Source organism: Paraburkholderia sp. RAU2J, from assembly GCF_003634845.1.
In the GTDB taxonomy this organism is placed as follows: domain Bacteria; phylum Pseudomonadota; class Gammaproteobacteria; order Burkholderiales; family Burkholderiaceae; genus Paraburkholderia; species Paraburkholderia fynbosensis.
In genome coordinates this window covers 2,870,404-2,927,924 of the sequence record NZ_RBXG01000001.1, presented here as the reverse complement: position 1 = coordinate 2,927,924, position 57,521 = coordinate 2,870,404, and the positions used below count along the sequence as shown (strand labels likewise).

General features: G+C 63.4%; 49 protein-coding genes and 4 pseudogenes (2 of these 53 only partly in view). 19 read left to right on the top strand and 34 right to left on the bottom strand.

All coding sequences use genetic code 11. The annotated features are described in order from the left end of the window. On the bottom strand, window positions 1-114 hold the 5' portion of the coding sequence (locus B0G69_RS42950) for a PepSY domain-containing protein (RefSeq protein WP_121317620.1). The gene continues 1,947 nt to the left of window position 1, outside the view; the window shows 114 of its 2,061 coding nt (coding positions 1-114); the start codon lies at window positions 112-114; the stop codon falls past the left edge of the window. Between the two features lie 273 nt (window positions 115-387). On the opposite strand from B0G69_RS42950, the gene B0G69_RS13360 reads away from it, so the two are divergent. Further along, window positions 388-1,053, top strand: a complete 666-nt coding sequence (locus B0G69_RS13360; RefSeq protein ID WP_116120106.1) for a response regulator transcription factor — start codon at window positions 388-390, stop codon at window positions 1,051-1,053. After that, complete coding sequence (locus B0G69_RS13355; RefSeq protein ID WP_121317618.1) at window positions 1,050-2,468, top strand: ATP-binding protein; 1,419 nt, start codon at window positions 1,050-1,052, stop codon at window positions 2,466-2,468. The genes B0G69_RS13360 and B0G69_RS13355 overlap by 4 nt, the downstream gene beginning before the upstream one ends. Before the next feature lie 18 nt (window positions 2,469-2,486). Here the strand turns inward: B0G69_RS13355 and B0G69_RS13350 are convergent, their stop codons facing one another. The 5 genes from B0G69_RS13350 to B0G69_RS13330 all read right to left on the bottom strand — a co-directional run bounded on the left by B0G69_RS13350 (window position 2,487) and on the right by B0G69_RS13330 (window position 7,904). Next, window positions 2,487-3,287 carry a hypothetical protein gene (locus tag B0G69_RS13350; RefSeq protein WP_121317616.1) on the bottom strand — a complete coding sequence of 267 codons (801 nt, stop codon included), beginning with the start codon at window positions 3,285-3,287 and terminating at the stop codon, window positions 2,487-2,489. Between the two features lie 181 nt (window positions 3,288-3,468). Further along, entirely contained in the window at window positions 3,469-4,338 is an 870-nt protein-coding gene (locus tag B0G69_RS13345; protein ID WP_121317614.1) for an ABC transporter permease, read from the bottom strand. Between the two features lie 27 nt (window positions 4,339-4,365). Continuing rightward, the gene (locus B0G69_RS13340; protein WP_121317612.1) at window positions 4,366-5,187 is read right to left on the bottom strand and encodes an ABC transporter ATP-binding protein; all 822 of its coding nucleotides are present in this window, start codon (window positions 5,185-5,187) and stop codon (window positions 4,366-4,368) included. Between the two features lie 77 nt (window positions 5,188-5,264). Beyond that, window positions 5,265-6,272, bottom strand: coding sequence for an ABC transporter substrate-binding protein (locus B0G69_RS13335; protein ID WP_121317610.1), 1,008 nt, complete (start codon window positions 6,270-6,272; stop codon window positions 5,265-5,267). A gap of 204 nt (window positions 6,273-6,476) precedes the next feature. Continuing rightward, on the bottom strand, window positions 6,477-7,904 hold the full coding sequence (locus tag B0G69_RS13330; RefSeq protein WP_121317608.1) for a substrate-binding domain-containing protein: 1,428 nt from the start codon (window positions 7,902-7,904) through the stop codon (window positions 6,477-6,479). 518 nt (window positions 7,905-8,422) lie between these two features. Between B0G69_RS13330 and B0G69_RS13325 the strand changes: the two genes are divergently transcribed. From B0G69_RS13325 to B0G69_RS13290, 8 genes and pseudogenes are all read left to right on the top strand, one after another. Then, window positions 8,423-9,619: a substrate-binding domain-containing protein gene (locus B0G69_RS13325; protein WP_241991314.1), complete on the top strand. Its 1,197-nt coding sequence runs from the start codon at window positions 8,423-8,425 to the stop codon at window positions 9,617-9,619. Between the two features lie 92 nt (window positions 9,620-9,711). Further along, window positions 9,712-10,176, top strand: coding sequence for a hypothetical protein (locus tag B0G69_RS13320; RefSeq protein WP_121317604.1), 465 nt, complete (start codon window positions 9,712-9,714; stop codon window positions 10,174-10,176). Window positions 10,177-10,373: 197 nt separating this feature from the next. Then, window positions 10,374-11,474 carry a substrate-binding domain-containing protein gene (locus tag B0G69_RS13315; protein ID WP_121317602.1) on the top strand — a complete coding sequence of 367 codons (1,101 nt, stop codon included), beginning with the start codon at window positions 10,374-10,376 and terminating at the stop codon, window positions 11,472-11,474. 181 nt (window positions 11,475-11,655) lie between these two features. Then, a complete protein-coding gene (locus B0G69_RS13310; protein WP_121317600.1) occupies window positions 11,656-12,201 on the top strand; it encodes a hypothetical protein in 546 nt (181 codons plus the stop codon). A gap of 99 nt (window positions 12,202-12,300) precedes the next feature. Next, window positions 12,301-13,398 carry a hypothetical protein gene (locus B0G69_RS13305; protein ID WP_121317598.1) on the top strand — a complete coding sequence of 366 codons (1,098 nt, stop codon included), beginning with the start codon at window positions 12,301-12,303 and terminating at the stop codon, window positions 13,396-13,398. A 117-nt stretch (window positions 13,399-13,515) separates the two neighbouring features. Next, window positions 13,516-13,821, top strand: a pseudogene (locus B0G69_RS13300) (citrate-proton symporter); the annotation flags it as partial. A gap of 222 nt (window positions 13,822-14,043) precedes the next feature. Next, window positions 14,044-15,342: an ATP-grasp domain-containing protein gene (locus B0G69_RS13295; protein WP_121317594.1), complete on the top strand. Its 1,299-nt coding sequence runs from the start codon at window positions 14,044-14,046 to the stop codon at window positions 15,340-15,342. Between the two features lie 10 nt (window positions 15,343-15,352). Then, complete coding sequence (locus B0G69_RS13290) at window positions 15,353-18,052, top strand: CoA-binding protein (RefSeq protein WP_121317592.1); 2,700 nt, start codon at window positions 15,353-15,355, stop codon at window positions 18,050-18,052. 108 nt (window positions 18,053-18,160) lie between these two features. On the opposite strand, the pseudogene B0G69_RS41800 reads toward B0G69_RS13290, so the two are convergent. Next, window positions 18,161-18,333 (bottom strand): annotated as a pseudogene (locus B0G69_RS41800) (LysR family transcriptional regulator); the annotation flags it as partial. A gap of 253 nt (window positions 18,334-18,586) precedes the next feature. Between B0G69_RS41800 and B0G69_RS40660 the strand changes: the two are divergent. Both B0G69_RS40660 and B0G69_RS13280 read left to right on the top strand, forming a co-directional pair. Then, window positions 18,587-19,018, top strand: a complete 432-nt coding sequence (locus B0G69_RS40660) for a site-specific integrase (protein WP_147440727.1) — start codon at window positions 18,587-18,589, stop codon at window positions 19,016-19,018. Between the two features lie 58 nt (window positions 19,019-19,076). Then, window positions 19,077-19,680: pseudogene (locus B0G69_RS13280) on the top strand (tyrosine-type recombinase/integrase); the annotation flags it as partial. A 430-nt stretch (window positions 19,681-20,110) separates the two neighbouring features. Here B0G69_RS13280 and B0G69_RS13275 read toward each other — a convergent pair. Both B0G69_RS13275 and B0G69_RS13270 read right to left on the bottom strand, forming a co-directional pair. Beyond that, a complete protein-coding gene (locus B0G69_RS13275) occupies window positions 20,111-21,496 on the bottom strand; it encodes an ATP-binding protein (RefSeq protein ID WP_121317591.1) in 1,386 nt (461 codons plus the stop codon). Next, window positions 21,483-22,166 carry a response regulator transcription factor gene (locus tag B0G69_RS13270; RefSeq protein ID WP_121317589.1) on the bottom strand — a complete coding sequence of 228 codons (684 nt, stop codon included), beginning with the start codon at window positions 22,164-22,166 and terminating at the stop codon, window positions 21,483-21,485. The genes B0G69_RS13275 and B0G69_RS13270 overlap by 14 nt, the downstream gene beginning before the upstream one ends. Window positions 22,167-22,314: 148 nt before the next feature. Between B0G69_RS13270 and B0G69_RS13265 the strand changes: the two genes are divergently transcribed. Then, window positions 22,315-22,992, top strand: a complete 678-nt coding sequence (locus B0G69_RS13265; protein WP_121317587.1) for a response regulator transcription factor — start codon at window positions 22,315-22,317, stop codon at window positions 22,990-22,992. Between the two features lie 222 nt (window positions 22,993-23,214). Continuing rightward, window positions 23,215-24,441, top strand: a complete 1,227-nt coding sequence (locus B0G69_RS13260) for an ISL3 family transposase (protein WP_121319374.1) — start codon at window positions 23,215-23,217, stop codon at window positions 24,439-24,441. A 230-nt stretch (window positions 24,442-24,671) separates the two neighbouring features. On the opposite strand, the pseudogene B0G69_RS13255 reads toward B0G69_RS13260, so the two are convergent. The 4 genes and pseudogenes from B0G69_RS13255 to guaB form a co-directional block, all read right to left on the bottom strand. Next, window positions 24,672-25,969 (bottom strand): annotated as a pseudogene (locus B0G69_RS13255) (tyrosine-type recombinase/integrase). 221 nt (window positions 25,970-26,190) lie between these two features. Next, window positions 26,191-27,774: a glutamine-hydrolyzing GMP synthase gene (guaA, locus tag B0G69_RS13250; RefSeq protein ID WP_121317585.1), complete on the bottom strand. Its 1,584-nt coding sequence runs from the start codon at window positions 27,772-27,774 to the stop codon at window positions 26,191-26,193. Window positions 27,775-27,989: 215 nt separating this feature from the next. Next, a complete protein-coding gene (locus B0G69_RS13240; protein ID WP_121317581.1) occupies window positions 27,990-28,751 on the bottom strand; it encodes a hypothetical protein in 762 nt (253 codons plus the stop codon). A gap of 6 nt (window positions 28,752-28,757) precedes the next feature. Continuing rightward, the gene (guaB, locus tag B0G69_RS13235; RefSeq protein WP_121317579.1) at window positions 28,758-30,218 is read right to left on the bottom strand and encodes an IMP dehydrogenase; all 1,461 of its coding nucleotides are present in this window, start codon (window positions 30,216-30,218) and stop codon (window positions 28,758-28,760) included. A gap of 392 nt (window positions 30,219-30,610) precedes the next feature. Here guaB and B0G69_RS13230 point away from each other — a divergent pair, with 392 nt between their 5' ends. Next, complete coding sequence (locus B0G69_RS13230) at window positions 30,611-31,588, top strand: DMT family transporter (protein WP_121317577.1); 978 nt, start codon at window positions 30,611-30,613, stop codon at window positions 31,586-31,588. Window positions 31,589-31,659: 71 nt separating this feature from the next. Here B0G69_RS13230 and B0G69_RS13225 read toward each other — a convergent pair whose 3' ends face one another. Further along, on the bottom strand, window positions 31,660-31,992 hold the full coding sequence (locus B0G69_RS13225; RefSeq protein WP_121317575.1) for an RnfH family protein: 333 nt from the start codon (window positions 31,990-31,992) through the stop codon (window positions 31,660-31,662). After that, window positions 31,989-32,426 carry a type II toxin-antitoxin system RatA family toxin gene (locus tag B0G69_RS13220; protein WP_121317573.1) on the bottom strand — a complete coding sequence of 146 codons (438 nt, stop codon included), beginning with the start codon at window positions 32,424-32,426 and terminating at the stop codon, window positions 31,989-31,991. The genes B0G69_RS13225 and B0G69_RS13220 overlap by 4 nt, the downstream gene beginning before the upstream one ends. A gap of 112 nt (window positions 32,427-32,538) precedes the next feature. On the opposite strand from B0G69_RS13220, the gene smpB reads away from it, so the two are divergent. Continuing rightward, entirely contained in the window at window positions 32,539-32,985 is a 447-nt protein-coding gene (smpB, locus tag B0G69_RS13215; protein ID WP_042323149.1) for an SsrA-binding protein SmpB, read from the top strand. Between the two features lie 118 nt (window positions 32,986-33,103). On the opposite strand, the gene B0G69_RS13210 is transcribed toward smpB, so the two are convergent. The 3 genes from B0G69_RS13210 to ppsA all read right to left on the bottom strand — a co-directional run bounded on the left by B0G69_RS13210 (window position 33,104) and on the right by ppsA (window position 37,160). Then, window positions 33,104-34,042, bottom strand: a complete 939-nt coding sequence (locus B0G69_RS13210) for an SPFH domain-containing protein (protein WP_121317571.1) — start codon at window positions 34,040-34,042, stop codon at window positions 33,104-33,106. An 88-nt stretch (window positions 34,043-34,130) separates the two neighbouring features. Further along, window positions 34,131-34,586, bottom strand: coding sequence for an NfeD family protein (locus B0G69_RS13205; protein ID WP_121319372.1), 456 nt, complete (start codon window positions 34,584-34,586; stop codon window positions 34,131-34,133). 168 nt (window positions 34,587-34,754) lie between these two features. Continuing rightward, complete coding sequence (gene ppsA / locus B0G69_RS13200; RefSeq protein WP_121317569.1) at window positions 34,755-37,160, bottom strand: phosphoenolpyruvate synthase; 2,406 nt, start codon at window positions 37,158-37,160, stop codon at window positions 34,755-34,757. Between the two features lie 527 nt (window positions 37,161-37,687). On the opposite strand from ppsA, the gene B0G69_RS13195 reads away from it, so the two are divergent. Then, entirely contained in the window at window positions 37,688-38,503 is an 816-nt protein-coding gene (locus B0G69_RS13195) for a pyruvate, water dikinase regulatory protein (protein ID WP_121317567.1), read from the top strand. Between the two features lie 147 nt (window positions 38,504-38,650). Here the strand turns inward: B0G69_RS13195 and B0G69_RS13190 are convergent, their stop codons facing one another. The 16 genes from B0G69_RS13190 to rpsB all read right to left on the bottom strand — a co-directional run bounded on the left by B0G69_RS13190 (window position 38,651) and on the right by rpsB (window position 54,931). Next, window positions 38,651-39,436: an RNA methyltransferase gene (locus B0G69_RS13190; protein ID WP_121317565.1), complete on the bottom strand. Its 786-nt coding sequence runs from the start codon at window positions 39,434-39,436 to the stop codon at window positions 38,651-38,653. A gap of 68 nt (window positions 39,437-39,504) precedes the next feature. After that, complete coding sequence (rnhB, locus tag B0G69_RS13185; RefSeq protein ID WP_121317563.1) at window positions 39,505-40,263, bottom strand: ribonuclease HII; 759 nt, start codon at window positions 40,261-40,263, stop codon at window positions 39,505-39,507. Further along, a complete protein-coding gene (gene lpxB, locus B0G69_RS13180; protein WP_121317561.1) occupies window positions 40,260-41,429 on the bottom strand; it encodes a lipid-A-disaccharide synthase in 1,170 nt (389 codons plus the stop codon). The genes rnhB and lpxB overlap by 4 nt, the downstream gene beginning before the upstream one ends. A gap of 3 nt (window positions 41,430-41,432) precedes the next feature. Further along, window positions 41,433-42,221: an acyl-ACP--UDP-N-acetylglucosamine O-acyltransferase gene (lpxA, locus tag B0G69_RS13175; protein ID WP_121317559.1), complete on the bottom strand. Its 789-nt coding sequence runs from the start codon at window positions 42,219-42,221 to the stop codon at window positions 41,433-41,435. A 109-nt stretch (window positions 42,222-42,330) separates the two neighbouring features. Further along, window positions 42,331-42,795, bottom strand: a complete 465-nt coding sequence (fabZ, locus tag B0G69_RS13170; protein WP_012433437.1) for a 3-hydroxyacyl-ACP dehydratase FabZ — start codon at window positions 42,793-42,795, stop codon at window positions 42,331-42,333. Between the two features lie 202 nt (window positions 42,796-42,997). Further along, window positions 42,998-44,122: a UDP-3-O-(3-hydroxymyristoyl)glucosamine N-acyltransferase gene (lpxD, locus tag B0G69_RS13165; protein WP_121317557.1), complete on the bottom strand. Its 1,125-nt coding sequence runs from the start codon at window positions 44,120-44,122 to the stop codon at window positions 42,998-43,000. Window positions 44,123-44,214: 92 nt separating this feature from the next. Next, the gene (locus B0G69_RS13160; RefSeq protein ID WP_174772087.1) at window positions 44,215-44,736 is read right to left on the bottom strand and encodes an OmpH family outer membrane protein; all 522 of its coding nucleotides are present in this window, start codon (window positions 44,734-44,736) and stop codon (window positions 44,215-44,217) included. Window positions 44,737-44,783: 47 nt separating this feature from the next. Continuing rightward, window positions 44,784-47,087, bottom strand: a complete 2,304-nt coding sequence (gene bamA, locus B0G69_RS13155) for an outer membrane protein assembly factor BamA (RefSeq protein ID WP_121317554.1) — start codon at window positions 47,085-47,087, stop codon at window positions 44,784-44,786. Window positions 47,088-47,154: 67 nt separating this feature from the next. Continuing rightward, window positions 47,155-48,549 carry an RIP metalloprotease RseP gene (rseP, locus tag B0G69_RS13150; protein WP_121317552.1) on the bottom strand — a complete coding sequence of 465 codons (1,395 nt, stop codon included), beginning with the start codon at window positions 48,547-48,549 and terminating at the stop codon, window positions 47,155-47,157. 7 nt (window positions 48,550-48,556) lie between these two features. Beyond that, window positions 48,557-49,762, bottom strand: coding sequence for a 1-deoxy-D-xylulose-5-phosphate reductoisomerase (locus B0G69_RS13145; RefSeq protein ID WP_121317550.1), 1,206 nt, complete (start codon window positions 49,760-49,762; stop codon window positions 48,557-48,559). Between the two features lie 10 nt (window positions 49,763-49,772). Then, complete coding sequence (locus B0G69_RS13140) at window positions 49,773-50,594, bottom strand: phosphatidate cytidylyltransferase (protein ID WP_121317548.1); 822 nt, start codon at window positions 50,592-50,594, stop codon at window positions 49,773-49,775. After that, window positions 50,588-51,370, bottom strand: a complete 783-nt coding sequence (gene uppS / locus B0G69_RS13135) for a polyprenyl diphosphate synthase (RefSeq protein WP_121317546.1) — start codon at window positions 51,368-51,370, stop codon at window positions 50,588-50,590. The genes B0G69_RS13140 and uppS overlap by 7 nt, the downstream gene beginning before the upstream one ends. Before the next feature lie 139 nt (window positions 51,371-51,509). Further along, window positions 51,510-52,070 (bottom strand): ribosome recycling factor, encoded by a 561-nt coding sequence (gene frr / locus B0G69_RS13130; RefSeq protein WP_012433445.1) that lies wholly within the window; start codon window positions 52,068-52,070, stop codon window positions 51,510-51,512. Between the two features lie 100 nt (window positions 52,071-52,170). Next, complete coding sequence (gene pyrH, locus B0G69_RS13125; RefSeq protein WP_121317544.1) at window positions 52,171-52,884, bottom strand: UMP kinase; 714 nt, start codon at window positions 52,882-52,884, stop codon at window positions 52,171-52,173. A gap of 218 nt (window positions 52,885-53,102) precedes the next feature. Beyond that, window positions 53,103-53,984 (bottom strand): translation elongation factor Ts, encoded by an 882-nt coding sequence (gene tsf, locus B0G69_RS13120; RefSeq protein WP_121317542.1) that lies wholly within the window; start codon window positions 53,982-53,984, stop codon window positions 53,103-53,105. 194 nt (window positions 53,985-54,178) lie between these two features. Then, window positions 54,179-54,931, bottom strand: coding sequence for a 30S ribosomal protein S2 (gene rpsB, locus B0G69_RS13115; protein WP_042323115.1), 753 nt, complete (start codon window positions 54,929-54,931; stop codon window positions 54,179-54,181). Window positions 54,932-55,480: 549 nt separating this feature from the next. On the opposite strand from rpsB, the gene map reads away from it, so the two are divergent. Both map and B0G69_RS13105 read left to right on the top strand, forming a co-directional pair. Beyond that, on the top strand, window positions 55,481-56,290 hold the full coding sequence (gene map / locus B0G69_RS13110; protein WP_121317540.1) for a type I methionyl aminopeptidase: 810 nt from the start codon (window positions 55,481-55,483) through the stop codon (window positions 56,288-56,290). A 30-nt stretch (window positions 56,291-56,320) separates the two neighbouring features. After that, a protein-coding gene (locus tag B0G69_RS13105) for a [protein-PII] uridylyltransferase (protein WP_121317538.1) crosses the window boundary here: on the top strand, window positions 56,321-57,521 show its start. 1,379 nt of this gene lie beyond the right edge of the window; 1,201 of the gene's 2,580 nt are visible here — the first part of the coding sequence; its start codon is at window positions 56,321-56,323; its stop codon lies off the right edge, out of view.

The window sequence follows — 57,521 nt, the reverse complement described above, 5'->3', positions numbered from 1 at the left end:
GGGCCGGAATGCGATGGATGCACCCGTGATGGCCATCAGGAGAATCACGACCCCGACGGTCAGGCCGCACCAGCGATGGATCTGCAAGACGAGCGGACGGAATGCGGGTTTCATGGGTTGCCTAGACGACGACTGTTGATGTCCATCATCTTTGTTGGCGAACCTGAATGAAGTCTGAATTTAGCGCAACGTCGGGGTAAGTCCCAACTCATTGCGCGTGACTTACCGCCCCACGACCCACATGCGCGCTTCCAACCTGAAACAGACGCGAACGCTTCCTGAATTTGCGTTCAGAAAAATCGGGAAAACCCCCGCAGGGCCATGCTTCGCTTGTCACGGACATCCGCTTGCGCTAGCCTGAAATTCCCTCGCGTTCGCGCTTTTATCATGAAGATCCTTATCCTCGAAGACCAGCGCAAGCTCGGCCTGTACCTCAAGCAGGCGCTAAGCGAACGCGCGTATACGGTGACGTGGGTTGAAAGTTGCGCCGAGGCGCGCGAAGCGCTATGCGAGTCGAGCTATGACGTCATCGTGCTCGATCTCGGCTTGCCCGACGGTGATGGCCTGGAGCTGCTTCGCGAATGGCGCGCGGCCGGATTCAATGAGCCGGTGTTGATCCTCAGCGCGCGCGACGCCGTCGAGGATCGCGTCAAGGGCCTCGATGTCGGCGCCGATGACTACCTGCCCAAGCCGTTCAGCCTGGAAGAACTGCTCGCGCGCATGCGCTCGCTGCTTCGCCGCCAATCGTCCGTCAAGGAAACCGTGCTTCAGCATGAGGGCATCAAGCTTGACCTGCTGAGCCATACCGTCCATCTGAACGGCAAGCCGATCGATCTCACCAGCCGCGAGTTCGCGTTACTGGAAGTCTTCCTGCAGAATCCCGGCCGCATCCTGACCCGGACGCTGATAGCGGAGAAGATCTGGGAATCCCATTACGACGTCGACACCAACCTGCTCGACGTTTACATGAGCCGGCTGCGCGGCAAGTTCGAGGCGCCGCTCGGCAAGCCGCTGTTCAAGACGGTGCGCGGCGTCGGTTACCAGCTGCTATGAAATCCATCGGCGCGCGGCTCGCCATCTGCTACGTACTCGCTTCGACTGTCACGTTCGCGTCGCTGTTCCTTGCCGGAAGGTATTTCATCGAACATCACGCCATCCACGCGCTGGATCTGCTCAACCAATCGGAGTTCGAACAGATTCGCGCCGGCCAGACCGCGCTCGGCGCGAAGCCGACGGAGGCGGATCTGCGCCAGCGTGTGCAGGCGATGATGTCCGGCAACCTGGAACTGTTCTTTACGGAGATCTACGGGCCCGGTGGTACGGTGGTGTTTCGCTCACCGGAGCTTAACGGTCGCGATATTGCCCCGTCGCCTCGCCACCAGGCGTTCAATGCGAATATCGATGGGCTGGGTGAACTGCGCGCGGGCGAGTTCGCGCTCGGACCGTACACGGTCGTGTTGGCAACGACGAAGGAGCACGTGCGCGTGGTGATGAGCGCGTACGAGCATACCTTTTACGGGTTGCTGATCGTCATGATCGCGGTCAGCAGCGTGATCGGCTACGGCTTCAGCCGAATGGCGCTACGGCCGCTGCGGCTGATCCAGGACACCGCCGACCGCATCCGCTCGGACAACCTGAGCGAGCGGATCCCGGTGTCCGGCGCGCGCGACGAGATTTCGGACTTGGGGCGCCTGCTCAACCAGATGTTCGACCGCCTCGAAGCATCGTTCGACCAGATCCGGCGGTTTACCGCGGAGGCCTCCCACGAACTCAAGACCCCGCTGACGCTGGTGCGCCTGCAGGCCGAGAAGTTGGTCGTCGACGATCAGTTGACGCCGGCGCAGGAACACGCGGTGCAGATCCAGATCAAGGAACTGGCCCACCTCCAGCGCATCATCGAGGACCTGCTGTTCCTGTCGCGTGCCGACGCACACGCGATTTCGCTCGATCTGAGGCCGCAGGACCCGGAACTGTTCCTGCAGAACTTCGCGCAGGACGCCCACGTACTGGCCGAACATCGCGAGCAGCGCTTCTTCCTGACCCATCACGGCAGCGGACAGGCCGCCATCGAGTCGAAATGGATCCGCCAGGTGCTCCTGAACCTGCTCAGCAACGCACTGGCGGCCTCGCCTCCGGGAAGCCGCGTCACCTTGCGTTCCACGCTGGTGAACCAATGCTGGCAGGTCCGCGTGGAGGACGAGGGTCCCGGCGTAGCCGCCGAACAGCGCGAGCGCATCTTCGAACGCTTCGTGCGCATCCGTCGTCCGGGCGACGAAGACAAGGGCAGCGGCCTGGGCCTCGCCATCTGCCGCAGTATCGTCGAGCTGCACGGCGGCCACATCTTCGCGGAGGCTGGGCCGGACGGCCGCGGGTTGTCGATGGTCTTCGAGATTCCCGCCGTCACGCCGTCCGACACCGCCGACACTACCCACTTCAAAGCGCCGCTCCAATCCACCGACGCCGCCTGAGCATACAGCGGGCGCGCGTCACAGGTCGAGCTGATAACCGACGTAATAGGAGAAGCGATTAGTGTCGCTCACGTGAGTGAGGCCGCGCCCGGCGGAGAACAGGATGCGGTCGTGCTCCGTCAGCCCGTAGGTGCCGCCGAGGTTGAAGCCAATTGCGGACGGATCGTCCTTGGTCGCCGCCCCGGTGTAGAAGACCTCGCCGCCAAGCTGAAGTCGTTCGCCGAACTTGCGCAGGACGGCCCAACCGCCGGTCCAGTAACCCTTCCGTCCCGCATGGCGGTTGACGACGTATCCACCACCGCCGAACGTCGTCCAGTTACCGATCGTCTTCTGCGTCCACAACGGTAGCAGCACGTGCGCGTGGCCGTCACCGAGGCCCAGGTGTTCGTTGCCGGACGCCAGTGTGACGCTGGGCGCGAACGCGACCTGCGGACGCCAGCCCGCCTCGTCCTCGGTGATGAAGCGGTACTTCGCGCCCAGTTCGGTATCACCGAATCCGTAATGCGTGTGATCTCCGGTTTCGTGCATGAACGCCATGCCGACCGTCGCGTTGATCTGCAGGTTCTCCACCAATCCGTAGTTGATCTCTAGGCCCGGCAGCGTGCCGCTGTGACTGCCGGCGCGCACGGTGCCCGACGCGGCGGCATCGATTTCGAAATGCCCCCGTTCGACGGGTTCCGGATCGTCGGTTACGAACGGCGGGCCGGCATGCGCGCCATGGCAAACCAGGCATGCGCCGAAGGCGAGCGCCGCCTTGACGAATCGCGCATGATGCGGGGCGCGGTACGCGGCCGACTCCGGATGACGGGTGGACGACATGAGGCCGATTCTCCTGATCGAAGGGTGGCCGGCGCTGCGTGTGAGCGCCCGGCATGAGGCACGAGCGGGATGGGTCAGGACGGTTGGGCGGGCAGATGCGCGGCGACGCGTGGCCGGCCGGCGCGAACTGCGGATGCCGCGCCGGTCCGTCAGACACGCGGACCGGCGCGGCGCGCGGGGATCAGTGGCCCGCGTCGGAGAACTGCGGCGGGCGCCATTTCAGGAGCTTGTTCTCGAGCTGCGTGAGCACGAACTCCGCACCCAGCGCGACGACGGCGAGCACGATCATCGCGGCGAACACGCCGGCCGCGTTGAACGCGCCCTGCGCGGTCGAGATCAGCAGCCCGATCCCTTGCTTCGAGCCGAGAAATTCACCGACCACGGCACCCACCAGCGCGAACCCGAAGCTCACGTGTAGGCTCGCCAGGATCCAGCTCATCGCGGCCGGCAGCACGACCGTCAGCGTCACGGCGTGCTTCGAGGCGCCCAGGATGTGCGCGTTCGCGATCAGGTTGCGGTCCGCCTCGCGCACGCCCTGGAACGCGTTCGAGAACACCACGAAGAACACCATGACGAAGGCCAGCGCGACCTTGGACGCCATGCCGAGCCCCAGCGCGATGATGAACACCGAGCCGAGCACCACGCGCGGGATCGAGTTCGCGATCTTGATGTAGAGACTGAAAACGTCGGCGAGCAGCTTGTTGCGGCCCAGTACGATCCCGGCGAACACGCCTGCCACGCTGCCGATCAGGAAGCCGAGCCCGGTTTCCTCCAGCGTCACCAGCACTTGCACCCAGAGCGGGCCTTGCGAGGTTCCCTCGGTGAGCCACTGCCAGATCTGCACGGCGATCAGCCAAGGCGTCGAGAAGAAGAAAGGATCGATCCAGCCCACGCGCCCGGCGAGTTCCCATCCGCCCAGCGTGACGACCAGCACCGCGAGCCGCAGCACATACACCAGCGTCTGGCGCCGACGTATGCTTGCCTGGGCGCGGACTTCCACCTTCCGCAACTCGATCTCGTTCGATACGGCTCCTGCCATCGGGGTATTCATGTTTTTCCTTAGCGCGCCGCCAGGCGCTCAGATGTGGACTTCGTCGCGAAGATCGTTCCAGATCTGCCGCGACAGTTCGATAAAGCGGGGGGAATAGCGCGCTTGCGCGACATCACGCGGGCGCGGCAGGTCGATTTCGTACGACGTCTTGACGGTCGCCGGTCCGGACGTCAGCACGAATACCTTGTCCGCGAGCGCGATGGCCTCCTCGATGTCGTGCGTGACGAACACCACCGATGCGCCATTCACGCTCCACAGATGCAGCAACTCGTCCTGCATCAGCATGCGTGTCTGGACGTCGAGCGCCGAGAACGGCTCGTCCATCAGCAGAATCTCAGGTTCGTTGATGAAGGTCTGAGCTAGCGCCACGCGCTTGCGCATACCGCCGGAGAGCTGGTGCGGATAGTGGCGTTCGAAACGAACCAGACCGACGCGGCGAATCCATTCCATCGCGCGCTCGTAGGCCTGCCCCTTGTTCTCGCCGCGGTACAGCGGACCGGCCGCGATGTTATCGAGCACGCTCTTCCATGGGAACACCGCGTCGGACTGGAACACGAAGCCGATGCGAGGATCGATCCCGATGATCGGCTTGCCCCAGATCCTGACCGCGCCGGCGCTCGGCGCGGCAAGGCCAGTGATCAGACTGAGCGTAGTGGACTTGCCGCAGCCGGTCGGGCCGACGACGGCGCAGAACTCGCCCTTCGCAACGCACATGCTGAAGTTCTGCAGCGCCATAATCGCTTTACCCTCCGGGCTGACGAAGCGGCGGCTGACACGATCGAGTTCAATCGCAGGAACGTCGTTCGACGCAGCGGCGGGATACGGTATGGTTGCCTGGGAGGCTGTCATTGGATTGCCACCTTTAGGAGATTGGATTCGACGAAACGCCCGCGACGGCTCGCTGCCGGGCCGTCACGCAGGCGCGGCTACTTGACCTGCGCGGCGTTGACGAACTCGGTGGTGAAGGTCTTCGACAGGTCGATCTTGTGCCCCATCACAGCTCTATCAAACGACCCGAGCACCTTGAGCACGGTGGGCGGCCCCGATTCCGGCATGCGGCCGTCGGCGATGAACGACACCTTGCCGTTGGCCAGCGCCTTCATGTATGACGCGCGGTCCCCAGCGTAGTAGTCGGCGGGCATCTGGGCGGTAATCTCCTCCGCGCTGTGCGTATTGATGTAGCGCAGTGTCTTGACGAACGCGTTCGCGAGTTTCTGCACCGTCGCCTTATGCGCCTGCACCCAGTCGTTCTGCATGTACAGGCTGGCCGCCGGGTACAGGCCGCCGAGCCACTTCTGCGTGCTCTCAGGCGAGCGCAGGTCGACCAGCACCTTCGCGTCGCCGGTGTTGATGAGGCGCGAGACCGTCGGTTCGGTCGTCATGCCGCCGTCGATCTTGCCCTGCTTGATCGCCGCGATGAACGTGTTGCCCGCGCCGACCGGGAGCGACGTCATCTCCGACGTCTTCACGCCGTGCGATACGCCGAGGTATTGCGTGAGGAAGTTGGTCGACGAGCCGAGCCCGGTCACGCCGAGCGTCAAGCCGCGGAAGTCGGCGGGCGACTTGACCTTGTCGGCGAGCTTCGACGAGATCAATTCGACTTCGCCAGGCGTGTGGCTGAACTGCACGACGGACTCGATGTACTTGCCTTTGGACTGCAGGTCGATCGTGTGGTCGTAGAAGCCGACGACGCCCTGCACGGTGCCGGCAACTAGCTCGTTCTCGGCATCGACGCCCGCTGCCTCGTTGATGAGTTCGACGTCGAGATCCTGCTCCTTGAAATAGCCGAGCCGCTCGGCGAGCTTGGCCGGCAGATAGATCTGCTTTTCCATGCCGCCGACCATCAGGGTGAGTTTCTCGGCGGCATGCGCGGCCGGAACCAGGGTGCCGAGCACCAGCGCGCCAGCGGCGATGCGCAGGACAGTGTGTTTCATGGGATGTCTCCTCCGGTTTCGATAGGTATGGGTGCCGTTTTCAACGTGGCTTTCGCGCGGTGTCCCGGATCGGGACGGGTGGGCTCATGGAACGGTTTCAGTTATACGGAGCAACCTTAAAGTCAGGCTGAACGGAAGATAAATCTCTATTCAGGGACCACCGGCGCCGCCCGCGGCGCGCGCGGGGGCGGATTCGCGCAACGCCTACCTGAGCTTCGCCAACTCTTCGCGCACCTCTGCCGCGCTCAGCGGGAAGTACGCCGAATAGCGCACCGGTTCCTGGCCGTCGCGGCTCAGGATGTAGCGCAGGAACGCTTTCACCGGCGGCGTCAGCGGACGGTTCAGGCGGATGTACATGTAGCGTGTGAGTGGATACTTGCCGCTCGCCGCATTCTCGGCATCGAGCGCATAGAACGGCTCGCCGTCCCGGCGCGCCACCGCCAGCGTCTTGAGTCCGGGGCCGCCTTCCTCGAGTCCGCCGAAGCCGAGCGCGCGCGGATCCGCAGCGATCGCGCGCGCAGTGTCGTCGATCGATCCCTCGTGGACAGCGCTGTTCCACGCTCCGCCTGCCAGCACCATGACCTGCATCGACATCGCGTTCGGCGCGACGTGCGGCGGGATGTAGATCGTGATCGGACGGTCGGCCCACTCGCCGGTCAGGCCAAGCTGGCCCCACCGCGTGATACCCGGGTTCTGCCGCAGGATCGACGCCAGTTGCGCCAGCGTGACGCCGTTGAGCGGATTGTCCGGATGCACGAAGATCGCCTGGGCCGTGGTCCGTTGCGGCGTGTTGAAACCGCCGCGCGCGACGCGGATTTCGAGCGGCGCCGCGTGACGGATCTGCGTATAGGCAGCCCGTTCGTCCGGCCAGAGTTCGCGGCCCATCGACGCCATCGCGGTGTCGCCCGCGAGCAGCGCGTGAAACCCGTTCAACGTGCCGAGGTGTTCCCATCGATCGCCCTTGCGCACGGCGGGCTGTACGTGCGTGAAGCCGTCGATCCACGTGTCCATCAGCGACTTCATCCCGTCGCTGCCGACGCTGTCGATCTCGCCGTGCAGGCCGGCCACGGGACGATAGACGGCCAGTTGCGCGTCAAGCGGCGGCAGGAAGCCGTCGAGCTTCGCGCGTTCACGCGCGGCCTGCGCGGCGGTGAGCGGCGCAAAGCGTTTCTGCGCGGCGACGATCGCCTGACCCTCCTCGCTCAGTGCAAACGCCACGAACGCCTTGACCTTGGGCGGCAGCGGCGCGCCGGGACGCCGGTTCACGGCGAGATAGGCCGCCTGCCCGTCGAGGCTCGCGACGCGAACGAACAGCGGCGACTTCATCATGTCGCCTGCGAACTGGTGCGCGTACGGCTGCAGTTCCGTCTGTAACGGCTCACGCGCGAGCGGTGCGATATCGGCGTCGCCGAACATAAGCGCGCCGAATGCGGTCGCACTGCCGGCGTGCCGCCAATGCGGCCCGCGATGGATCCCCGGCTGGCGTCGCTCGAAGGCGGCCAGCCACGCGTCGAGCAGCGGCCCCATCGCGTCGTCCCCGACGCTGCTGAGCGTTCCGCTCAGGTTCGGGAGCGATCGATAGGCCGGCAAGCCTGCAACGGTATCGGCCGCCTGCGCAATGCACGGCGGCATGAGTGCCAGACAGGCCGCAAGCAGGAGGCCGGCTCCGGTACGACGAGGGCGCGCCGCGGGCGTGCATGCATCCTGCGCGCGCAATGGCCGGGACGAGCATGACAGGGGCGGCATCGATGACGATGCGCGCCGCAATGGAGAATCGAAAACAGGCACGGGGGTCTCCTGCCGGATGTGGAGAATGGCGCGCAGCGGCCCGGCTTCAGGTCAGGAACGCCGGCCCGCCATCGCGCCCGGAGAAGCTGCCCCGACGGTACGGCGGCACGCTGAAGCCAACCTGAATCGATGCTGAAAATTCGTTCATGCTCGGCAAGGCGTTCCATGAACGGAATTTCAGAATGTCTTCAGATTGCGTTCATCCGGCGACACTATCGTTGGACGCATGGCATGGGCGCTGCACCGTTCGCCGCATCTCGCGCAGGCCGGCGCGATCACCGCGTTTCAACTTTCGCGCCGCCTGCCTCAAAATGGAGCGGCAGTGGAATCACGCACGCTTTGAACAAAGGAGGAGACATCTCGTGAATCGAAACCAACGCCGTTGCGGGACGAACCGGCGCATGCCGCGCCGCCGTTCGGCTCGCCTGATCATTGCCACTGCCGCGGCGTCGGTCTGGGCGGTGGGCGCCGCGGGCGCCGACACCCCATCCACGCCGATGGTCGAGTGGGTTGTGCCCGCGCTCAAGACGGTGGCACCGCAAACCAAGGAACAAGCCGATGAGGGGATGAAGGTCGGACGCGCGCTGGCCGAACCGGAAGTCCTGCAGCCGCGCCTCGACTCGGCCCTGCCCGACTACCAGCCCCGCACCGACCTCAAGCTCGCCGGCACGTTCAGGGGCGCGGCTTCCGACGTGCTGCCGTCGCTCGTCAACCGCTGGATCGAAGGCTTCAAGCAGTATTACCCGAACGTCGACATCCGCATTTCCCCACCGTACGCGGGCAGCCTCGGCGCGAAGGAGCTGGTCAAGGAGAAGCTCGACTTCGTGTTCGTCTCGCGCGAGCTCAAGCCGGACGACGTCACCGACTTCAAGGCGAAGTTCGGCTACGGCCCGCTCAGCGTGCCGATTTCCGGGGGCTCGTACCGGCATTTCGGCTTCCTGGACACGATCGGCTTCTTCGTCAACAAGGACAACCCGCTGGAAAAGCTCAGCTACGACCAGATCGACGCGCTCTACTCGCGCACGCACCTGCGCGGCGGCAAGCCGATCAAGACTTGGGGCGACCTCGGTCTCACCGGGGAATGGGCGGACAAGCCGGTGCACGTCTACGCGATCAAGCCGTGGAACGGGTTCGAGGAGTTCATCCGGCAACGCGTGCTGAGCGCCAACGGTCAACGCGGCGAGTGGCGCGACGACATCCATTACGACAAGCTCGTGTTCCCGCTCGCGAAAGACGTGGCCGACGATCGCTACGGCATCGGATTCTCGGGCATCGCCTATATCGACGCGCCCGTGAAAATGCTGCCGCTTGCCGCATCGGACAACGGTCCGTACGTCGCGCCGACGTACGAGAACGTCGCGCTGGCGACCTATCCGCTGAGCCGGCTGATCTATTTCAACACCAACAAGGCGCCCGGCAAGCCGCTCGATCCGGCCATCGCCGAGTTCCTCCGCTACGTGCTGAGCAAGCAGGGCCAGCAAGCCGTGATCGATCACGCGATGTACGTGCCGCTGCGCGCGCAGCAAGCGGATAGCTCGCGCGCGATGCTCGCCAACTGACCGCGCGCCGCTCGTCTCCCCCTCGCCAACCCGGCGCCGCGTGCCGGTCCCGCGCATTCCCGCCGGGCGGCGCCGATTCCAGGAGTGTCCACATGCACCGACCCATCCGCGCCGCCACGGCGGCGCTTTTGCTCGCCTCGGCCGTGTCTGCATACGCCGCCACGACCGCCGCGCCCTACGCGCAGCAACTCGTCGATACCACGCTGGCCGCGCATCCCGAGCTGACGATCCTCGCGCTGCACGTCACCCCACCGACGGGAAGCGACAACGTCATCATCGCGTCGAACATCGGCCGTATCGGCAAGTCCGCCGATGCCGACGACCTGGCCGTGCTCGACAGCGGCCAGCCCCGCGTCGAGGTGACGAAAACCGGCGATCTGTCGGTCGAGCTGCCGATGCGCGACGCCAACGGCAAGACGATCGGCGTTATCGGCTCGACATTCCGCTACGCGCCGGGCGTCGATCGCAACATGATCGTGCGCCGGGCCGAGCAGGTGCGCGACGAGCTGGCCGGAAGCACGCCATCGCTCGCGGCGTTGTTTCAACCCAGGCACTGACTGGCGTCGTCTGTCTGAAAATCTATTAAGGATACCTTCAGGTCGGATTCAGCTTCATGGCCCACCATCGTGGCAAGGCGAAAGCATCGCCGATGCACGACGCGCGTCGACCGGGCCCCCCCCCCCGATACGCAGCACGCAACGAATCGTCCCGCCGAGGGCGAACTCACGAGTACATCTTCAATCAGGAGACGCACATGAAACAGACGCAGAGGGTTGGCGGGTTGCGCAGGTCTGCGGCGGCATCGGCCGCGGCAGTGATCGGCATCGCGGCGCTGGGCGCGCTGACGTCGCCGCCGGCATTCGCCCTGAAGTACGCGGCCGTGGAGCATCACCTCAAGGTCGACCCGTCGATACCGATCTGGCATCCGGGCGAAGTGCAGTCCGTGCCGGAGGAAGACCTGCGTCTCGTCGGCGCTGACGTAATGGATGAAATCACGCTGGGGTGGATCAAGATGTATCGCAAGGCCTATCCGCGCCTGAGCGTCACCATGGAAGCCAAGGCGTCCGGTGCCGGCGGCCCGGCGCTGACCAACGGCGCGGCGGACCTGGCGCCAGTCGGGCGCGAATTGCTGCCGGCCGAGGAGCAAGCCTTCGTCGACAAGTTCGGCTACAAGCCGCTCGCCATTCGCGTCGCGACAGGCAGTGTCGGGTCGCTCGGCAAGACGGCGACGTCGGTCGTGCTGGTCGACAAGGACAATCCGATCAAGGGATTGACGCTGGCCCAGCTCGACGCGATCTATTCGAAGACGCGCAATCGCGGCCACGCCGAGATCACCACGTGGGGCGACGTGGGGCTCGGCGGCGAATGGGCCGACCGGCCGATTCACCTCTACGGCCTGAAGCCAGTCAACGGCATCGAGTACTTCCTGAAGCTGAACCTGCTGGAAGGCGGCGAATACAAGGACAACATCCAGTTCGTCAAGGGCAAGGGCTTCACGCATGCGTTCACGGTGGCCGCCGAGGACATGGCGACGCACCCGGGCGGACTCACGTACGCATTGCTGGCCAACGTCACGCCGAACGTGAAGGTCGTGCCGCTGGCAGCCAGCGAAGGCGGACCGTTCCTCGCGCCGACACTGCAGAACGTGTACACGCACAAGTATCCGCTCTCGCGCTATGTGTACATCTTCGTCAACAAGAAGCCCGGCGAGCCGCTGCAGCCGAAGATCAGGGAATTCCTGAAACTGGTGTTGAGCCGCGAGGGACAGGACGTGGTCGCGAAAGAAGGCGTCTATATCCCGTTGACACCGGCCGTCGTCAAGGAAGAGCTGGTGAAGCTCGATCAGGCGGAGTGACCATGCGACGCGCGAACGCGCAACCGGCGCCAGTCGTCGTGACGGCAACGGTCGTTGCGACGGCCTCCCCATTTCAGGCTGAATTTGCGTTCAGATCGCGTTAACGCTCGTTCAAGGTGGCGAGCATACACTCGACTCGCACCTGTTTCCATGACGCCCATCGGGCAAAGAGAGGAGAGACATGAAGATCCTGACCAAGACCCTGCTCGCCGCGACGCTCGGCCTCCTGTCGGCTTCCGCGCTGTATGCGGTTGACACCGCCGTCGCCGCGCCCGAACCGCACGCCAGGAACTGGACGCCGCCGAGCGCGAAGATCTTTGCTCAGAAACTGTCCGAGCAAATCATGCAACAGCATCCCGAGTTACTCAGCGTGACTTTGCACGGCGTTCCTCCGGGTATGCAGGATGCCTACACGATGTTCGCCGGCTCCTACCTCGATCGCATCGGCAATGCCGACGATCCGGACGACATCGACATCTCGAAAAAAGGCATCACGATCGTCGACCCGCGCTGGCATCGTCCGAATGACACGGTCAAGAAGTTCGTGATGATGCTGCCGCTGCGCGACGCGAGCGGCCAGAACGTCGGCGAGATCGTGCTCGCGTACAAGAACGACGGCGCCAATGCAAAGGGCGAGACCGCCTTCTTCCTCGCATCGACGGGCCTGCGTGACGCGCTGCAGAAGCAGATCCCGAGCTACGCCGCGTTGTTCGAGCCCGCGAAGTAGCCGCGCACGGCCCGCCGTGCGCTTGCAATGCCTCCTCGTCCCCGGCGCGCCGGCGACGAGGCTGTATTCAACGAGCCATCCCCATTCAGGAGTCTGACCATGCGTTTGCGAATTTCCGCGATCGTATCTCTGACGACGCTCGCGGCCCTGTGCGCGACGCTGCCGCACACTGCCTGCGCGGCGGCGCCCTCGGTCGATGCGGCCAGTCCGGCGGGCGCGCCTCTGCGGCTGATCGGCAGCACGGCGCTGCCGGACTACAAAGGCGATTTCGACCACTTCGCCGCCGACGTTGACGGCGGGCGGCTGTTCCTCGCCGGCGAAGACGGCGCCACGCTCGAAGTATTCGATCTCGGCAGCGGCAAGCATCTGCGCACGGTGAAGGGTTTCGACCAGCCCCACGCCATCTTGTACCTGCCGGACCTGAACCGTCTGATCGTCACCGACAGCGGCGCCGGCATGACGCGCATCGTCGACGGAACGAGCTATCGCGTCATCGGTTCGATCCAGCTCACCGTCGGTGCAGACTCGATGCGCTACGACCCGTCGCGCCGTCACATGTACATTGTCACGGGCGGTAAAAACGCCGAGCCGAAGATGACGCAGACGATCGTCTCGGAGGTCGATCCGCGCACGGGCAGCCACGTCGGCGACGTGAATTTCGACACCGACTTTACCGAAGCGATGGCGGCCGAGCAGCGCGGCCACCATCTCTTCGTCAACGTGACGGGCAAGAGCACACTTGCCGTCGTCGACAAGGCGACGCGCCAGGTGATTGCGAACTGGTCTATCCATGGCGCGGAGTTGAATGCGCCGATGGCATTCGACGAGACGCATCGACGCCTGTTTGTCGGCACGCGCAAGCCGTTCAAGCTGCTTGTGCTCAATGCCGCGAACGGCAACACGATCGCGACGTTCGACGCGCCCCAGCGCACGAACGAAGTGATCTTCGACGAAGTCAACCAACGCATCTACATGGCCGGCGACGACTATCTTGGCGTGATCCAGCAGAAGGATCCCGGCCATTACGAGGAAATCGCACGCGTGCCGACGGCCAAGGGCGCCAAGACGGCGCTTCTGGTGCCTGCGCGCCACTGCCTGTATGTCGCGGTCTCGCCTGGCGAATCAGGCGCTGGCGGAAGGCTGCTGCGCTTCGATGTATTGCCGGGCCCTGGCGTGAAGACGCCTGGCGGAACGTAAGTGCTTGCCACAGCTCGTCTAAATGCCAGAGCTCCACATCCGCGGGTGAAACCACTATCGCGTAGCTGACTGTTTCTTGGCGCGGCAGGGACCTGAGAAACGCACTCGGTCACTGTGCGGATGCTCGCGGTGCTGCTGTGGTTGTCGTTCTTTTTCGGGATGTATAACGGCGCGATGGTTGCGGCTCTGACTGAAGTCATGCCGGTCAACGTGCGCGTCGCTGGTTTCTCGCTCGCTTTCAGCCTTGCAACCGCCGTCTTTGGTGGATTTACTCCCGCCGTGTCGACCTATCTCATTCAGGTGACCGGCGACAAGGCGGCGCCCGGTTATTGGTTGAGTTTCGCAGCCGTATGTGGCCTCGTCGCGACGCTTGTGCTTTATCGACGAGGCGGTGCAGCGGAGCGATCGGCGACCGTCGCCTGACGAGTCGCGCAAGGCACGCATCTCGTCGCCTGGCCCGCAGAGCGGCCGGATAAAAGTGCATATGCGCCCCGCTCCGAATGATTCGGTTCCAACAACCTTTGCTCGCAGATCGCCGCGTCCCGGCGAACCGGCATCTCGCGACTGAATTCACCGCTGTCCGCCCGCAACGTGCTGTTTTGTAAGCAGGCGAAGTGCATTGCTTAGACTTCAGGAGACATTTCCATGCAAATCACCGGTATGTTGCACGGCGCGCGCCTGCTGCAATTCGTCGGATTTCCGGCCAGCGAAATCCTCGGTCCGAGCGCTAGCGAAGAGGAAGTCAAGGCGCTGATCGACCGTCATCGCCAGATCTTCATCAAGCCCGTCTTCAAGGGCGGAGTCGGCAAGAAAGGCAAGGCAGGTTTGCTTGGCCGCGCGACCGACCTGAAGACCGCGCTCGCGGAAAAGGAGCGGCTCTACTTCGCCGAGCATACCGTCGGCCACATCAAGGCGAAGGCGAATGGCGTCACCTTCGAAGCCGGTGTGCCGGCCACGCACGAAGTCTACTTCTCGATCACGGATTCCACCCGCTTTCGTGCGCCGACCATGACGCTTTCGCACGTGGGCGGCATGGACATCGAGGAAGTCGACCCGAAGCAGGTGGCGATGGTGCCGTTCGATGCGCTGACCGGGCTGAAGGCGTTCGTCGTAGCGAATGCACTGAGCGAGATCGGCGCGCCGAAGGAGATCATTTCGCCGCTCGTGCAGCAGTTGCCGAAACTCTGGGAACTCTTTCACAACTTCGGCATGACGACGCTCGAGTTGAACCCGATCCGCATGCGCGAGGACAGGAGCGGTCGCCTTACGCCGGTTGCGTGCGACTTCAAGTGCGGCTTCGATCGCGACGATCCGCGCTGGGCGCGTCTTGGCCTGCCGCCTCATCTGTTTGCCGCCGATTATTCCGATTTCGAGCAGGAGATCAACCAGCTTCGCACCCATCAGGGCCAGAGCGACGTGTATGTCATCAACGAGAAGGGGACGATCCTCGCGCCGACCTTCGGCGGCGGCGCCAACTCGCTCGTCACCGAAATGCTGGGCGACGCCGCGATCATCTCGTCGGATTTCGGCGGCAATCCGCCTTACGCGAAGATGAAGGAAGTGGCGCGCATCTGTTTCAGGCACTGGCTCGAACAGGCGAACGTGCTCTTCATCATTGGCGGCAAGTCCAATAACACGGACATCTACGAGACGCTGCGCGCCATGGCCGACGCCCTACGCGAGCACTTCAGCGAGCACGGCCCGACGCCGCTCTATGTCGTGCTGGGCCGTGGAGGTCCGAACCTCGTGCGCGGCATGTCGGCGCTGAGGGACACATGCGACTCGCTGGGCCTGGCCTACCGGCTGTTCGGCTTCGACTCTGACATCAGCGAAGTGATCCAGTACGCACGTCAGGCGGACGCCTGGATGCGCGCCGGCGGCCGCACGGAGATCGCAGCAAGGATTGGCGCGTCACCGAGGCAAACCGAAACGGCTCGTGCCTGAGGAGATCGACATGTACAAGCAAGGCAGCAATACGTTCAAGTATTTCGTTGGCGTCAACTCACTCGCACAGATCGCCACGCGCGAGGATCGCGTGTGCGTGCTCAACATCCTGGGCGGTGAATCGTCGGACGTGACGCCCGTGAGTCACGCATTTTCGGGCGGTAACGTCGTATTCGGCACGGCGCCGGGCAAGGGCGGTCAAGTGCTCGCGACGCCGGCCGGCGACATCCGTGTGTACAACAACGTCCGCGAGGGGCTCGAAGCAGGACACCGGTTCAACTGCGGCGTCGTCTATCTGCCGCCGTCCGCGGCCCGCGACGGCGTGGCTGAACTGATTCGCGTGAATCCCGAGTTGCGGAAGATTTTCATTATCACCGAGAAGATCGCGGTCCACGACGCCCGCGAAATCCGCGCGATGGGCCAGCAGGCGGGCATCGACATCTTCGGCGCGAACGGCCTCGGCGTCGCCGATTCGTGGAATCGCGTGAGGATCGGCGGAGCGCTCGGCGGCGACAATCCTGACGATTCGTTGCGCAAGGGCTCGATCGCGATCTTCTCCAACTCCGGTGGCTTCAGCACGACGATTGCGCAATACCTGCGCATGGGTGGCTGGGGCACGTCGACGGTCATCTCGAGCGGCAAGGACGTCTACATCCACTATGCCGCGCCGGAATTCGCGTTCGCGCTCGCCAACGATGCGCGCAGCAAGGCTGCGGTGCTTTACTGCGAACCGGGTGGCTACTACGAGGCCGATGCGGTCTTCACGAAGCCAGTCGTCGCGTGCGTCGTGGGACGGTGGAAGAGCCGCCTCACGCGGGCAGTCGGCCACGCCGGCGCGATGGCCGGCGGCAACGACGATGCGCAAGCCAAGGAACGCTGGTTCATGCAGAAGTTCGGCGTCGAGCGCCTCTTCACGCCGGATGACCCATGCTGCTCGATGAAGGGTGCCGTGGTGACGAATATCGCGCACATCCCGGCCGCGCTGAGCGCCGTGATGCGTGCCAACGCGACGATGCCCGATTTCGAGTCGGAGGGCAGTCTCGCACTCAAGCCGTGGTTCGGCTCCGATCAGGGCATCGCGCTGCCGGACGGCCTCGCAATTCCGGTCGTGGAAGCTGTTGCGCCATATAACGAGCAGGTCCATCAGGTCGATCGACAGATCGGCGTGATCGCTCCGCGCCAGGCGCTCAAGGACGCATCGGGCGCGTCGCAGATGGACGCGAAAACGCAAGTGAGCAGCCTGCACGGTGCGTCGATGCTGGAGGCGGCGACGCGTTCGCTCGAAGCGAACGTCGGCCTTGCCCTGCTGCACGAATTCGGCGGCGAGAATGACGAAAAACTCATCGATGTGGCGATCGCCGCATTCGTCAATCTGCACGGCAGGCCGGAACTCGCGGCGGCGCAGGCAGCACGCGAAGCGGAGAACGCCCCGAATGCAATTCTCGCGGCTGCGGCGTCGATCGTCGGGCCGAAACGTCAGCGCGCGGCGCGGGACGTCACCAAGTGGCTGATCGATCGTTTTGCGGCCGCTGGTCTTGCCGACGCGCTGAATGAAACCTTCGACGTCGCACGCATCGACGCAAGCGGCTGTGAACAGTTCTTCGCCGACTCTCACGATCCGCTCGCCGAAGCAATGCTCGCGGGACTCGCCGCGCGCGGCGCGAAATCGGCGTTCGTCCGCTGGCTGACGTCGCAGCCTGCTCACCCGACCGGCGACGCGGTGCTCGCCGCGATCACGACGACGCTGGCGTGGGGCCCGCTCATGCGCAAGCGTATCTCGCGCGTGACCGCCGAAAGCCTGCCTTGGTGGAGCATGCTATTTGGGACGCTCATCGGTGCATCGGCCGATGCGTCCCGGCATGGCCCGGACGGTTTCTGCGGCTTCTCCACCAACGAATTGCTGAACGAGCGCAGTCTCACCGAAATCAGCTTCGCCGCGCTGCTCAACCTGAAGCCCGGCCCCGACGACCTGTTCGCCTTCAAAACGCTCGTCGGCCTGCTGCTCACCAACGGTCCGGGTGCGATCTCGGCGCAGGGGGCGAAGGGCGCGGTATCCGCCGACGGTCCGGAAGGCCCCGAGCGCGTGCAGCTCAACAAGGCGCTTGTCGGCTTTCTCTCGCATACCGGCTACACGCACGGCGGGAACGGGTACGAGGGCATCGCGTTCCTGATTGATGCTTTCAAGGAAACCGCGCTGGACGATCCGTCGAAGCCCGGCCACGGCGTGGACCTGCGCTCGCTCGCCGAGCGCTCCGTCGAGCGATACGCGCAGTACAAGGCGCGGCAGAAGCATGCGGGCAGCCTCGACATCGCGAAGCTTCCGGGCGTGAATCATCCGGTGTTCAAGGACAGACCGGTCAACCACGACCCGCGCGAAGTGTTCATCGCCGACTTGAGCGAGAAGCGCGGTGAATACAACGTGTTCCATGCGTACTACCGCGAGCTGGTGCAGGCGTTGTTCGAGGCAGGCGTCTCGCGCAACGTCTATTGCGTCAATGTCGATGCGGTGATCGCCGCATTGCTGCTGAAGATGCTGTGGCAGCCGCTGCGACGCGGTGAATTCGGCGAGTCCGATCTGGAGACCGCCGCGTTCACGATCTTCCTTTATCCGCGCATGCTCGGCTGCGCGGCGGAAATCGACGATCACCTCAACCGCGGACGCAACATGGACACGCGCACGCCCGCGTCCCAGTGCCGCTTCGTGGCCTGAGCGCGAGTCTTACCGGCGCGGGGCAAGGCAACTACGTGGCTGCTGTGCTTTAGGGCAGTTGCGGGCTTTCTCCCGCGTCCATTGATAACCAGCGGACATCGATCGTTCCGAAGACGACGTTCGCTCGAAATGCCGCACGCGGATTGCCTGCTCGAGCTTGTCGATGGGGCGGCTCAGAGCCGACCACAAGATGTTGACCGCATCGGTGGCCTTCCGGAAGCCACCCGACTATACGACGGCTCGAAACGCCTGCAAATCATCCGGTCGAAGTTGACGCCCACAGGCCATCCTCTGCGTAGTACAGCGGCCATTGAGCATGATCCTGGCCAAAGTGGTCATCGGGACCGACGTTGGACAGCGCCGCCGAATTGCGAACGTCCGTATTCAGCGCCTATGTATGGAATTCAGTATAGTTTGTTGGCTGCGAATTCGCGTAATGTAGGTGCAGCGCGGCTGGCGGCGGGCTGGTTAGCGATCTTCTGGACATAGTTTCGGCATCGGAGTCCAGTGGTGGTCCTACTTCAGGAGACCGCCATGAAAAACGTCCGACTTCCTCAACGCTGCTTCACCAACTGGCTCAACGAGCGGCCCTTGGCGCCTCATGTCGATGCGTTCGTGCAGTACCTGGCGGACCGCGGTTACGCCAATAACAGCTTTGCCACCTACGTACGCAGCATCGATCATTTTGCGCAATGGATTCATCGCCGTCGTGTGGAGGTTTGTCGCATCGACGAATCAGTGCTCGCCGAGTTTCTGAGCGAGCACCTTCCATCCTGCCGTTGCGACGGTGTCGTTCTACGCCATCGACCTAGTCTGAGCGCTGCACTAGCGAGGGGCCGATGTGGACCGTTCACGCGACCGTCGAGGTGCAAACGTCCGGAAAGCGGCGTATTGCCGCCTGACCAGAGCCGGTACCTGAATGACGGCAAAGGCCGACTTGGGCAAAGAGACTGCTCCGACCGGTGACGGCGAAAAAGAATGGTGGAAGACAATGTAACTCCCATCAACTCAATGGGAGTCTCTCATGGGAAGCAATCAAAGCCGGGAGCTCTGGAACAAAGGCAAGTTGGTTGGTCAGAAGCCGCCGCTGAAGCCGAAAGACGTCTGGGCAATCCGGATTCACCTCCAGCACGCGCACGCGGTTCGTGATCTAGCGCTATTCAACCTTGCGATCGACAGCAAGCTGCGCGGGTGCGACCTCGTCAACCTGCATGTCCGCGACGTAACCCACGGCAATCAGAAACTGCCGCGCGCGATGATAATGCAGCGTAAGACCAAACGACCCGTGCAAGTCGAGGTCACAGAGCCCGCTCGCGCTGCGGTCGCTGCATGGATCGAGAAGGCTGAGGTCCGACGAGTATCTTTTCCCAAGCCGCCTTTCTCGGTCGCCGCATATCTCAACGCGACAATACGCCCGGAAGGTGCATCAATGGGTCGCCGCGATCGGCCTTGATCCGACCGCTTACGGTGCTCACTCGATGCGTCGGACGAAGGCTACTTTGATTTACAAGCGGACGAAGAACCTCAGAGCGGTCCAACTTCTGCTGGGACATAGGCTCGAAAGCACCGTTCGATACCTCGGCATAGAGGTCGACGATGGGCTCGAGATCTCAGCGCAAACTGAGATCAAAAAACACGCCGCGGCCGTACGACAGGCTGTTTGTCTCTGCGGCCGCATTCGCGTCGGAGGCACCGCTCCTCTCGGGCCAGTTTCAGCCACTTGATGAAGCTCGCTGGTCGTCCACTTTCGACTCGACACGAGACATTCACCAATGCTGATTTCACGTCGGACGCAGGCTATGAAGCGGTTGCACGGCGATGACACCCATCATCCTCGCATCTGACAAAGGGTAGCAATCCTTTCGCGTAGCGCACCTCCCGCCGAATTCCAGATTGCGCGCTCTGGCGTGTGACGGTTAGGGTGAGCGTGTGCTAGGGGCGCCAATCTGAGCGTTTTTTTCGCGCAAGGCTCTATGTAACAAAAACAGTACGCAGAGCAGAAGCTTAGGCCCGCCGAGAACCTTACGGAGCGAGGTCAATGCACCGGCAGGTTATCGATCATCGGCTATTCGCAATATGACGTTGGGTACGTTGGGCGGGTTTGAACAGGCTGATCTCGCAACCGACGTTCGTGTCGTGGAACGCCAGCATCATGCCGTGCATGCCGGCTACGGCGGTGGCAAGACTGAGCCCCAGGCCGCTGCCGGGCGTATGACGGCTCGCCTCTCCACGATAAAAACGGCGCAGGACGGCATCGCGCTCGGTCGGTGCGATGCCTGGTCCATTGTCGCGTACGGTCACGCCGGCCCCTCGTCCGTCGTGCCACAGCGTCATGTGCACGGCTCCGCCATGCGGTGCGAACTTGACGGCATTCTCCACCAGATTCGCCAGCGCCTCGAATAGCAGATTCGGATCGCCCTGGATTTCCAGCGGGCCGGACACCGTGCGCTCCAGTTCGAAGGCAATCTGCTTGTCTTCGGCGGTCGGCTCGTAGAACTCGAACACGTCGTCGGCGACGGCGGCCAGATCAACGCTGGTGAAGCCGGCGCGGCGCACGCCGCTTTCGATTTCCGAAATGCGCAGCAGTGCGTTGAAAGTGCGTAGCAGACCGCTGGTTTCCACGATGGTTTCATCAATGGCCGAGCGATACTCTGCCTCGGTTCTGGCGCGCCGTTGGGCACGTTCGAGTCCGCCGAGCACCCGCGTGAGCGGCGTGCGCAGATCGTGCGCAATCGCATCGCAGACGCCTTTGACCTCGTTCATCAGGCGCTCGATTTCGTCGAGCATCCCGTTCACGACGCCGACCAGGCGATCCACGTCGTCGCGTTTCGAATGCACCGGCAAACGCCTGCTGAGATTGCCAGCGACGATTTCCTCGATCGACGCGGTCACCGCATCGAGCCGCCGCATCGCCGAAACGCCAATCAGGGTCGCCCCGATCAGGCCGATAACGAGCGTGATCATCGCAGTGGAGAGCAGCGCATGCAGCAGTTCGTCGTCGAAGTGGTCGAGCTCGAGGGTGTTCTGGCATTGTAAAGCGATGCGGTCATCGGGCGCGTGCGCGGCGATGCATCGGCCAGGCGGGTGGCCCGGCAGATTTGCGAGTCGCATCGAAAACGGCTTGCCAAAGACGGGGATGGCCGGCAGATCGCCCGCATAGCCGCCAGCAAGATGTTTGCCGCTGGCTTCGAACAGGCCGAACGGGCGCTGGCGGCGCGGATCGAACTGGTTCTGATGTTCGAACCGCGCGACCAGTTCGTCCGGCGCTTCGCGTTTCAATTGTACGTGCTCGCGAAGCAGCCAGTCGTCGATGCGCTCCTGTTCGAAGCCGGTGATCTCGCGGTACAGGTAACCGAACAGCAGCATCGCAATCACGCCGAACAGCACCAGAAACAGCGTGGCGAGGCGAAAGCCGGTGGTGCGGTGCAGTTCAGTCAGGCGCATGTAGCATGTACCCCGAACCGCGCACGGTATCGATCATCGGAGCCGTGCCGTCCGGGTCGAGCTTCTTCCTGAGACGGCTGATGTGCACGTCGATCACGTTAGTCCGCTCGTCGAGCCGGTAGTCCCATACCGCTTCGAACAGCATGGTGCGGCTCACCACCTGGCCCTGGTGCTGCATCAGATATTCGAGCAGCCGGTACTCGCGCGGCAGCAGCAGTACCGGGCGGCCGGCGCAGGTCACTTCGCGTTTGAGCGGGTCCAGACGCAACGGGCCGGCCAGGTACTCCTGCACACCGGGCGCCGCCTCCCGACGGCGCATCAACGCATCGAGCCGTGCGGTCAGTTCGATGAATTCGAACGGCTTGGTCAGATAGTCGTCGCCGCCGGCGCGCAAACCGCGCACACGTTCGTCGACCGCCGACAGCGCGCTCAGGATCAGCACCGGCGTGAGCACGCCGGCGCTGCGCAACGCCGACAGCATGCCGAGCCCTTCGAGGCCGCCCGGCAACATGCGATCGAGCACGATGGCGTCGTAACGGTTGGCGACCGCGAACATCAAACCGTCGCGGCCAGTGCTTGCGGTTTCGACCCTACAGCCGTGATCGGTGAGCGCTTCAACGATCTCTGCGAGAGTTTGCTCGTCGTCCTCGACGACCAATACGTTCAACATGCCTTTTTCCAGAAATGAGCGAGCGTCGAACCTGCGCTGGCCGGCCGATTTACACTACGCTCGTACCTAAGATCTCCGCAGTATGCCGCGCGAAGCTGCACAGGCGTTTCGCGCCAACGTGAAAAAATTTTAACGTAAGCCCCAGCGCATGCGAATCCTGCTGATCGAAGACGATATGCGCGCCAGCCAGTTCCTGGCGCGTGGCCTGAGCGAGAGCGGTCTGATTGTCGACTCGGTGGACGACGGCGCGACCGGGCTCGCCTATGCGCGTGAGGGCATCTACGACGTGATTGTGACTGATCGGCGCTTGCCGGCGCTCGACGGCCTGGCTCTCGTCCAGCAGTTGCGCGCCGGCGGGGACACGACGCCGGTGCTGATGCTGTCGGCGGTCGGCGGCCTGAACGAACGCGTGGAGGCGATTCGCGCAGGTTGCGACGACTATCTCGTGAAGCCGTATGCGTTCGTCGAAGCGCTGGCCAGAATCGAGGCGCTCGCGCGGCGCGCCGATCGCAGCAGGATGAGCGAGCGGCTTGAATGCGCGGATCTGGTACTCGACACGCGGGCGCGGACCGCAAACCGCGGCGGTCGTGATCTGCGCCTGCAGCACCGCGAATTCCTTTTGCTCGAATGTTTGGTGCGCCGCGAGGGGCAGGTCGTGACGCGCAGCATGCTGCTCGAGGCCGCGTGGAATTACGATTTCGAGCCGCGCGGCAACATCATCGATATGCACATGCATCGTCTGCGGGCGAAGGTGGACCGCGACTTCCCGCGGGCGCTGATTCATACGGTGGTCGGCGCGGGATACGTGTTGAACCCGGCGCCCTGACACGCAGAAAGCCTTGTAAGCCCCGGCTCAGGCGCGCCGACGCGGCATGTTGCGCCGCATTAAATTTTTTGCCTCTTTTGAAAGCCGAGTGGGTGATTTGGCGGGTCAGGGGCAGGCGTAAGCCCGGCGTAGCGAACCCTTGAGGCGCCCTGAATCGGCAAGCTGGTGCATGGGCTGGTTGCGGCAGAATGCGGCAACCAGCCCATGCGAGACGAAGCGAACATGACGAATCAACTCTTTGAAGCCGCCTTGGGAATCAAGGCCCCGTGGTACGTGCAAGGCGTCGACTTCGACACGGCCAAACGGCAGCTCACGATTGCCGTGGACTTTGTCGCTGGCAGCCGGTTCGCCTACCCCGAGGTCGCCGGTGAGCACCCAGTGCATGACACGCAAATCAAGCGACTGCGCCACCTGAATTTCTTCCAGCACGAGTGCTATCTGGAGGTGCGCGTACCGCGAGTGCGCTTGCCGGATGGCGCGGTACGGCTGGTCGAGCCGGATTGGGTCGGCCAACTCGACGGCTTTACGTTGCTGTTCGAAGCGCTGGTGCTGATGCTGGCGCAGCAGATGCCGTTTGCCGCTGTGGCGCGCATCCTCAATCTGTCGTGGCACCGGGTGCACGCCATCTGTTCGCGCTTTGTGGAACTCGCGCTCGCGTCTGCGAACCTCTCGGACGTGAGCACGGTCGCCATTGACGAGACCTCGTACCGGCGCGGCCACGAGTATCTGACACTGGTCGCCGATATGCGGGCGCGTCGCGTCGTGTTCGTCACGCCCGGCCGGGACGCGAAGACGATTGAGGGCTTTGCGGCGTGCCTTAGCCAGCACTACGGCACGCCCGAGCAAGTCACCTCCGTGAGCATCGACATGTCGCCCGCGTTTATCAAGGGCGTGGGCGAACATCTGCCCAACGCGCGAGTGACGTTCGACAAGTTTCACGTCGTCGCCCACGCGTCCAAGGCGCTTGATACGGTGCGCCGCCAACAACAGAAAGCCGACCCGGAACTCAAAGGGATGCGCTGGACGCTGCTCAAGGACGCCAACAAACTGAATCTTGCGCAATTGACCGACCTCGAGGCTCTTGTCAGGCAGTACGCCACCAAGCGCACCACCCGCGCATGGCTGTATCGCGAGCAGCTGCGAGAGATTCTCGAACGCAAGCAAATCCATGTCGTCTCCGAGATGTTGCGGCAGTGGTGCACCAATGTCATGCGCTCAAAAGTCGAGCCGATGAAGGAGGTCGCGCGCCTGATTCGTCGGCACTTCGACGGCATCGTCGCCTGGACTCAGACCCGCCAGACCAACGGCTTCATCGAAGCAATCAACGGCTTGTTTCAAGCGGCCAAGCGAAAAGCTCGCGGCTACACGCGCTTCGCGACGATGCGCACGGTCCTCTTTCTCGTTGCTGGCAAGCTCGATTTCTCCGGCTTCAACCCGCATGCCTTGTGAGCCCCGTTACCCACTGCATTTTCAAAAGAGCCTTTTTTATTCACCATCAAATAGTTATATTTATCATTCGAGTCCTCTCCTGAAAACAGAAAATATTTAGCCTAATAAATAGGAGTCCTATGTAGCCACAAAAATTTTTCACGTACGCCGAAATTTGGTTTAGTCGCCGAGCGTCAACATGGCGATCCGAATGCAAACGGGTACATTCTTGAGCACATAGAAGTTCGAGCTTAAGAGATGTACTCACGAGTCTTGACTGGCCGCGGCGACGCTAGGACGCTCGCCTTTGGATTCGTACCAATCCAGCCGTCCAGCATATCTGCCCACGCCTGGAGCATCGCCCTCCTCCGCTCTGCATACTCCGCCTTGTTGTAGACCGCACGCACGCCACGCTGTTCGTGAGCGAGGCATTTCTCGATCCAGTCGGTGTTGAACCCTGCTTCGTGCAACAGCGTGCTGGCCGTCCGACGCAGATCGTGCACCGTGAAAGGATCAAAATCTGCCCCGCCGTCGCGTATCAGCTTGACCGTGCTGTCAATGACGCGGTTCAGAGTCGCCGCACTTATTGGCGAGGCCGTCTCATAGCGGCCGGGATGCACGTACGAACTCGCTCCGAAGCACGTCTTGAATGCGACCAGAATGTCCAGAGCCTGTTGGCTCAGATAGACAATGTGGGGACGACCGGCCTTCACCGTTCCTTCGGAATTGTCCAGACTGCGGCGTCGAAATCTATCTCACCCCACATCGCCAGAATGAACTCGGACTTGCGCACCAGCGTGAGCAGCATGAATCTGATAGCAAGACGCAGCGTAGGCATCGTCGGCGTCTGCTCCAATGCACTGAAAAACACGTGGATTTCAGCAGGCGACAGTGCCCGATCGCGCGGCTTGAAGCTGGCGATGGCAGATGGGCGGATGGCCTCCGCAGGATTGTCCACCTTTAGTCCCCGCGCCTGCACGAAACGGTAGACCTGCAGAACGATGTCGCGCGCCTGCACGGCAGGGGCCGCGGCGCCCCTCTCCTTGATCTTCTCGCAGCGCGCCATCAGTCGTGCGGGCGTGATCTCTTCCAACTTCAGCCGGCCAAATTCCGACGCGAGATTCCGGTCATATACCGATTTGCGCATCGCTCGCGTGGAGTCGGCAAGAGCAGTCTCCACAAAGTATTTCTCCGCCCACTTACCAAACGTTCGCGCCTCGGTCGCCTCGACCCGTTTCTCGACTTTCGCACGTGAAGGACTCTCTCCGCGTTGGATTGCTCCGTAGGCTTGGTCGCGTAGAAGCCGGGCTTCCGGGAGGCTAATAGCCATTCCGAATCCGAGTTCGTCTGGCTTGCGTGGCTTCCGTGCGGAATGTGACGGATCGTGCCGGCCGATTACCAGGGTTTCGCGGCGACCGTTCACCCGGTAGTCGTACCGGAAGCTCACCGCGCCTGAAGGCGTCACTGCCGCATATAGCCCCCGCTGATCGGCAACCTTGTAGATATTCTTGGCCGGCTTCAGCGCTCGCAACTGCATATCTGTGAGCATAGGGACTCCTCGAACGTATACCGTCAACCGATACCGTCGGACTGATTGACGGTATCGGACAAGGCCGTCCGAGGAAGAAACGTCTGTACCGTCACCGATACCGACATTTCCACCAGGCATTGCCCGGATAACAGCAGAACACACCGGACAATAACCTCATGTTTTTAAACGGAAAAACATGGAAAACCGGACCTCCCGGAACGACTTGGGAGCAGTCTAAATCATTCCCACTCGATCGTCGCCGGCGGCTTCCCCGAGATGTCGTACACCACCCGGTTGATCCCGCGCACTTCGTTGATGATCCGGTTCGACACATGCCCCAGCAACTCGTGCGGCAGATGCGCCCAATGCGCGGTCATGAAGTCCAGCGTCTGCACGGCACGCAGCGCAACGACGTACTCATAGGTCCGGCCGTCACCCATCACGCCGACGCTCTTCACCGGCAGGAACACCGCGAACGCCTGGCTCGTCAGGTCGTACCATGACTTGCCGGTTTCCTTGTCGATGAACGTACGCAGCGTCTCGATGAAAATCGCGTCCGCGCGACGCAGCAGGTCCGCGAAATCGCGCCGTACTTCGCCGAGAATCCGCACGCCCAGACCCGGGCCCGGGAACGGATGGCGATAGACCATCGCCGGCGGCAAACCGAGCTTCACGCCAAGTTCGCGCACTTCGTCCTTGAACAGTTCGCGCAACGGTTCGAGCAGCTTCAGATTCAGCGTCTCCGGCAGGCCGCCCACGTTGTGGTGGCTCTTGATGGTCTGCGCACCCTTCTTGCCCTTGCCGGCCGATTCGATTACGTCCGGATAGATCGTGCCTTGCGCCAGCCACTTCGCATCGGTCAGCTTGCCGGCTTCGGTCTGGAACACCTCGACGAACTCCGCGCCGATGATCTTGCGCTTCGCTTCCGGATCGGTCACGCCGGCGAGCTTGCGCAGGAACACGTCGCTTGCGTCGACGTGAATCACCTTCACGCCGAGGTGATCGGCGAAGGTTGCCATCACCTGCTCGGCTTCGTTCAGGCGCAGCAGGCCGTGATCGACGAACACGCAGGTGAGTTGGTCGCCGATCGCGCGATGCAGCAGCGCTGCCGCCACCGACGAGTCCACGCCGCCCGACAGCCCCAGGATCACGTGCTCGTTACCGACCTGCTCGCGAATCTTCGCGACGGCTTCGTCGACATAGTTGCCCATTTCCCAGTCGGCCCGCGCGCCGCAGATCTGCAGCACGAAGCGTTCGAGCATCGCGCGGCCCTGCACGGTGTGCGTGACTTCCGGATGCCATTGCAGGCCGTAGAAGCGGCGCTGTTCGTCGGCCATTGCCGCGATCGGGCAAGATTCCGTCGACGCCATCAGCGCGAAGCCCGGCGGCATTTCGAGCACCTTGTCGCCGTGGCTCATCCAGACCTTCAGCATGCCGTGGCCTTCCGGCGTGGTGAAGTCGCTGATGCCTTCGAGCAGGCTCGTATGGTTGCGCGCGCGCACTTCGGCATAACCGAATTCGCGCAGATGGCCGATGTCGACCTTGCCGCCCAGCTGCTCGGCCATCGCCTGCATGCCGTAGCAGATGCCGAGCACCGGCACGCCGAGTTCGAACACCGCTTGCGGCACGCGCGGCGTATCCGTTTCGGTGACCGAGCTCGGGCCGCCGGAGAGGATCACGCCCTTCGGCGCGAAGTCGCGAATGAACGACGCATCGACGTCGTACGGGTGAATTTCCGAATACACGTTGGCTTCGCGAACGCGACGTGCAATCAGTTGGGTGACTTGCGAACCGAAGTCGAGGATCAGGATCTTGTCATGCATGGCAGCGGACGGAGTCAAAAGTGAGCAAATACGGAATGCCGCGCACGAGGCACGGCGTTGAATTCAAAGCGGTCCGCGTGGGAACGATCGAGCATGAAACATAACGATGAAGCGTACTGGCGTATGCACCGTCGCAGCCATCTGCGTGCGGCGCGCGCGGATGAACGCGCGAACGGAATCCGGTAGCTTCGGCGGACGGCGTGACGCCGAGCGCGTCAACCATGAAGCGGCGGCCGGGGTCCGCCAGGGGCATCGGCGGCGGCGTTGCGGGCGTCTTCGCGCGCGGCCCGGGCAGCGCGTTCGGACTCCGTGAGGCCGGCTTCGCCCGTCACCGGATGCACCGGCGTCGTCGAAGCGGAACTCACGGGATTCACCGGGCTATCCGGATTGACCGGCCGTGTGACCGGCATGACGGGTTCGACGACCGGCTCGGCGCGATAGACCGGAAAGCCCGCGGTGACGCGAGGCTCGCGCTCCAGTTCACGGCGTTTTGCGGCTTCTTTTGCCGCCTCGGCCTCGGCTTGCTGCGCAGCGCGCTTTTCAGCACGGCTGGAAGCGCCTTTGACCACAATGCCCTTCTCGCGCCGGCGCACCGCACCCGACAAACGCACCCCACCGAGACCGACCACCACCAGCACCACGCCCGCCAGCACCGCGACGATCTGCCCGAAGCCGGTGAGCGCCGGTGTATGCAAACCAAGCAGCCAGACCAGCATCAGTACACCGGTCAGCCAGTTCACATGACCGACGACCTTGGCGACCGCGGAGGTCAGCGCCCCGTCGAACGATGCGTGCAAGGCCAGCCACGCGAGCCCGATCAGCGCCACGCCAAACCCCTGGCCGACCAGCGCCGGCTGCGGTTGCACCAACTGCAGCGCGTCGTACAACGAAGTCCAGGGTGTCAGCAGAAACAACAGGCCGAACGCAAGCAACAACAAGGCATCGAGGATGAGTACAACGCGCAGCAGTGGCTTCATTGGCGTTTAGTCCACGTGGTAGTTGGGCGCTTCCTTGGTGATCTGCACATCATGCACGTGCGATTCGCGCAGGCCCGCGCCGGTGATCTGCACGAACTCGGCCTTGTCGTTCATCTCCGAGATCGTGCGGCAGCCGCAGTAGCCCATGCTCGCGCGCACGCCGCCGATCAGCTGGAACAGGATCGCATTGACCGAGCCCTTGTAGGCGACGCGGCCTTCGATACCTTCCGGCACCAGCTTGTCGATGTTCGCGGAGTTGTCCTGGAAGTAGCGGTCCGCCGCGCCGTCCTTCATCGCGCCGACCGAACCCATGCCGCGGTACGACTTGTACTGTCGGCCCTGATACAGGAACACGTCGCCCGGCGCTTCTTCGGTGCCGGCGAACATGCTGCCCATCATCACGGCGTTGGCGCCCGCTGCGAGTGCCTTGCTGACGTCGCCCGAGAAGCGCACGCCGCCGTCGGCGATGACCGGCACGCCGGTGCCCTTGAGCGCTTCGGACACGTTGGAGATCGCGGTGACCTGCGGCACGCCCACGCCGGCGACGATCCGCGTGGTGCAGATCGAGCCCGGGCCGATACCGACCTTCACACCGTCCGCGCCGTACTCGACGAGCGCCTTGGCGGCCGCCGCGGTGGCGATGTTGCCGCCGATCACTTCGACGTGCGGGAAGTTCTGCTTGACCCACTTGACCCGCTCGAGCACGCCCTTGCTGTGACCGTGCGCGGTATCGACGACGATCACGTCGACGCCCGCCTGCACCAGCAGTTCGACGCGCTCTTCGTTGTCCTCGCCGACGCCGACCGCCGCGCCCGCGCGCAGCTTGCCGTGCTCGTCCTTACAGGCGTCCGGGTGTTCGGTCTGCTTGGTGATGTCCTTGACGGTCATCAGGCCGCGCAGTTCGAACGCGTCGTTGATCACCAGCACGCGCTCGAGGCGGTGGCTGTGCATCAGCGCCTTCGCTTCGGCGAGCGGCGTGCCTTCCTTGACCGTGACGAGGCGCTCGCGCGGCGTCATGATGGTGCGCACCGGCTCATCCAGACGCTCTTCGAAGCGCAGGTCGCGGTTCGTGACGATGCCGATCAGCTGCGCGCCTTCGACGACCGGAAAGCCCGAAATGCCATGCTGTTGCGACAGCGCGATCACGTCGCGCACTTTCATCTGCGGCGGCACCGTGATCGGATCACGCACGACGCCCGACTCGAAACGCTTCACCTTGGCGACTTCACGCGCCTGCTCGGCCGGCGTGAGGTTCTTGTGGATGATGCCCACGCCGCCCATTTGCGCCATTGCGATCGCGAGGCGAGCTTCAGTGACGGTGTCCATGGCGGCGGACACGAGCGGCATATTCAGGGAGATGTTGCGGGTCAGCCGGGTCTTGAGGCTGGTGTCGCGCGGCAAAACATCGGAGAAAGCCGGGACGAGGAGCACGTCATCGAACGTGAGTGCTGTTTGGATCAGACGCATGGCAAATCCTATAGGCGCAAAAGCGAATTATACGCGATACCTCCCCGGTTTTCACTGCACGAACAGCAGCTTAGCGAATTTCGGGCGATTTTTTTCGTGACTTCGGGCCTGTCGATTTCGCTTCACCGTTCGCGCCGGGTTCGATCGGGTTTCGTTTGCGCGTTCGAGGGCGGCGGGACACGCGGGTGGCCTGGCCGGGGAGGTTTTCACGTGGCGCAGTGCGATGGCAGCGTGCGCCGCCCGCCCCGCCGAAGCCCTGCAACCCCGCGGAAAACGACGGCTCGGCGCACCGAAACCGCCCAAAAACCGCCCGAATGCAGAATCGAACAAGACGCGCAGCCCGGCGAACGGCTATCCTGCGGGCCATTCCAGTTTTCTTGCAGGGGCAGTCGATGCAGCGCGGTGTGGCATATGGGGTAATGGCCGGGGCCTTATGGGGCATGGTGTTTCTGGTGCCGCGCGTGCTGCCCGACTTTTCGCCGCTGCTGCTGAGCGCGGGGCGCTACACGATGTACGGCATCGTCTCGCTGGCCGCCGCGCTGCCGATGGCGCGCTCACTCGTCAAACGGCTGACCCGGGCGGATCTCGGTGCGCTGGTGAAACTGGCGCTGGCCGGCAATCTCGTCTATTACCTGCTGCTGACGGCGGCCGTGCATCTGATCGGCATCGCACCCGCGTCGCTGATCGTCGGCGTGCTACCGGTCACGGTCACACTGCTCGGGCGGCGCGATCACGGCGCCGTGCCGCTCGCCCGCCTCGCGTGGCCGCTGGCGGTGGTGATGGCGGGCATCGTCTGCATCAACATCGACGTGTTCACGGTGGCCGACAGCACGCCGGTGAGCGTCGCCACGAAGCTGCTCGGGGTCGCCTGCGCGGTGGGCGCACTGGGCTGCTGGACGTGGTTCGCGGTCGAAAACGCCCGCTATCTGCAGCGCCAGACGCATTTCAGCGGCAATGAATGGTCCGTGCTGTGGGGCGTGGTGACGGGCGCGCTCGGCGCGGCGCTATGGCTCGTGATCGCGGTGCTGCCGTCGGGCGGCCCGCAAGGCGAACTGGCCGACGCGCGCTGGCACACGTTCTGGATGCTGAATCTCGGCCTCGCGATCGGCGCGTCGTGGCTCGGCAACGGGCTGTGGAATGCCGCGTCGAAGCGGTTGCCGTTGACGCTGTCCGGCCAGATGATCGTATTCGAGACGCTTTTCGCACTGCTCTACGCGTTCATTTACGACCAGCGCCTGCCGCGTCCGTTGGAACTGGCGGCGATCCTGCTGCTGGTGGCGGGGGTGTGCTGGTCGGTGCGCCAGCATGCGGACGATGATACGTCGGGGCTCGCGCCCATCAAGAAGAAGGCGCAGGTTTCGGCGCCTTGAGGGCGGCCCAACGGTTCGCAACGTTTTGGCGCGAACCCGCCGCCCCGCTTCAACGCGCGGCCGCGCGCCGCCTAGCGCGAATCCCGATTCTGCCAACGGCGCCCTTCGATCGACCCTGCCTTGCGGGTCTTCTCGACGCGGCGTTGGCGCGACAGCTTCGGATCGACCAGCAGCGGACGATAGATCTCGACCCGGTCATGATCGGCGAGCACCGTGTCGAGCGGCTTGAGCTTGCCGAACACACCCACCTTCTGCGTATTCAGATCGATGCCCGGAAAGCGCTGCAGGATGCCGCTCGCGTCGAGCGCCTGTTGCAGCGTGGCGCCCTCGGGCAGGTCCACAGCGATCAGCGCCTGCCCGTCGGGCGACGCGTAGCAGACTTCGATCGACAGGCGCGCGCTCATGCCTTGCCGTAGCGCTGGTCGGCGCGCTTCACGAATGACTCGACGAACGTGTTGGCGATGTGATTGAACACCGGCCCGATGATCTTCTCGAGAATGACGTTGGTGAATTCGTAGTGCAGCGCGAATTCGATCTTGCAGGCATCCGCGCGCAGCGGCGTGAAACGCCAGAAACCGGTGAACCTGCGAAACGGGCCGTCCGCGAACTCCATATCGATGCGCGTTGGCCGCTCCATGCTGTTGCGTGTGGCAAAGTGCTGCTTGATGCCCTTGAAGTTGATGTCGATCTTCGCCTCCATGCTGGTTTCGTCCCGGTGGCGGACTTCGACACCCCCGCACCAGGGCAGGAAGTTGGGGTAATCGGCGACGTCGGTAACGAGGTCGAACATCTGTTCCGCCGAGTGACGGATCAACACAGTTTTCTGGACATCTGCCATAAATTGAACAGCGCGTGGCAAGGGTGGACAAGCGGGTTGAAAAGCGCCGCGGGCTTTCCTTGCCCCGCTTTGCTAAAATCGTGATTTTAAACGAGTTGGGCACTTTCCATTCATGAGCATCATCGACAACAGAAAAGCTTTCTACGACTACTCGGTCGAAGAACGCTATGAAGCAGGGCTCGTGCTCGAAGGATGGGAGGTCAAGGCGCTGCGCGCCGGGCGCGGCCAGATCAAGGAAGGTTACGTCGTTATCAAGAATAACGAACTGTTCCTGATCGGCACGCACATCAGCCCGCTGCCCGAAGCCTCGACCCATATCAACCCCGACCCGGTCCGCACGCGCAAGCTGCTGCTGCATAGCGAGGAGATCAGCAAACTGATCGGCAAGGTCGAGCAGCGCGGCTACACGCTCGTGCCGCTGAACTTCCACTACAAGGGCGGCCGCGTCAAATGCGAGATCGGCCTCGCCAAGGGCAAGAAGCAGCACGACAAGCGCGAAACCGAGAAGAAGCGCGATTGGGAACGCGAGAAGGCGCGATTGATGCGCTCGCCGAGCTGATCGAAGACACGTTCCGAGTCCCACCACACCGCAAGCGCTCGGCACTCAATGAAAAATGGCCCGCACGATCTGCGGGCCATCTGTTTTTCGCGGCGGACAAATCCGCGCACCGCCTGGCTCACCGCGCCTCGGTCACGCCCTTGTCCTTGCCTTTGCTCACGATCGTCAAGGCCGACGCGATCATCGAACTCATATCCGCGAGATTGCCCGGCACGATCAGCGCGGTGCCCTGCTTCGCCAGATTGCCGAACGCGTTCACGTACTGTTCGGCCACCTTCAGATTCACCGCTTCCATGCCGCCGTTCGACTGGATCGCGGCCGCGATCTTCTGGATCGCCTGCGAGTTGGCCTCGGCCACCGCCAGAATCGCCGACGCCTGGCCCTGCGCCTGGTTGATCGCCGCCTGCCGTTCGCCTTCGGACTTCTGGATCGCCGCTTCACGGCCTCCGGACGCGATATTGATCTGCTCCTGCTTGCGCCCTTCGGACGCCGCGATCAGCGCGCGCTTCTCGCGCTCGGCGGTGATCTGCGCCTGCATCGCGTGCAGGATCTCCTTGGGCGGCGTCAGGTCCTTGATCTCGTAGCGCAGCACCTTCACGCCCCAGTTCGAGGCCGCCTCATCGAGCGAGGATACGATGCTGTGGTTGATGAAATCGCGCTCCTCGAAAGTCTTGTCGAGCTCCAGCTTGCCGATCACCGAGCGCAGCGTAGTCTGCGACAGCTGCGTGATCGCGAACACGAAGTTGCTCGATCCGTACGACGCCTTCATCGGATCAGTGACCTGGAAGTACAGCACGCCGTCCACCTGCAACTGCGTGTTGTCGCGCGTGATACAGACCTGGCTCGGCACTTCGAGCGGAATTTCCTTGAGGATGTGCTTGTACGCGATCCGGTCGACGAACGGAAAAGCGAAGCTCAAGCCCGGCGTCAGCGTACTGTGATAACGGCCGAGACGCTCCAGCACCCACGCGTGCTGCTGGGGCACGATCTTGATGGTCTGTGCCGCGAGCACGATCACGATAATCAGCAGCACGGCCCCGACGATGGTTGAATCCATATTGGCTCTCCCGCCCCTCTGGTTTGAATAGTTGCGCGTGTTTGACTCAAGCCCGGATGCACGCGCAGAGCGCAAGCGTGCCGGACACTCAGGCCGTGTTTGCGTTGTTCTTCGGCTGCCGGCTCGCCACGACGACCAGACAACTGCCGCGCAATTCCGTGATTTCGTAGACCTGCGCATCTTCAGGCTCGCCAGCGGCCAGTTCGACATCCCACGCCGCGCCGCGATAATTCGCGCGCGCCCGGCGCTCGTGCCACGCCGGCACGCTCAGCGTCTGACCGATGTCGAGATTGACGTCCGGATTACGCGACGCGTGCGCGCGCTTGCGACGGCCAAAGCGCGAGCGCCTGAGCAGCACGACCGCCGCCAGCGCGACCACGGCGGCCACTGCGAACTGCACGTCGGCAGCGGCGCCGGCAATGTGCGCGAGCGCCGCCGCGACGAAGCCCAACGCGATCATCAACAGATAGAAGGTGCCGCTCGTCAACTCCAGCACGACCAGCACGCCCGCCCCGATCCACCAGAACAATCCACCTGGCACCACGTCGACCTCCACAAAGCAAAACACCCCGGATCTACCGGGGTGTTTATAGCACGAAGCGCCTGCGCATTAACGGGCGATGCGGTGCGCTTGAACTCACGCTTGACGTACCGCATCTCACGTTATGCATGCCGCCTGGGTTCTTCACCATCAAGCGGCATGTCGCACGCTTTACTTGCCCGCCGACTTCGCCAGTTGCTGCCACGTCTCAATAATGGTGTCCGGGTTCAGCGAGATCGACGCGATGCCTTCGTCCGTCAGCCATTGCGCGAAATCCGGATGATCCGACGGGCCCTGGCCGCAGATACCGACGTACTTGTTCAGACGCAGGCAGGTTTCGATTGCACGCTTGAGCATGAACTTGACCGCCGGATCGCGTTCGTCGAAGTCGACCGCCAGCAGTTCCATGCCGGAGTCGCGGTCGAGGCCGAGCGTGAGCTGCGTCAAGTCGTTCGAACCGATCGAGAAGCCGTCGAAGAATTGCAGGAATTCTTCGGCGAGGATCGCGTTCGACGGCACTTCGCACATCATGATCAGGCGCAGGTCCTTCTCGCCGCGCTTCAGGCCGAACTTCTCCAGCAGCCCGACTACGCGCTCCGCCTGCTTCAGCGTACGCACGAACGGCACCATGATCTCGACGTTGTCGAGGCCCATCTCTTCACGCACCCGCTTCAGCGCGATGCATTCCATCTGGAATGCTTCGGCGAAATCTTCGGCGATGTAGCGCGACGCGCCACGGAAACCCAGCATCGGGTTTTCTTCGTCCGGCTCGTAACGCGAACCGCCGATCAGCTTCTTGTACTCGTTCGACTTGAAGTCCGACAGACGCACGATCACGGGCTTCGGATAGAACGCCGCGGCGATCGTCGCGATCCCTTCGGTCAGCTTGTCGACGTAGAACGCGCGCGGCGATGCATGACCGCGAGCGACGCTCTCCACCGCCTTCTTCAGGTCCTGATCGATGTTCGGGTACTCGAGAATCGCCTTCGGGTGAACGCCGATGTTGTTGTTGATGATGAACTCGAGCCGCGCGAGACCCACGCCTGCGTTCGGCAGTTGCGAGAAGTCGAACGCGAGTTGCGGGTTGCCGACGTTCATCATGATTTTCACCGGAATCGGCGGCAGTTCGCCGCGCTGGACTTCGGTGATTTCGGTTTCGAGCAGACCGTCGTAGATCTTGCCTTCGTCGCCTTCCGCGCACGACACGGTGACCAGCGCGCCTTCCTTCAGCACGTCGGTTGCGTCGCCGCAGCCGACCACCGCCGGCACGCCCAGCTCACGCGCGATGATTGCCGCGTGGCAGGTCCGGCCGCCACGGTTCGTGACGATCGCCGATGCGCGCTTCATCACCGGCTCCCAGTTCGGGTCGGTCATGTCGGCGACCAGCACGTCGCCCGGCTGCACACGGTCCATTTCCGACGGATCGTGAATCACGCGCACCGGACCCGCGCCGATCTTCTGGCCGATCGCGCGGCCGGTGGCCAGCACGTTCGACTGACCCTTCAGCTTGAAGCGCTGCTCGGCCTTGCCCGCTGCCTGGCTCTTCACCGTCTCCGGACGCGCCTGCAGGATGAAGATCTTGCCGTCGCGGCCGTCCTTGCCCCACTCGATGTCCATTGGACGCTCGTAGTGCTTCTCGATGATGACCGCGTACTTCGCCAGTTCGATCACGTCTTCGTCGGTGATCGAGAAGCGGTTGCGCTGCTCGTGCGGAACGTCGACGGTCTTCACACGGCCCTGCTCGCCGGCCTTCGTGAATTCCATCTTGATCAGCTTCGAGCCGATCGAGCGGCGGATGATCGGGTACTTGCCCTGCGCGAGCGTGGTCTTGAAGACGTAGAACTCGTCCGGATTCACGGCGCCTTGCACGACGGTTTCGCCGAGACCGTAGCTCGACGTGATGAACACGGCGTCCTTGAAGCCCGATTCGGTGTCCAGCGTGAACATCACGCCGGCCGCGCCGACGTCCGAGCGCACCATGCGCTGCACGCCCGCCGACAAGGCGACTTCAGCATGCGTGAAGCCCTTGTGGACGCGATAGGAGATCGCGCGGTCGTTATACAGCGACGCGAACACGTGCTTCATGCGATCGAGCACGTCGTCGATGCCGACCACGTTGAGGTAGCTTTCCTGCTGACCCGCGAACGAAGCGTCCGGCAAGTCTTCCGCCGTGGCCGACGAACGCACGGCAAACGACAGCTCTTCAGGCGAGCTGTTTTGCAGCGTGTCGAAACCCGCGCGGATGTCGGCCTCGAGCTGCGGCTGCAGCGGCGCGTCGACGATCCATTGACGGATTTCCTTGCCGGCTTCGGCGAGCGCCTTCACGTCGTCGACGTCGAGCGTTTCGAGACGTTTGGCGATGCGGTCGGTCAGATTGTTGTGATGCAGGAAGTCGCGGAAAGCCAGTGCCGTGGTGGCGAACCCGGTCGGCACTCGCACGCCGGCTTCGGCGAGCTGACTGATCATCTCGCCCAACGACGCGTTTTTGCCACCGACGATTTCCACGTCGGTCATCCGCAACTGCTCGAACGGAACTACATACGCCTTGTCCTTTGCGACGGTAACTGCGTTAGTCATACAAGCCCCTAAGTGTGAAAGAAATTCACGGCTGTGCAAGTGGGCTTGAACACGGAACGCCCATTGGGAGCGTGACCCCGTGTCTTGCACAACCTGTTGGAGAAACAATCGCGGCAAAGGCCAGCGGCAGCCTCAGCGCCAAAAGCGCGATGAAAGGAGCGAATGGCCGAATTTACCGGTCGATCCACCCCATTGAGCACCAGTTACCGACCGAAAGCGCCGCGTTGAGCGGTCGTTCGCGGCGAGTTAGACGCCAATCGCCTGCAATTGCTTATCCAACAGGTTGCCGCTATTCTACCGTGCCGACTCCTGAAATGTGGCAGTCGGACGAGAATTGCGCCTCGAAACGCGCCCCGGACCGGCCGACGGGCTTTTGCGAGGCTCCTCCGCCATCCGGGCGCGGTTGTGGTGCCCACGGCGCGCTGCATCGACGCCGCTGCCTCGGCGGTTAGTCGCCGGGCAGCGTGCTCACCGCAGCGATCTTTGATTCGAGCGCTTGTTGCCGCTCACGTTCCCCAGCTCCACTGATGCCGCCCACCGTATTCATCGTCTCCGACGGTACCGGGATTACTGCCGAAACCTTCGCGCATTCGATCCTGTCCCAGTTCGACCAGAAATTCCGCCTGGTGCGCGTGCCCTTCGTCGACTCGACGGAAAAAGCCTACGCGACGCTCGAAAAGATCAACGAGGCGATCGTGCAGGACGGCCGCCGTCCGATCGTCTTCACCACGCTGGTGGACAGCGCGTCGAATCAGATCGTCAAAGGCTCGAATGCGCTGGTGCTGGACATGTTTCAGACCTTCGTCGAGCCGCTCGAACAGGAACTGGAGCTGAAGTCGAGTCACGCGATGGGCCGCGGCCACCAGAACGCGGACACCGAGGAGTACAAGAACCGGATCGAGGCGATCAACTTCTCGCTCGCCCACGACGACGGCCAGTCGAACCGCAATCTCGCCGACGCCGACGTGATCCTGGTCGGCGTGTCGCGCAGCGGCAAAACGCCGACGAGCCTCTATCTGGCGATGCAGTACGGCGTCAAGGCGGCCAACTATCCGCTGATTCCGGAAGACTTCGAGCGCGGCAAGCTGCCGACGCCGCTGCTCGCACATCGGCAGAAGATGTTTGGTTTGTCGATCGATCCGCAGCGTCTGTCGGAAATCCGTAACGAGCGTCGACCGGGCAGCAAGTATGCGGCGCCGGAGAATTGCCGCTACGAAATCAATGAAGCGGAAACGATGATGCGGCGTGAGGGGATCAAGTGGTTGTCGTCGACGCACAAGTCGATCGAAGAGATCGCGACGACGATCCTGCAGGAGATCAAGCTGGAGCGGCCGGCTTATTGAGCGCGGGTTGAGATTGCAACGACGCGGGACTGCGGGGTGATACGCAGCCGCATCAGCGAGGGCTACACGACGTAGCATTGCGCCGTGGCATGGGCGAGCGGCCCTGCGAAGCACCCAGCGGCGCAGTGCGCGCCGCGATCTTTGCTGTCAATCCCGTCCGCGCTGTTGACGACACTGCTCGAACACGCAGACGGCTGCCGCAGCCGCCACGTTCAGCGACTCCATCCCGCCCGGCTGCGGAATCGTCACCCGCAGCGAAACCGCCTCGCGCCAGAGCTGCGACACGCCCGCCCCTTCGTTGCCGAACACCCACGCGAGCGGCCCGCTCAGATCGCAATCGTAAATCGCCTCGGCGCCGTGCGAATCGGTGATGACGATTGGCACCGCCAGGCGCTCGATCAACGCCTGCGCGTCGACATCCTCGTGAATCTGCAGCAGGAAGTGCGCACCCATGCCCGAGCGCAGTACCTTCGATGACCATGCGTACGCCGTCCCCGGCGCGCAGAACACCTGCTGAATCCCGGCCGCGGCCGCGCTGCGCAGAATCGAACCGACGTTGCCCGCGTCCTGCACGCCGTCGAGCACGAGGCAGGTTTGCGCGACCGTCTCGGGCAGCGGCGTATCGAGCTTCCCGACCAGCAGCAGAATTCCGACACCGTGTACGACATTCGACAACTGTCCGAACAGCGCGTCCGGCAACGTCACAATGCGATGATCCTCGATGCGCGAGACGATCGCCTGCGCTTCGTCGTGACCCAGCGCGCCGTCGGTGACGACGCACATTTCCGGCTGCCCGGCGACGTCGAGATACGCGCTCGCGAGATGGAATCCTTCGAGCAGCGCGTGGCCGCTGCGGCGCTGTTGATGCGTCGAGCCGGCCAATGCCTTCAGGCGTTTGTAGAGCGGATTGTCCCGCGAGGTGATGGCTTTCACAGGCAGCGAAGACGGTGAGAATGGGAGAAGAGCGCTGCGCCTGAAAGCGCGCGTCGCTCAGAGGGTGTTCAGATGCCGCTGGGTTCGCCGAAGGCGTCGTCGTCGAACATTGCGTCGCCCAGCGTGCCCGGCACGATGACGACTTCCGCCGACGGCAACGGCACGCCCGTGCCGAATCGCAGATGCGCTTCGCGCACCGGCGCGAACGAGCGCCGATGGTGCTCGCACGGCCCATGCTCGCGCAGCGCCGCGAGGTGCTGCGGCGTGCCATAGCCAACATGCGCATTGAAACCGTACACAGGATGGCGCTGATGCAGTTCGAGCAGCATCCGGTCGCGCGTGACTTTGGCAAGAATCGACGCCGCTGAAATGCTCTTCACGAGCGCATCGCCGCCGATCACCGCTTCGCTGCGAATGCTCAGCGTCGGACAGCGATTGCCGTCGATCTTGACGAGCGTGGGCACGACCGACAGGCCTTCCACGGCGCGCTTCATCGCCAGCATCGTGGCGTGCAGGATGTTCAGCGAGTCGATTTCTTCGACCGTCGCCGACGCGACGCAGTACGCGAGTGCGCGGTCGACGATCTTGTCGTACAGCTCGTCGCGTTTTTTGGCGCTGAGCGCCTTCGAATCATCGAGCCCGCGAATCATCGGCCTGGCCGGATCGAAAATCACCGCAGCCGCGACGACGGGCCCGGCCAGCGGACCGCGCCCTGCTTCGTCGACGCCGCAGACGATGTCATCCGCCGTCTCGAAGTTCAGGCCGACCTGCGCGGCGGTTCCAGCGACCGCCACAGCCTTGCGGCGAGGTGCGCGTGTGATGATCACAGCCGCCCCGTGCGCTTTTCGATGACGCTCGCCACGATTTCCGCCGCACGCTGCGCGGTATTCTGCTTCAGCACGTGATGCATCTCCGTGAAGATTTCCGTCAGCGTGCGCCGGTTGGCTTCGTCGCGCAACTGTTTCAGCGTGGCTTCGGCGAGCGCCTGCGGCGTCGCGAAGTGCTGCAGGATTTCCGGCACCACGAAGCGTCCAGCCAGAATGTTCGGCAGGCCGACGTACGGCAGATAGCCCTGACGGCGCATGATCTGGCCGGTCAGCCAGGGCACCTTGTACGAAATGACCATCGGCTTTTTCAGCAGCGCGGCTTCGAGCGTCACGGTGCCGCTCTTCACGAGGATCGCGTCGGCGGCGGTCATCGCGAGTTGCGACTGGCCGTCGGTAATCGTCAGCGCGAGGCCCGGATGCGCGTCGACCAGCGGCCGCAGCATGTCGCGCAAGGTCGGCGTGGCCGCCGGCATCACGAACCGCAGACCGGGCTCCTGGTGCTGCATCATCTCCATCGCGGCAAAAAACGTCGGGCCGATCAGATCGATTTCCGAGCGCCGGCTGCCCGGCAGCACCGCGATGATCGGCCCGCTTTCCGCGAGACCGAGCGCACGGCGCGCGCCGAGCGTGTCGGGTTCGAGCGGAATCTCGTCGGCGAGCGGATGACCCACGTATGAGGCCGCGACCCCCGCCTTTTCCAGCAGCGCCGTTTCGAACGGGAACACGCACAGCATGTGATCGACCGCTCTGGCGATCTTCTTGATGCGCCCGCCGCGCCACGCCCAGATTGACGGACAGACGAAGTGAACGGTCGGAATGCCCGCGTCGCGCAGCGCGTGCTCGAGCCCGAAATTGAAATCGGGCGCATCCACGCCGACGAACACCGACGGCGGCTCGGCCAGCAACTGACGCTTCAGTTCGTTGCGAATGCCGAGAATCCCGGGGATGTGCCGCAGCGCTTCGACATAGCCGCGCACCGTGAGCTTTTCCATCGGCCAGTGGGCGTCGAAACCCGTGGCGATCATGCGTGGACCGCCGATCCCGTAGTACTGGGTGCCGGCGGGCAGACGGCTCGCGAGACCGTCGAGCAGCGAGGCCGCCAGCAGGTCGCCGGACGGCTCGCCGGCCACCATCGCGACGCGTAGCGGACTGGGTTGTAATGCCATCGGTTAGCGGATGATGCCGCGTTGCGACGCTTCGACGAACGCGAGCAGCGTCTGCACCGGCGCATCGCCGTCACCGCCGGCGGACGCGAGTTCGCGCAATTGCACCTTCGCCTCTTCCAGCGACAGACCGTTCTTGTACAGCACGCGGTACGCCGTGCGCAGCGCCGAAATCGCATCCGGCGAGAAGCCGCGGCGGCGCAGGCCTTCGACGTTGATGCCATGCGGCTCCGCCTTGTTGCCGGCGGCGATCACGAACGGCGGGATGTCCTGCACCAGCGCCGAGGCGCCGCCCAGCATCGAATGTGCACCGATGCGCACGAACTGATGCACGCCCGACATGCCGCCGATGATCGCGTGGTCGCCGATCGTCACGTGGCCGGCCATCTGTGCGTTGCTCGACAGAATGACGTTGTTGCCGACGTGGCAGTCGTGCCCGATGTGCACGTAGGCCATGATCCAGTTGTCGTCACCTAGCGTGGTGACGCCGGCGTCCTGCATCGTGCCGGTGTGGATCGTCGTGAATTCGCGGATCATGTTGCGGTTGCCGACCACGAGCCGGGTCGGCTCGTCCTTGTACTTCATGTCCTGCGGACGGCCGCCGACCGATGCGTAGTGGCCGATCCGGTTGTCTTCGCCGATCGTGGTGTAGCCTTCGATCACGCTATGCGAACCGACCGTGCTGCGTGCACCGATCGTCACGTGTGCGCCGATCACGGCGTACGGACCGACTTCGACCGATTCGTCGAGTTGTGCGCCCGGTTCGACGATCGCAGTGGGATGAATCCTGCTCATGCGTCCTCGCTTCTGATTCTGTTGCGTTGTCTGGATGGGCTTCTGGCGGAACCGGCCGCGCCGGTGTCAAAACGCCCGCCGCCCGCTCCCTGGTTGCCTTGACGCGCGCTTAAGCGTCTTTGTCCGTGTGCCGCACCGCGCACATCAGGTCGGCTTCCGCCGCCACGACGCCATCCACTTCGGCGCGCGCCTTGAACTTCCAGATGCCGCGCATATGACGCTCGAACGTGCAGTTCAGGATCAGCTGATCGCCCGGCTCCACGACGCGCTTGAAGCGCGCATTGTCGATACCCACGAATAGATAGAGCGTGTTCGACGGATCGCTCGGCTCCTCCGAAAACGTCAGCAAAGCCGCGGTTTGCGCGAGCGCTTCGAGAATCAGCACGCCGGGCATGACCGGGCGGGTCGGGAAATGCCCCTGGAAATACGGCTCGTTGATCGACACGTTCTTCAACGCTTTGATGCACTTGTGCGGCTCGAGTTCGAGCACCCGATCGACCAGCAGGATCGGGTAACGATGGGGCAGCAGCGTGAGAATCTTATGAATGTCGAGATTGATTTTTTCGGTGCTCATGGTGTTTCTGCTCACGCATTGACTGCGCGATGATGACTGCGGATGCTGGTGCAGGTGGGTTGAAAACGCGTGCTGCAGGCGCCCGCCATGATCCGGCGGCCGTGCCACCCGGTCACGGCAACCGACTTTGCTTCGTGATGCTGCCCGCCATTTTACGCGGTGCCGGCAAGCTTACGCGATGCCGACGAACCGCCCTGATATCTCAAGGCTTCTCGCCTGCGGAATTGCTTGCCGCGTGGCCCGCCGCATGGGGCTCCGCGTTGCCCGAACCGTCGGCCGCGGCGCTTTCGAGCGCCCGGATACGATCGCGCAGTTTGTCGATATTGCGCAGCAGGGCCGCGCTCTTGTTCCAGTCCGCATGGTTCACGGCTGGGAACGCGCTGGTGTACATACCGGGCTTCAGGAGTGATTTCGACACCCCCGACTTCGCGGTGACGATCACATAGTCGGCCAGCGTGACGTGCCCGGCAATGCCGACCGCGCCGCCAATCATGCAATGACGGCCGATCGTCGTGCTGCCCGCGATGCCCGCGCAACCGGCGATCACCGTGTACGCGCCGACCTTGCAGTTGTGGCCGATCTGCACGAGGTTGTCGATCTTCACGCACTCTTCGATGATCGTATCGGCCATTGCGCCACGGTCGATCGTGGTGTTCGCGCCGATTTCGACGTCCGCCGCGATCGACACGCCGCCGACCTGCGGAATCTTGACCCAGCTGCCGGTACGCGCGTCGCCCTCACCGACGAAATCCGGCGCAAAGCCGAAACCGTCCGAGCCGATCACCGCGCCCGCGTGCACGATCACGCGCTCGCCGAGCTTGCAGCCGTGGTACACGGCGACATTCGGATACAGATGAGAGTCCGCGCCAATGCGCGTGCCCCGGCCGATCACGACATTGGCATCCAGCCGGACGTTCTCGCCGATTACGGCGCCCGCTTCCACCGTGACGTGCGGGCCGACCACCGCGCTCGCGGCAACCTGCGCGGACGGATCGATGGTTGCGCTCGGATGCACGCCGGGCACAGCCTTCGGCGCGGCGAGGTCGATGAAGGTTTGCGCGACGCGCGCAAAGTAAGCGTACGGGTTCGGCGTGACGATGAAGTTACGGCCCTCACGCGAAGCCAGCTTCGCGAGGTCGTCGGCGTTGATCAACACCGCGCCCGCGCGAGTGGCTTCTACCTGCGACAGGTACTTCGGATTCGCGAGGAACGCCAGTTGGTTCGGGCCCGCCTGGTCGAGCGGCGCCAGACTGCCGACGCGCTGCGAACCGTTTCCGACTACCGTACCGCCGAACCGCTGGACGATGTCCTCGAGCGTAAATGCCATGCCTGTCCTGTCTCCTGCTGTTCAATCCAACCTGTTATTGCGTCCGCGCGCGGCGGCGTGCCGGTGTGGGCGTGCCATCCCTCTGGCCTTCCTCAGTTGCCCGACGCCGCCAGCGCCTTGAGCACCTGGTCGGTGATGTCGATGCGCGGGCTCACGTACACCGCTTCCTGCACGATCAGATCGTAGTGCTGCGCCTCGGCGATCTGCTTGATGACCTTGTTGGCGCGGTCGAGCACCGCCGCCAGCTCCTCGTTGCGGCGCTGATTCAGATCTTCGCGGAATTCGCGTTGCTTGCGCTGGAAGTCCGTGTCCAGTTGCGACAGATCGCGCTGCTTTTGCGCACGATCGGCGGCCGACATCGACGCGCCGTTCTTGTCGAGCGAATCCGACATCGACTTCAGCTTCTGCGCCATGTCGGCGAGATCCTTGTCACGCTTCGCGAATTCGGCTTCGAGCTTGACCTGGGCAGCTTTCGCCGCCGCCGATTCGCGCAGGATGCGGTCGGAATTCACCGCGGCGATCTTCGCCTCCTGCGCGTGCGCTACCCCGACGCCCAAGGTCATTGCCAGCGCCATCGCGCACGCTACACGTTTCGAAAACATACCGGTTAGCAAAGTCATCCTCTCGATACTGTAGTTTGGCTGGCCGCCTGCGGCCGTGATCAGAACGCCGTCCCGATCTGGAACTGGAATTTCTGATACTGGTCGCCGGTGTGCTTCGTAAGCGGGAAGCCCAGGCTGAGCTTGAGCGGGCCGATCGGCGAAATCCACGCCAGACCGACACCGTAGCCATAGCGCAGGCCGTTCGCGCCGACGCTGTTGCCTTCCGTGCCCCAGACGTTACCAGCGTCGAGGAAGGTGAACACGCGCAGCGTGCGGTCGTAACCCGTACCCGGCAGCGGGAAGGTCAACTCGACGTTACCCACCAGCAGCTTCGAGCCGCCGATCGGGTCGCCCGTCTTCGCGTCGCGCGGTCCCAGCGAGCTCGGCTCGTAGCCCCGCACCGAACCGATACCGCCCGCGTAGTAGTTCTTGAAAATCGGATAAGGCTTGCCGCCCAGCCCGTTACCGTAGCCGCCCTGGAAGTTGAAGCCCAGCACGAACCCGCGCGCGAACGAATAATAGTACTGCGCGTTGATGTCGGCCTTGTAATACTGCGTGCCGCCGATCGGCGTGCCGTATTCAGCGTTCGCCTGCGTGAAGTAACCGCGGCTCGGCACCAGCGCGCTGTCACGCGCGTCGCGCGACCAGCCCACCGTGATCGGTACGTTGTTCGACACGCGGCCGAACTCATGCACGTAGTCGATGTAGCTTTGCGGCGTGTTCGAGTCGATGTCCAGCTGGTTCTGCTCGAGACCCGCGCCGAAATACACCGTGTCGACTTCGGAGAACGGAATGCCGAACTTCAGGTCGCCACCGATCGTGACGATCTTGAAGCTCGAATCCGTCGAGTAGTACAGCGGCTGGTACGTGCGGTAGTAGACGTCGGTAATACGCTTGATGCCGTCGACCGTGAAGTACGGATCGACCTGCGTGACCGTCAACGTGCGGTACGTCTTCGCAGTATTGACGTTCACCGCGAGACTCGTGCCCGAACCGAACACGTTGTCCTGCGACACACCGGCCGACAGCACCACCTTGTCGGTCGACGAGAAACCCGCGCCCAGCGTAATCGCGCCGGTCGGCTTTTCGGCCACCTTGACGTCAACATCGACCTGGTCCGGCGTGCCTTCGACCGGCACCGTGGTCACGTCGACGTCAGTGAAGTAGCCCAGGCGGTTGATGCGGTCCTTCGACAGCGCGAGGCGGTTCGAATCGAACCACGAGCTTTCAAGCTGGCGCATTTCACGGCGCACCACTTCGTCGCGGGTGCGCGTGTTGCCGACCACGTTGATGCGGCGCACGTAGACGCGGCGGCTCGGGTCCACCTGCAGCGTCAGGTCGACCTTGTGGTTGGTCTGATCGATCTGCGGCTGCGCATTGACGGTCGCGAACGCGTAGCCGTATTCGCCGAGCTTGTCGACGATCGCCTTCGTGGTGGCCTGCAGCTTTTCAGCCGAGAAACGGTCGCCCGGTTTGATCTTGATCAGCTTGGTCAGCTCCGCTTCGCGATCGAGCAGATTGCCGGCCAGTTTGATGTTCGAAATCGTGTACGGCTCGCCTTCGTGCAGCGTGACCGTCAGATACATGTCCTTCTTGTCCGGCGTGATCGACACCTGGGTCGACTCGATGTTGAACTCGAGATAGCCGCGATTCAGGTAATACGAGCGGACGTTTTCGAGGTCGCCGGTGAGCTTGTCTTTTGCGTAAAGGTCGTTCTTCGTGTACCACGAGAACCAGTTCGGCGTGGACAGCTGCATTTCGTCGCGCAGCGTACCCGTGCTGAACGCCTTGTTGCCGATGAAGTTGATCTGGCGGATCTTCGCGCTCGGACCTTCGGCGACCGAGAACAGCACCGACACGCGATTGCGGTCAATCGGCGTCACCGTGGTGGTCACTTCGGCGGCGTAATAACCGCGCGTCAGATACTGGCGCTTGAGTTCCTGCTCGGCGCGATCGACCAGCGCCTTGTCGTAATAACGGCCTTGCGACAAACCGACCGCGCGCAGCGCCTTGGTCAGGTTTTCCTTGTCGAATTCATGAATGCCGGCGAAGTCGATCGTGCCGATGGCCGGACGTTCCAGCACCTGTACGATGACGACATTGCCTTCGGTCGCAATCTTGACGTCGTTGAAGAAGCCCGTGGCATACAGCGCGCGAATTGCTTCGGACGCCTTGTCGTCGCTAAACGTGTCGCCTTGCTTGATGGGCAGATACGCGAACACGGTACCGGGTTCGACGCGTTGCAATCCCTCAATGCGGATGTCTTGCACCACGAAGGGCGACGTTGCGTGAGCAACCAGCCCATGCGCGGCGAAAGCCGCGGCTATAACCGTTTTTGGAACAAAGCGATGAGGTTTAAACAACGTGCTTCCCCAGTGTATATAGCTGCATCAGGTCAGGCGGTCGCCATCGTGAACGCCGCCGGACACTTTAAAAATGGATTAAACGAGCCAGATCGTTGAACAGCGCGATCGCCGACAATGCGACGATGCAGGCGAGACCCGCCCTCTGAAAAACGAGTTGCCAGCGATCGGAGACAACTTTACCGGTCACAGCTTCAACCAAATAATATAACAGATGACCCCCGTCCAATACCGGAATTGGTAGCAGGTTCAGTACGCCAAGGCTAATACTGACAAGGGCCAGGAACGACAGGAATGCAGAAGGACCCAGACGTGCGCTCTTTCCTGCGTAGTCGGCGATCGTCACCGGACCGGAAAGATTTTTCAGCGATGCTTCGCCGACGATCATCCTGCCGAACATGCGTACCGAATAGACCGCGAGATCCCACGTGCGGCGCGCGCCCAGTTGCAGACTCTCGATCGGCCCGTAACGCACGTCGATCGACGGCACCTGGGTCGCCAGTTCCGCGCCGATGCGGCCGATCTGCTGACCGGTCGCAGGATCGCGCTGCGCTTGCGGAACGATGCTGATGTCTTCGAGCTTGCCCGCCGCCTGAGCGCCCTGGCCGCCGCGCTCCACCTGCAACGTGACCGGCTGGCCGGCGTGCGATTTTACATAAGCGATGAAGGTCGCGGCATTGTCGGTCGGCGTGCCGTTGATGGCGCGCAAACGATCGCCCGCGACGAGGCCCGCTCGCTGCGCCGCGCTGCCCGGCTGCACGCCGGCGACCATCAGCTTGCCGCCGCCCGGCTCGAAACCCAGACGCGACATGAAGTCGTCGTCGACGTCTTTCTCGCTGATAGCGCGCAGGTCGAGCGGGAAATCGGAAACGCCGTGCGCGTCTTTCGCGCTCAGCACGATGCGCTTCTGATCGAATGCTGCACCCAACAGTTTCCAGCGCAGGTCTGACCATGAGCGGACCGGTTCCGAATCGTCGGCCCTGCCGACCCGCACCGCGACGATGGTCTCGCCACCCTCGAACCCAGCCACCGCCGCCGGCGTATTCGGCGCGGGCGCCGCGAGCACCGCCGCCGGCTCGGTCACGCCACTGGCAAACACGAGCGCGAACAGGACGATGGCCAGCAGGAAGTTCGCGACCGGGCCGGCCGCGACGATCGCAAAGCGCCGCCACACCGACTGCCGGTTGAACGCATGCGGCAACTCGTCGGCGGGAATCGGCGCGGTGCCGGTTTCGCGCTCGTCGAGCATCTTCACGTAGCCGCCGAGAGGCAGCGCGGCAATGGTCCATTCGGTGCCCGTCTTCGGGCTCACCCACTGGAACAGCGGCTTGCCGAAGCCGATCGAAAAGCGCAGCACCTTCACGCCGCATAGTCGCGCGACGCTGTAATGCCCATACTCGTGGACGACCACGAGTACGCCAATCGCGACCGCGAAGGCGAGCAGTTCAATCAGCAGATTCATAAGCGCCTCACTGGACGGCGCGTTCCGTACGACTGGCGCCGTCGGGCAGACGCGCGATGAATTCAGCAGCGGCGCGACGCGCGGCGGCATCCGCTTCGATTACGTCTTCGAGCGCGTGTGCGCTGCGGTTCGGCAAAGCGTTGAGCACCGAGTCGACCACCTGCGCGATCGTCATGAAACCGATCCGGCGCGACAGGAACGCCTCCACCGCGATTTCGTTCGCGGCATTCAGCGCCGCGCTCGCGATGCCGCCCTCGGCCAGCGCCTTCATCGCCAGCGAGAGACACGGGAAGCGCGTGTAATCCGGCTTCTCGAACGACAGCGAGGCGATCTGCGCGAGATCGAGCTGCGCGACGCCCGAATCCACCCGATCCGGGAACGCCAGCGCGTGAGCAATCGGCGTGCGCATGTCGGGGTTGCCAAGCTGCGCGAGCACCGAACCGTCGGCGTACGAAACCAGCGAGTGGATCACGCTTTGCGGGTGAATCAGCACGTCGATACGCTCGCCCGGCAAACCGAACAGCCAGTGCGCCTCGATCACTTCGAGGCCCTTGTTCATCATCGTCGCGGAGTCGACCGAAATCTTGCGGCCCATGACCCAGTTCGGATGCTTGCAGGCTTCGTCCGGCGTGACGTCGACGAGCGTGGCCGGTTCGCGGGTGCGAAACGGGCCGCCCGACGCGGTCAGGATGATCTTGGAGACGCCGCCGTGCAGCGCGGCTTCGCGCGGCAGGCACTGGAAAATCGCGTTGTGTTCGCTGTCGACCGGCAGCAGCACCGCGCCGTTGTCGCGCACCGCGTCCATGAAGATCGCGCCGGACATCACCAGCGCTTCCTTGTTGGCGAGCAGGATGCGTTTGCCGGCGCGTGCGGCCGCGAGGCTCGGCGCGAGGCCGGCTGCGCCGACGATCGCCGCCACGACCGTATCGCAGCCGTCGCTCTTCGACACGTCGACGAGCGCTTGCGGCCCATAGATGACCTCGGTCTTGCTACCCGCGTCGCGCAGTTTCGCGGCGACGCGCGCGGCGGTGCCGGCGTCGCCGACCACCGCGACTTCGGGTTTGAAGCGCAGGCATTGCTCGACGAGCTTGTCGCCGTTGCGATGCGCGGAGAGCGCATATACCGAAAAACGCTCGGGATGACGCGCGACGACGTCGAGCGTGCTGTCTCCAATCGAGCCCGTGGAACCGAGCAATGTCAGACGTTTTTGCATATCTCTTTCTCTAGCCGAGCAGCAGCATGGCAAGCGGCAGCACCGGCAATAATGCGTCGATGCGGTCGAGCACGCCGCCGTGCCCCGGCAACAGGCCGCTTGAATCTTTCACCCCGGCCTGGCGTTTCATCATCGATTCGAACAGGTCGCCCACCACGCTGAAGGCCACCAGCAAGGTCAGTGCGAGCAGTGTGCGCGCGGCGCCCCATTGCGCCAGCAGCGCAGAATACAGGGTCGGCTCGAACGCGTGCAAAAAGACCGCTGCCGCGGCGACGATCATCACCACCAGCCAGCCGCCGATCGCGCCCTCCCAAGTCTTACCCGGACTGATGGCAGGCGCCAGCTTGTGTTTTCCGAACGCTTTTCCGGAGAAGTATGCGCCGATATCGGCCAGCCATACCAATAGCAGCAGCGACAGCACGAAGGGCACGCCCTGCATGCGCGCGGCGACGAGAGCATGCCAGCACGCGACAAATACCACAATGCCGGCAAGAAACAGAAAGATGCGCCATGCCCCCTGCGCGAGCGTAGGCCTGCGCAGCAGCACGAACGGCCCGGCGACCACCCAGAAGATGGCCGCGGCCTTGAAGAGCGAGCGGCCCTCCACGACGCCCGTGCCGAGCCGCGTGCTGGCGACGAGCGCGACCGCCGCCACCAGCGCGTAGATGACCGGACCGGCGCCGCCTAGCTTGAGCAGGCGCGCCCACTCCCATGCGGCGAACACGACGACGAAGGCGATCAGCGCACCGAACGCGCCAACCGGCGCGAACAGCGTGACCGGCAGGAACACTGCCAGCAGGATGATCGCCGTGATGACACGGGTTTTTAGCATGGAAGCGAATCGACGTTTTGCGATTGCGGCTCGAGTTGAGCACTAGTGCGGCCGAAGCGGCGTTCGCGCTCCGCGTACGAAGCGATCGCGTGGCCGAGCGCGTCGGCATCGAAATCCGGCCAGAAGGTGTCGGTGAAGTAGAACTCGGTGTAGGCGAGCTGCCACAGCAGGAAGTTGCTGACGCGGCGCTCACCGCCGGTGCGGATAAACAGGTCCGGCTCCGGCGCATAAGCCATGGACAGGTGCTCGGCGAACGAATCCTCGTTGACCTCGACTGCCTTGCCCGCTGCCGCCGACTGCTCGGCGAGCTTGCGGGTGGCCTGCATGATGTCCCAGCGACCGCCGTAATTCGCGGCGATGGTCAGCGTAAGACGGGTATTGCGTGCGGTTTTGGTTTCCGCGCGCTTGATCAGGTCGCGGATGCGCGTATCGAAACGGTCCAGATCGCCGACCACGCGCAACCGGATGCCGTTCGCGTGCAGCTTGCCGATCTCGCGCTCCAGCGCGGTGACGAACAGGCGCATCAGGAACGACACTTCCTCGTTCGGACGGCGCCAGTTCTCGGAACTGAAGGCGAACAGCGTCAGGTATTCGACGCCTTGCCGGGCGCACGCCTCGACGGCCGCACGCACCGCGTCGACGCCGCGCGTATGGCCCGCCACGCGCGGCAAGCGCCGCTGGGTGGCCCAACGGCCGTTGCCATCCATGATGATCGCGATATGTCGCGGCACCGCGGCGACATCAGGCACGCGCACGGTTGAGCTGGTATAGGTCATGGCCGTTGGACAGTGACTGCAAATAAAGAAGTGAAAATCGTGAAGATGCTGAGTGGCTCCCCGCCCGGCTTTCGAGCCGAGCCCCCGCGGGACCGGGAAAACGTCGGGCAACCGGCGCTTTCCCAAGAGCCGGCCGATCTCAGACCGTCATGATCTCGGCTTCTTTCGTCACGACGAGCTTGTCGATTTCAGCGACAAACTTGTCTGTGAGCTTCTGAACGTCGTCGCCTGCGCGACGCTCGTCGTCTTCCGAAATTTCCTTGTCTTTCACGAGCTTCTTCAGCTGCTCGTTGGCGTCGCGACGCAGGTTGCGGACCGCAACCTTGGCCGTTTCCGCTTCGCTCTTGACCACCTTGGTCAGTTCGCGGCGGCGTTCCTCGGTCAGCGCGGGCATCGGCACGCGGATCACGTCGCCTTGCGTGGCCGGGTTCAGACCGAGGTCCGACTCGCGGATCGCCTTTTCGACGACCTGGACCATCTTCTTTTCCCACGGCTGCACGCCGATCGTGCGCGCGTCGATCAGCGTCAGATTCGCGACCTGCGAAATCGGCACCGGCGAACCGTAGTAATCGCACTGGATGTGATCGAGCAGACCCGTGTGCGCACGGCCCGTGCGGATCTTCGACAGGTCGTTCTTGAACGCGTCGATGGAGCGCTGCATTTTTTGTTCAGCGCCCTTCCTGATATCAGCCACAGACATTTTTAAACCTCCGAACCTTCAAAACGGTGCGAGCCGGCCTGCGCGCGCAATAGGCGGCGGCCTGGGCCCGCGTCAAAGCCCACGTTATGTGAACGAGAGTTTACACGTGGACGAGCGTGCCTTCGTCCTCGCCTTGTACGATGCGCTTGAGCGCGCCCGCTTTGACGATCGAAAAAACGCGGATCGGCAGCTTCTGGTCGCGGCACAGCGCGAACGCCGTGGCGTCCATCACCTGCAGATTGCGGCCGATTGCTTCGTCGAAGCTGATCGTCATGTAGCGGGTCGCGCTCGGATCTTTCTTGGGATCGGCCGAATAGACGCCGTCCACCTTGGTTGCCTTCAGCACGACTTCCGCGCCGATTTCCGAGCCGCGCAGTGCGGCGGCCGTGTCGGTCGTGAAGAACGGGTTGCCGGTGCCGGCCGCGAAAATCACGACTTTGCCTTCTTCGAGCTGGCGAATCGCGCGAGGCCGGATGTACGGCTCGACCACCTGGTCCATGCGCAGCGCCGATTGCACGCGCGCTTCGATACCGGCGTGGCGCATCGCGTCCTGCAGCGCCAGCGCGTTCATCATCGTGGCCAGCATGCCCATGTAGTCGGCCGTGGCGCGATCCATACCGGCCGCGCCGCCCGCGACGCCGCGGAAAATATTGCCGCCGCCGATCACCACGGCCAGCTGCGTTCCGAGACGGACCACTTCGGCCACGTCCGCCACCATTCGTTCGATGGTCGCGCGATTGATGCCAAAGGCATCGTCGCCCATCAGAGCTTCACCGGAGAGTTTGAGCAGGACGCGTTTGTAGGCAGTGGGCATAGAGGTATCCAGATCGCGCAGAACAGGGCAACAACAAGGGACTAATGTAGGGGTGAAATACTGATTCGGGCAAGCGCCGCCAAATTGACGGACCCTCGAGTCCGCCGGCGGCTGCGCTGCGAGGGTCAACCCGCGCGCAGCCTTGCGGCGCTGCCGACCGCGGCAGAGTCTTGCTCCGCCGCGGGTCCAACGGTACTACCGTGAAGCTTCGGTAAGACTTATTGTTGCTTTGCAGCAGCGACTTGTGCGGCCACTTCTGCTGCGAAGTCATCCTGCTTCTTCTCGATGCCCTCACCGACCACGAACAGCGCGAACTTCTGCACGCTCGCGTTGCCGGCCTTCAGCATCTGTTCGATCGTCTGCTTGTCGTTTTTAACGAACGTCTGGTTCAGCAGCGACACTTCCTTCAAGTACTTCTGCACGCTGCCGTCGACCATCTTGGCGACGATTTCAGCCGGCTTACCCGATTCGGCGGCTTTCTGTTCGGCGATGCTGCGTTCCTTGGCAATCAGGTCCGCAGGCACGTCGTCCGACGACAGCGAAACCGGCTTCATTGCGGCGATGTGCATTGCCACGTCCTTGCCGACCTGCTCGTCCGCGCCGGTGTACTCGACCAGCACGCCGATACGCGTGCCGTGCAGGTACGCTGCCAGCTTGTTAGCCGTGTCGAAGCGCACGAAACGGCGGATCGACAGGTTTTCGCCGATCTTGCCGACCAGTGCAAGGCGCACCGCGTCGACCGTCGAGCCGTCCAGCGGCAGTGCCGACAGGGCAGCGACGTCAGCCGGGTTTTGCGTAGCGACCAGCTCGGCGATCTGCTTCGAGAAAGCCAGGAAGTCATCGTTCTTCGAAACGAAGTCGGTTTCGCAGTTCAGTTCGACCAGCGAACCCGCGTTGCCGCCGATAAACGATGCGACCACGCCTTCAGCCGTCACGCGCGACGCTGCCTTGCTGGCCTTGTTGCCCAGCTTCACGCGCAGCAGCTCTTCAGCGCGCGCCATGTCGCCGTCGGCTTCCGTCAGCGCCTTCTTGCATTCCATCATCGGCGCGTCGGTCTTTGCGCGCAGTTCTGCAACCATGCTTGCGGTAATTGCCGCCATCATTTGCTCCTTGAGTTCCGTCTGTCACACGCCGCCCGCACTTCGATACCGGCGGCAAGAATTCGTTTCAGCGTTCCACGTAATTTTTTACGGACAACGCGCTGGGCACCGCCTGCAGCGCCCCACTACAATGTCGCGGCTTAAAAAAAGGGGGCCTGTAGAAAGCCCCCTTTTTTGCCGGACACGGGGCAGCTTTACGCTTCCGAGTTGACCTCGACGAACTCGTCGCCGTTGTCGCCACGTGCAGCCTGCACCACTTCGTTGACCGCGTTCGCACGGCCTTCGAGGATCGCGTCAGCCACGCCAGCCGTGTATAAAGCGACAGCCTTGGAGGCGTCGTCGTTACCCGGGATCACGTAGTCGATGCCTTCCGGCGAGTGGTTCGTATCGACCACTGCAATGACCGGAATGCCGAGCTTGTTCGCTTCGGTGACGGCAATCTTGTGATAGCCGACGTCGACCACGAAGATCGCGTCCGGAATGCCGCCCATGTCCTTCACGCCGCCGATCGACTTCTGCAGCTTGGCCATTTCGCGTTCGAACAGCAGCGCTTCCTTCTTGCTCATGCGTTCGGTTTCGCCTGCTTCCAGCGCCGCTTCCATGTCCTTCAGGCGCTTGATCGAAACCTTCAGCGTCTTGAAGTTGGTCAGCATGCCGCCGAGCCAGCGGGCGTTGACGAACGGCATACCAGCGCGTTGCGCCTCTTCAGCGATCGTGTCGCGCGATTGACGCTTCGTGCCGACGAACAGGATCGTGCCGCGGTTCGCTGCCAGTTGACGCGCGTACTTCAGCGCGTCGTTGTACATCGGCAGCGTCTTTTCGAGGTTGATGATGTGAATCTTGTTGCGATGACCGAAAATGAAGGGGGCCATCTTCGGGTTCCAGAAGCGCGTTTGGTGACCGAAGTGGACACCGGCTTCCAGCATTTGACGCATGGTAACTGCCATGAAAATCTCCGCGAGGGTTGGGTCTTAAGCCGGCCGCCGTATCGGCCGCGCCCGCCTTCTTCTTTGGCTGGAACGCGACGGACACCCTGGGTGCGCCGGCTTGCGAGTTTGCTGCCTGGGTACCGCCTTAACCTCATAGCGCAGGCAACCGGCGTTATGAGAAGCCTTTCCTGCCCGCCATCGCTCCCTATGAGACACTCATACGGAGCAAATAAAACAGGACATGGACCGACTTAGCCAAAGATTATAGCACGCGCCTGTGACCCGACTCAACCTGCCTGGCCGCTCCCTTTGCCGCAGCCGGGATGCAGCGCGAGTGCGGTCCTCGCCGCGACGCGCGACGTAAAGCCAGGCATAACATTAAGTGAAGCGTGACGCCCCGTCAGCGCCAGCATCCAGTCCCCGATCACCGCCCTTAGACCATTTGGACCGCCCCTCGGGCAGCCGCCAAAAACATCCGCCAAAACGCGCCAGCCCCGCCGCAAAAGCCTGCGGCAGCGGGAATATGGTGCGATAATCTCGCAATAAATCGCATTTCAGGCCCGACTCATGGCTATTACGCTCAAAAACGAACACGATATCGCGCAGATGCGCGTCGCCTGCAAACTCGCGAGCGAAGTGCTCGACTACGTTACCCCGTTCGTCAAGGCCGGCGTCACGACCGGCGAACTCGACCGTCTGTGTCACGAATACATGCTGAAGGAACAGGGCACGGTTCCGGCGCCGCTGAATTATCAGCCGCCCGGCTACCCGCCTTACCCGAAGGCCACCTGCATTTCCGTCAACGACGTGATCTGCCACGGCATCCCCGGCGACAAGACGCTGAAGAACGGCGATGCGCTGAACATCGACATCACGGTGATCAAGGAAGGCTATTTCGGCGACACGAGCCGCATGTTCATCGTCGGCGAAGGCTCGATTCTGGCCAAACGGCTCGTGCAGACCACCTTCGAATGCATGTGGCTCGGCATCGACCAGGTGCGCCCCGGCGCGCATCTCGGCGACATCGGCCATGCCATCCAGAAACACGCGGAAGGCCAGGGCTACAGCGTGGTGCGCGAATATTGCGGCCACGGCATCGGCACGGTATTTCACGAAGACCCGCAAATCCTGCACTACGGCCGCCCCGGCACCGGGCTCGAACTGCAGGCCGGCATGATCTTCACGATCGAGCCGATGATCAACGCCGGCCGCCGCGACATCCGCACCATGCCGGACCAGTGGACCGTCAAGACCAAGGACCGCAGCCTGTCGGCGCAGTGGGAACACACGGTGCTTGTCACGGAAACCGGCTACGACGTCCTGACCGTGTCCGCGGGCACGCCGGCGCGTCCGCCGATCGTCGCCGCCACCGCCTGACCGACCTCCGACCTTACCGCCCACCTGCCAATGAGTAGTGTTCCAGTCGTCGCCCAATCCCATGCCACGTCGCTGAAGGCGGACTACAAAGTGGCCAAAGCCCAATTGCTGGAACGCTTCAGAACGGCCACCAACGTCGATGCGTTGATGGTTGCCCTCGCACGCACCACGGACGACTCGCTGCGCGCCGCCTGGGACACCTGCGAACTGCCGGGCGAACTGGCGCTGCTGGCCGTGGGCGGCTACGGGCGGGGCGAACTGGCGCCGCACTCCGATATCGACATCCTCGTGCTGCTGCCCGATGCGCCGATCGAACATCTGGAAGCACGCATCGAACGCTTTATCAGCCTTGCGTGGGATTTGGGGCTGGAACTCGGCAGCAGCGTACGCAGCGTGTCGCAATGTCTCGAAGAAGCCGCCAACGACGTCACCGTGCGCACCTCGCTGCTGGAAGCGCGGCGTATCACGGGGAGCGCCGCGCTGTTCGACGACTTCGCGAAGCACTACCGCGCGGCGCTCGACCCGAAGGCGTTCTTTCAGGCGAAAGTGCTGGAAATGCGCCAGCGCCACGCCAAGTTCCAGGACACCCCATACGCCCTCGAACCCAACATCAAGGAAAGCCCGGGCGGCCTGCGCGATCTCCAGCTGATTCTCTGGATCACCCAGGCGGCCGGTTTCGGGAGCAGCTGGCGCGAACTCGAGGCGCGCGAGCTGATCACCGAGCGCGAAGCGCGCGAACTGCGCCACAACGAAGGTTTCCTGAAGTCGCTGCGCGCACGCTTGCACGTGATCGCCGGGCGTCGTCAGGACATCATGGTGTTCGACCTGCAGACGCCCGTGGCCGAGAGCTTCGGCTACAAGCCGACCGTCACGAAGCGCGCCAGCGAACAGCTGATGCGCCGCTACTACTGGGCCGCCAAGGCCGTCACGCAGCTCGCCACGATCCTGATCCAGAACATCGAAGCGCAGCTCTTTCCCAGCACGAGCGGCATTACGCGCGTGCTGTCGGCGCGCTTCGTCGAAAAGCAGGGGATGCTGGAAATCGCCAGCGACGATGTCTTCGAGCGCGAGCCGAACGCGATCCTCGAAGCCTTCCTGCTGTACGAGCAGACACCGGGCGTCAAAGGCCTGTCGGCCCGCACGCTGCGCGCGATCTACAACGCCCGCGACGTGATGGACCAGCACTGGCGGCGTGATCCGGAAAACCGGCGCCTCTTCATGGACATCCTGA

Excerpts from the sequence above, each read along its gene's own strand:
- B0G69_RS13360 (WP_116120106.1), top strand. The coding sequence starts at position 388 with ATGAAGATCCTTATCCTCGAAGACCAGCGCAAGCTCGGCCTGTACCTC.
- B0G69_RS13355 (WP_121317618.1), top strand. The coding sequence starts at position 1,050 with ATGAAATCCATCGGCGCGCGGCTCGCCATCTGCTACGTACTCGCTTCG.
- B0G69_RS13350 (WP_121317616.1), bottom strand. The coding sequence starts at position 3,287 with ATGTCGTCCACCCGTCATCCGGAGTCGGCCGCGTACCGCGCCCCGCAT.
- B0G69_RS13345 (WP_121317614.1), bottom strand. The coding sequence starts at position 4,338 with ATGAATACCCCGATGGCAGGAGCCGTATCGAACGAGATCGAGTTGCGG.
- B0G69_RS13340 (WP_121317612.1), bottom strand. The coding sequence starts at position 5,187 with ATGACAGCCTCCCAGGCAACCATACCGTATCCCGCCGCTGCGTCGAAC.
- B0G69_RS13335 (WP_121317610.1), bottom strand. The coding sequence starts at position 6,272 with ATGAAACACACTGTCCTGCGCATCGCCGCTGGCGCGCTGGTGCTCGGC.
- B0G69_RS13330 (WP_121317608.1), bottom strand. The coding sequence starts at position 7,904 with ATGCCGCCGTGCATTGCGCAGGCGGCCGATACCGTTGCAGGCTTGCCG.
- B0G69_RS13320 (WP_121317604.1), top strand. The coding sequence starts at position 9,712 with ATGCACCGACCCATCCGCGCCGCCACGGCGGCGCTTTTGCTCGCCTCG.
- B0G69_RS13315 (WP_121317602.1), top strand. The coding sequence starts at position 10,374 with ATGAAACAGACGCAGAGGGTTGGCGGGTTGCGCAGGTCTGCGGCGGCA.
- B0G69_RS13310 (WP_121317600.1), top strand. The coding sequence starts at position 11,656 with ATGAAGATCCTGACCAAGACCCTGCTCGCCGCGACGCTCGGCCTCCTG.
- B0G69_RS13305 (WP_121317598.1), top strand. The coding sequence starts at position 12,301 with ATGCGTTTGCGAATTTCCGCGATCGTATCTCTGACGACGCTCGCGGCC.
- B0G69_RS13295 (WP_121317594.1), top strand. The coding sequence starts at position 14,044 with ATGCAAATCACCGGTATGTTGCACGGCGCGCGCCTGCTGCAATTCGTC.
- B0G69_RS13290 (WP_121317592.1), top strand. The coding sequence starts at position 15,353 with ATGTACAAGCAAGGCAGCAATACGTTCAAGTATTTCGTTGGCGTCAAC.
- B0G69_RS40660 (WP_147440727.1), top strand. The coding sequence starts at position 18,587 with ATGAAAAACGTCCGACTTCCTCAACGCTGCTTCACCAACTGGCTCAAC.
- B0G69_RS13275 (WP_121317591.1), bottom strand. The coding sequence starts at position 21,496 with ATGCGCCTGACTGAACTGCACCGCACCACCGGCTTTCGCCTCGCCACG.
- B0G69_RS13270 (WP_121317589.1), bottom strand. The coding sequence starts at position 22,166 with ATGTTGAACGTATTGGTCGTCGAGGACGACGAGCAAACTCTCGCAGAG.
- B0G69_RS13265 (WP_121317587.1), top strand. The coding sequence starts at position 22,315 with ATGCGAATCCTGCTGATCGAAGACGATATGCGCGCCAGCCAGTTCCTG.
- B0G69_RS13260 (WP_121319374.1), top strand. The coding sequence starts at position 23,215 with ATGACGAATCAACTCTTTGAAGCCGCCTTGGGAATCAAGGCCCCGTGG.
- guaA (WP_121317585.1), bottom strand. The coding sequence starts at position 27,774 with ATGCATGACAAGATCCTGATCCTCGACTTCGGTTCGCAAGTCACCCAA.
- B0G69_RS13240 (WP_121317581.1), bottom strand. The coding sequence starts at position 28,751 with ATGAAGCCACTGCTGCGCGTTGTACTCATCCTCGATGCCTTGTTGTTG.
- guaB (WP_121317579.1), bottom strand. The coding sequence starts at position 30,218 with ATGCGTCTGATCCAAACAGCACTCACGTTCGATGACGTGCTCCTCGTC.
- B0G69_RS13230 (WP_121317577.1), top strand. The coding sequence starts at position 30,611 with ATGCAGCGCGGTGTGGCATATGGGGTAATGGCCGGGGCCTTATGGGGC.
- B0G69_RS13225 (WP_121317575.1), bottom strand. The coding sequence starts at position 31,992 with ATGAGCGCGCGCCTGTCGATCGAAGTCTGCTACGCGTCGCCCGACGGG.
- B0G69_RS13220 (WP_121317573.1), bottom strand. The coding sequence starts at position 32,426 with ATGGCAGATGTCCAGAAAACTGTGTTGATCCGTCACTCGGCGGAACAG.
- smpB (WP_042323149.1), top strand. The coding sequence starts at position 32,539 with ATGAGCATCATCGACAACAGAAAAGCTTTCTACGACTACTCGGTCGAA.
- B0G69_RS13210 (WP_121317571.1), bottom strand. The coding sequence starts at position 34,042 with ATGGATTCAACCATCGTCGGGGCCGTGCTGCTGATTATCGTGATCGTG.
- ppsA (WP_121317569.1), bottom strand. The coding sequence starts at position 37,160 with ATGACTAACGCAGTTACCGTCGCAAAGGACAAGGCGTATGTAGTTCCG.
- B0G69_RS13195 (WP_121317567.1), top strand. The coding sequence starts at position 37,688 with ATGCCGCCCACCGTATTCATCGTCTCCGACGGTACCGGGATTACTGCC.
- lpxB (WP_121317561.1), bottom strand. The coding sequence starts at position 41,429 with ATGGCATTACAACCCAGTCCGCTACGCGTCGCGATGGTGGCCGGCGAG.
- lpxA (WP_121317559.1), bottom strand. The coding sequence starts at position 42,221 with ATGAGCAGGATTCATCCCACTGCGATCGTCGAACCGGGCGCACAACTC.
- fabZ (WP_012433437.1), bottom strand. The coding sequence starts at position 42,795 with ATGAGCACCGAAAAAATCAATCTCGACATTCATAAGATTCTCACGCTG.
- lpxD (WP_121317557.1), bottom strand. The coding sequence starts at position 44,122 with ATGGCATTTACGCTCGAGGACATCGTCCAGCGGTTCGGCGGTACGGTA.
- rseP (WP_121317552.1), bottom strand. The coding sequence starts at position 48,549 with ATGAATCTGCTGATTGAACTGCTCGCCTTCGCGGTCGCGATTGGCGTA.
- B0G69_RS13145 (WP_121317550.1), bottom strand. The coding sequence starts at position 49,762 with ATGCAAAAACGTCTGACATTGCTCGGTTCCACGGGCTCGATTGGAGAC.
- B0G69_RS13140 (WP_121317548.1), bottom strand. The coding sequence starts at position 50,594 with ATGCTAAAAACCCGTGTCATCACGGCGATCATCCTGCTGGCAGTGTTC.
- uppS (WP_121317546.1), bottom strand. The coding sequence starts at position 51,370 with ATGACCTATACCAGCTCAACCGTGCGCGTGCCTGATGTCGCCGCGGTG.
- frr (WP_012433445.1), bottom strand. The coding sequence starts at position 52,070 with ATGTCTGTGGCTGATATCAGGAAGGGCGCTGAACAAAAAATGCAGCGC.
- pyrH (WP_121317544.1), bottom strand. The coding sequence starts at position 52,884 with ATGCCCACTGCCTACAAACGCGTCCTGCTCAAACTCTCCGGTGAAGCT.
- tsf (WP_121317542.1), bottom strand. The coding sequence starts at position 53,984 with ATGGCGGCAATTACCGCAAGCATGGTTGCAGAACTGCGCGCAAAGACC.
- rpsB (WP_042323115.1), bottom strand. The coding sequence starts at position 54,931 with ATGGCAGTTACCATGCGTCAAATGCTGGAAGCCGGTGTCCACTTCGGT.
- map (WP_121317540.1), top strand. The coding sequence starts at position 55,481 with ATGGCTATTACGCTCAAAAACGAACACGATATCGCGCAGATGCGCGTC.